The 55,608-nt window shown below is 66.6% G+C and carries 57 protein-coding genes, 1 tRNA gene and 1 pseudogene (2 of these 59 running past the window's edge); 27 read left to right on the top strand and 32 right to left on the bottom strand.

From position 1 onward, the window contains the following. The 17 genes from nadC to ETR14_RS19665 all read right to left on the bottom strand — a co-directional run. Positions 1–246: the 5' portion of a carboxylating nicotinate-nucleotide diphosphorylase gene (nadC, locus tag ETR14_RS19740; RefSeq protein WP_129387909.1), read on the bottom strand. Its footprint begins 600 nt before the window's first position; the window shows 246 of its 846 coding nt (coding positions 1–246); the start codon lies at positions 244–246; its stop codon lies beyond the left edge, outside the window. Further along, on the bottom strand, positions 243–2,378 hold the full coding sequence (locus ETR14_RS19735) for a prolyl oligopeptidase family protein (protein ID WP_371416706.1): 2,136 nt from the start codon (positions 2,376–2,378) through the stop codon (positions 243–245). The genes nadC and ETR14_RS19735 overlap by 4 nt, the downstream gene beginning before the upstream one ends. A 31-nt stretch (positions 2,379–2,409) precedes the next feature. Then, complete coding sequence (gene nadA, locus ETR14_RS19730; RefSeq protein WP_129387907.1) at positions 2,410–3,411, bottom strand: quinolinate synthase NadA; 1,002 nt, start codon at positions 3,409–3,411, stop codon at positions 2,410–2,412. 30 nt (positions 3,412–3,441) lie between these two features. Then, positions 3,442–4,131: a DUF4230 domain-containing protein gene (locus ETR14_RS19725; protein ID WP_129387905.1), complete on the bottom strand. Its 690-nt coding sequence runs from the start codon at positions 4,129–4,131 to the stop codon at positions 3,442–3,444. Continuing rightward, a complete protein-coding gene (locus tag ETR14_RS19720; RefSeq protein WP_129387903.1) occupies positions 4,128–4,982 on the bottom strand; it encodes an MBL fold metallo-hydrolase in 855 nt (284 codons plus the stop codon). Before ETR14_RS19720 ends, ETR14_RS19725 begins: the two co-directional genes overlap by 4 nt. Before the next feature lie 65 nt (positions 4,983–5,047). Further along, on the bottom strand, positions 5,048–5,224 hold the full coding sequence (locus ETR14_RS28510; protein WP_165356533.1) for a hypothetical protein: 177 nt from the start codon (positions 5,222–5,224) through the stop codon (positions 5,048–5,050). Continuing rightward, positions 5,221–6,744, bottom strand: coding sequence for a M56 family metallopeptidase (locus ETR14_RS19715; protein WP_129387901.1), 1,524 nt, complete (start codon positions 6,742–6,744; stop codon positions 5,221–5,223). The genes ETR14_RS28510 and ETR14_RS19715 overlap by 4 nt, the downstream gene beginning before the upstream one ends. Next, complete coding sequence (locus ETR14_RS19710; RefSeq protein WP_129387899.1) at positions 6,741–7,106, bottom strand: BlaI/MecI/CopY family transcriptional regulator; 366 nt, start codon at positions 7,104–7,106, stop codon at positions 6,741–6,743. The genes ETR14_RS19715 and ETR14_RS19710 overlap by 4 nt, the downstream gene beginning before the upstream one ends. Positions 7,107–7,530: 424 nt before the next feature. Next, a complete protein-coding gene (gene grxD / locus ETR14_RS19705) occupies positions 7,531–7,866 on the bottom strand; it encodes a Grx4 family monothiol glutaredoxin (RefSeq protein ID WP_129387897.1) in 336 nt (111 codons plus the stop codon). A gap of 17 nt (positions 7,867–7,883) precedes the next feature. Continuing rightward, entirely contained in the window at positions 7,884–8,117 is a 234-nt protein-coding gene (locus tag ETR14_RS19700) for a BolA family protein (protein ID WP_129387895.1), read from the bottom strand. Between the two features lie 4 nt (positions 8,118–8,121). Then, complete coding sequence (locus ETR14_RS19695) at positions 8,122–8,448, bottom strand: DUF1476 domain-containing protein (RefSeq protein ID WP_129387893.1); 327 nt, start codon at positions 8,446–8,448, stop codon at positions 8,122–8,124. 87 nt (positions 8,449–8,535) lie between these two features. Next, on the bottom strand, positions 8,536–9,531 hold the full coding sequence (locus ETR14_RS19690) for an NADPH:quinone oxidoreductase family protein (RefSeq protein ID WP_129387891.1): 996 nt from the start codon (positions 9,529–9,531) through the stop codon (positions 8,536–8,538). Positions 9,532–9,542: 11 nt separating this feature from the next. Beyond that, positions 9,543–10,358, bottom strand: a complete 816-nt coding sequence (locus ETR14_RS19685) for an N-acyl homoserine lactonase family protein (protein ID WP_371416705.1) — start codon at positions 10,356–10,358, stop codon at positions 9,543–9,545. A gap of 48 nt (positions 10,359–10,406) precedes the next feature. Beyond that, positions 10,407–11,042, bottom strand: coding sequence for a 3-oxoacid CoA-transferase subunit B (locus ETR14_RS19680; protein WP_129387887.1), 636 nt, complete (start codon positions 11,040–11,042; stop codon positions 10,407–10,409). Beyond that, positions 11,042–11,377 carry a DUF5076 domain-containing protein gene (locus ETR14_RS19675; protein ID WP_129387885.1) on the bottom strand — a complete coding sequence of 112 codons (336 nt, stop codon included), beginning with the start codon at positions 11,375–11,377 and terminating at the stop codon, positions 11,042–11,044. Before ETR14_RS19675 ends, ETR14_RS19680 begins: the two co-directional genes overlap by 1 nt. After that, the gene (locus ETR14_RS19670) at positions 11,374–12,081 is read right to left on the bottom strand and encodes a CoA transferase subunit A (RefSeq protein ID WP_129387883.1); all 708 of its coding nucleotides are present in this window, start codon (positions 12,079–12,081) and stop codon (positions 11,374–11,376) included. Before ETR14_RS19670 ends, ETR14_RS19675 begins: the two co-directional genes overlap by 4 nt. A gap of 136 nt (positions 12,082–12,217) precedes the next feature. Further along, the gene (locus ETR14_RS19665; protein ID WP_129387881.1) at positions 12,218–12,520 is read right to left on the bottom strand and encodes an SCP2 sterol-binding domain-containing protein; all 303 of its coding nucleotides are present in this window, start codon (positions 12,518–12,520) and stop codon (positions 12,218–12,220) included. 156 nt (positions 12,521–12,676) lie between these two features. Between ETR14_RS19665 and ETR14_RS19660 the strand changes: the two genes are divergently transcribed. After that, positions 12,677–14,335 (top strand): thiamine pyrophosphate-binding protein, encoded by a 1,659-nt coding sequence (locus tag ETR14_RS19660; protein WP_129387879.1) that lies wholly within the window; start codon positions 12,677–12,679, stop codon positions 14,333–14,335. 41 nt (positions 14,336–14,376) lie between these two features. Here the strand turns inward: ETR14_RS19660 and ETR14_RS19655 are convergent, their stop codons facing one another. Next, positions 14,377–14,712, bottom strand: coding sequence for a GIY-YIG nuclease family protein (locus ETR14_RS19655; protein ID WP_129387877.1), 336 nt, complete (start codon positions 14,710–14,712; stop codon positions 14,377–14,379). A 95-nt stretch (positions 14,713–14,807) separates the two neighbouring features. On the opposite strand from ETR14_RS19655, the gene ETR14_RS19650 reads away from it, so the two are divergent. Continuing rightward, positions 14,808–15,353, top strand: coding sequence for a DUF2239 family protein (locus ETR14_RS19650; protein ID WP_206185874.1), 546 nt, complete (start codon positions 14,808–14,810; stop codon positions 15,351–15,353). Here the strand turns inward: ETR14_RS19650 and ETR14_RS19645 are convergent. Next, positions 15,335–17,302: a protein-L-isoaspartate(D-aspartate) O-methyltransferase gene (locus ETR14_RS19645; RefSeq protein WP_129387873.1), complete on the bottom strand. Its 1,968-nt coding sequence runs from the start codon at positions 17,300–17,302 to the stop codon at positions 15,335–15,337. The genes ETR14_RS19650 and ETR14_RS19645 overlap by 19 nt on opposite strands. 248 nt (positions 17,303–17,550) lie before the next feature. Here ETR14_RS19645 and ETR14_RS19640 point away from each other — a divergent pair, with 248 nt between their 5' ends. The 3 genes from ETR14_RS19640 to ETR14_RS19630 all read left to right on the top strand — a co-directional run bounded on the left by ETR14_RS19640 (position 17,551) and on the right by ETR14_RS19630 (position 20,139). Continuing rightward, positions 17,551–18,036, top strand: coding sequence for an outer membrane protein (locus ETR14_RS19640; protein WP_129387870.1), 486 nt, complete (start codon positions 17,551–17,553; stop codon positions 18,034–18,036). A 122-nt stretch (positions 18,037–18,158) separates the two neighbouring features. Continuing rightward, positions 18,159–19,403, top strand: a complete 1,245-nt coding sequence (locus ETR14_RS19635) for a putative DNA modification/repair radical SAM protein (protein ID WP_129387867.1) — start codon at positions 18,159–18,161, stop codon at positions 19,401–19,403. 79 nt (positions 19,404–19,482) lie between these two features. Beyond that, the gene (locus ETR14_RS19630; protein ID WP_129387865.1) at positions 19,483–20,139 is read left to right on the top strand and encodes an OmpW family protein; all 657 of its coding nucleotides are present in this window, start codon (positions 19,483–19,485) and stop codon (positions 20,137–20,139) included. 20 nt (positions 20,140–20,159) lie between these two features. Here ETR14_RS19630 and ETR14_RS29680 read toward each other — a convergent pair whose 3' ends face one another. Beyond that, a complete protein-coding gene (locus ETR14_RS29680) occupies positions 20,160–20,828 on the bottom strand; it encodes a Crp/Fnr family transcriptional regulator (RefSeq protein WP_129387862.1) in 669 nt (222 codons plus the stop codon). An 83-nt stretch (positions 20,829–20,911) separates the two neighbouring features. On the opposite strand from ETR14_RS29680, the gene ETR14_RS19620 reads away from it, so the two are divergent. Next, a complete protein-coding gene (locus ETR14_RS19620; protein WP_129387859.1) occupies positions 20,912–22,309 on the top strand; it encodes a UdgX family uracil-DNA binding protein in 1,398 nt (465 codons plus the stop codon). Between the two features lie 82 nt (positions 22,310–22,391). On the opposite strand, the gene ETR14_RS19615 is transcribed toward ETR14_RS19620, so the two are convergent. Continuing rightward, positions 22,392–23,156 carry a DUF2189 domain-containing protein gene (locus tag ETR14_RS19615; protein WP_371416703.1) on the bottom strand — a complete coding sequence of 255 codons (765 nt, stop codon included), beginning with the start codon at positions 23,154–23,156 and terminating at the stop codon, positions 22,392–22,394. A 413-nt stretch (positions 23,157–23,569) separates the two neighbouring features. Here ETR14_RS19615 and ETR14_RS19610 point away from each other — a divergent pair, with 413 nt between their 5' ends. From ETR14_RS19610 to ETR14_RS19595, 4 genes are read left to right on the top strand one after another with little or no spacing between them, the layout of a single operon-like run. Further along, positions 23,570–24,805 (top strand): efflux RND transporter periplasmic adaptor subunit, encoded by a 1,236-nt coding sequence (locus ETR14_RS19610; RefSeq protein ID WP_243455592.1) that lies wholly within the window; start codon positions 23,570–23,572, stop codon positions 24,803–24,805. Positions 24,806–24,811: 6 nt separating this feature from the next. Then, the gene (locus ETR14_RS19605) at positions 24,812–28,012 is read left to right on the top strand and encodes an efflux RND transporter permease subunit (RefSeq protein ID WP_129387853.1); all 3,201 of its coding nucleotides are present in this window, start codon (positions 24,812–24,814) and stop codon (positions 28,010–28,012) included. Continuing rightward, entirely contained in the window at positions 28,009–29,487 is a 1,479-nt protein-coding gene (locus ETR14_RS19600) for an efflux transporter outer membrane subunit (protein ID WP_129387850.1), read from the top strand. Before ETR14_RS19605 ends, ETR14_RS19600 begins: the two co-directional genes overlap by 4 nt. Beyond that, positions 29,484–30,395: a 2-dehydropantoate 2-reductase gene (locus ETR14_RS19595; RefSeq protein WP_129387847.1), complete on the top strand. Its 912-nt coding sequence runs from the start codon at positions 29,484–29,486 to the stop codon at positions 30,393–30,395. Before ETR14_RS19600 ends, ETR14_RS19595 begins: the two co-directional genes overlap by 4 nt. Positions 30,396–30,496: 101 nt before the next feature. On the opposite strand, the gene ETR14_RS19590 is transcribed toward ETR14_RS19595, so the two are convergent. From ETR14_RS19590 to ETR14_RS29340, 3 genes are all read right to left on the bottom strand, one after another. Next, complete coding sequence (locus tag ETR14_RS19590) at positions 30,497–30,916, bottom strand: response regulator transcription factor (RefSeq protein ID WP_243455591.1); 420 nt, start codon at positions 30,914–30,916, stop codon at positions 30,497–30,499. A 66-nt stretch (positions 30,917–30,982) separates the two neighbouring features. After that, entirely contained in the window at positions 30,983–31,981 is a 999-nt protein-coding gene (locus tag ETR14_RS19585; RefSeq protein WP_129387844.1) for an NADP-dependent oxidoreductase, read from the bottom strand. A gap of 131 nt (positions 31,982–32,112) precedes the next feature. Further along, the gene (locus ETR14_RS29340) at positions 32,113–33,672 is read right to left on the bottom strand and encodes a DUF2171 domain-containing protein (protein WP_243455590.1); all 1,560 of its coding nucleotides are present in this window, start codon (positions 33,670–33,672) and stop codon (positions 32,113–32,115) included. A gap of 245 nt (positions 33,673–33,917) precedes the next feature. On the opposite strand from ETR14_RS29340, the gene ETR14_RS19570 reads away from it, so the two are divergent. Continuing rightward, a tRNA-Ala gene (locus ETR14_RS19570) sits at positions 33,918–33,993 on the top strand. 209 nt (positions 33,994–34,202) lie between these two features. On the opposite strand, the gene ETR14_RS19565 is transcribed toward ETR14_RS19570, so the two are convergent. Next, positions 34,203–34,625 (bottom strand): DUF1810 domain-containing protein, encoded by a 423-nt coding sequence (locus ETR14_RS19565; protein WP_206185873.1) that lies wholly within the window; start codon positions 34,623–34,625, stop codon positions 34,203–34,205. Positions 34,626–34,875: 250 nt separating this feature from the next. Next, positions 34,876–35,214, bottom strand: coding sequence for a helix-turn-helix transcriptional regulator (locus tag ETR14_RS19560; protein WP_243455589.1), 339 nt, complete (start codon positions 35,212–35,214; stop codon positions 34,876–34,878). A 102-nt stretch (positions 35,215–35,316) separates the two neighbouring features. Here ETR14_RS19560 and ETR14_RS19555 point away from each other — a divergent pair, with 102 nt between their 5' ends. From ETR14_RS19555 to ETR14_RS19540, 4 genes are all read left to right on the top strand, one after another. Continuing rightward, positions 35,317–36,051, top strand: coding sequence for an SDR family NAD(P)-dependent oxidoreductase (locus ETR14_RS19555; protein ID WP_129387838.1), 735 nt, complete (start codon positions 35,317–35,319; stop codon positions 36,049–36,051). Between the two features lie 499 nt (positions 36,052–36,550). After that, a complete protein-coding gene (locus ETR14_RS19550) occupies positions 36,551–39,313 on the top strand; it encodes a TonB-dependent receptor (RefSeq protein ID WP_129387835.1) in 2,763 nt (920 codons plus the stop codon). A gap of 41 nt (positions 39,314–39,354) precedes the next feature. Next, positions 39,355–40,458, top strand: a complete 1,104-nt coding sequence (locus tag ETR14_RS19545; protein ID WP_165356532.1) for a glycoside hydrolase family 76 protein — start codon at positions 39,355–39,357, stop codon at positions 40,456–40,458. 189 nt (positions 40,459–40,647) lie between these two features. Continuing rightward, positions 40,648–41,265 (top strand): hypothetical protein, encoded by a 618-nt coding sequence (locus tag ETR14_RS19540; RefSeq protein ID WP_129387829.1) that lies wholly within the window; start codon positions 40,648–40,650, stop codon positions 41,263–41,265. Positions 41,266–41,308: 43 nt separating this feature from the next. Here the strand turns inward: ETR14_RS19540 and ETR14_RS19535 are convergent, their stop codons facing one another. After that, the gene (locus ETR14_RS19535; RefSeq protein ID WP_129387826.1) at positions 41,309–41,950 is read right to left on the bottom strand and encodes a hypothetical protein; all 642 of its coding nucleotides are present in this window, start codon (positions 41,948–41,950) and stop codon (positions 41,309–41,311) included. A gap of 188 nt (positions 41,951–42,138) precedes the next feature. On the opposite strand from ETR14_RS19535, the gene ETR14_RS19530 reads away from it, so the two are divergent. Next, positions 42,139–42,516: a hypothetical protein gene (locus ETR14_RS19530; protein WP_129387823.1), complete on the top strand. Its 378-nt coding sequence runs from the start codon at positions 42,139–42,141 to the stop codon at positions 42,514–42,516. Between the two features lie 322 nt (positions 42,517–42,838). On the opposite strand, the gene ETR14_RS19525 is transcribed toward ETR14_RS19530, so the two are convergent. Then, complete coding sequence (locus tag ETR14_RS19525) at positions 42,839–43,669, bottom strand: helix-turn-helix domain-containing protein (RefSeq protein WP_129387820.1); 831 nt, start codon at positions 43,667–43,669, stop codon at positions 42,839–42,841. A 74-nt stretch (positions 43,670–43,743) separates the two neighbouring features. Between ETR14_RS19525 and ETR14_RS19520 the strand changes: the two genes are divergently transcribed. The 9 genes and pseudogenes from ETR14_RS19520 (at position 43,744) to ETR14_RS19485 (ending at position 50,748) form a co-directional block, all read left to right on the top strand. Then, complete coding sequence (locus ETR14_RS19520) at positions 43,744–44,202, top strand: VOC family protein (protein WP_129387817.1); 459 nt, start codon at positions 43,744–43,746, stop codon at positions 44,200–44,202. A 246-nt stretch (positions 44,203–44,448) separates the two neighbouring features. Next, a pseudogene (locus ETR14_RS29335) lies at positions 44,449–44,697 on the top strand (DUF1428 domain-containing protein); the annotation flags it as partial. Between the two features lie 72 nt (positions 44,698–44,769). Further along, positions 44,770–45,165 (top strand): DUF1428 domain-containing protein, encoded by a 396-nt coding sequence (locus ETR14_RS29330; protein WP_305851966.1) that lies wholly within the window; start codon positions 44,770–44,772, stop codon positions 45,163–45,165. A gap of 22 nt (positions 45,166–45,187) precedes the next feature. Continuing rightward, positions 45,188–45,967, top strand: coding sequence for a VOC family protein (locus tag ETR14_RS19510; protein ID WP_129387811.1), 780 nt, complete (start codon positions 45,188–45,190; stop codon positions 45,965–45,967). A 270-nt stretch (positions 45,968–46,237) separates the two neighbouring features. Then, complete coding sequence (locus tag ETR14_RS19505) at positions 46,238–47,335, top strand: sensor histidine kinase (protein WP_129387808.1); 1,098 nt, start codon at positions 46,238–46,240, stop codon at positions 47,333–47,335. Continuing rightward, complete coding sequence (locus tag ETR14_RS19500) at positions 47,332–48,084, top strand: LytTR family DNA-binding domain-containing protein (protein WP_243455588.1); 753 nt, start codon at positions 47,332–47,334, stop codon at positions 48,082–48,084. The genes ETR14_RS19505 and ETR14_RS19500 overlap by 4 nt, the downstream gene beginning before the upstream one ends. A gap of 192 nt (positions 48,085–48,276) precedes the next feature. Further along, entirely contained in the window at positions 48,277–49,155 is an 879-nt protein-coding gene (locus ETR14_RS19495; protein WP_129387805.1) for an alpha/beta hydrolase, read from the top strand. Positions 49,156–49,225: 70 nt separating this feature from the next. Then, the gene (locus tag ETR14_RS19490; protein ID WP_129387802.1) at positions 49,226–49,978 is read left to right on the top strand and encodes an NUDIX domain-containing protein; all 753 of its coding nucleotides are present in this window, start codon (positions 49,226–49,228) and stop codon (positions 49,976–49,978) included. A gap of 47 nt (positions 49,979–50,025) precedes the next feature. Next, a complete protein-coding gene (locus ETR14_RS19485) occupies positions 50,026–50,748 on the top strand; it encodes an extensin family protein (RefSeq protein ID WP_129387800.1) in 723 nt (240 codons plus the stop codon). Positions 50,749–50,882: 134 nt separating this feature from the next. Here ETR14_RS19485 and ETR14_RS19480 read toward each other — a convergent pair whose 3' ends face one another. Together ETR14_RS19480 and ETR14_RS19475 are read right to left on the bottom strand one after the other, a co-directional pair. Continuing rightward, the gene (locus ETR14_RS19480; protein WP_106512667.1) at positions 50,883–51,152 is read right to left on the bottom strand and encodes an SWIB/MDM2 domain-containing protein; all 270 of its coding nucleotides are present in this window, start codon (positions 51,150–51,152) and stop codon (positions 50,883–50,885) included. A gap of 110 nt (positions 51,153–51,262) precedes the next feature. After that, positions 51,263–52,087, bottom strand: a complete 825-nt coding sequence (locus ETR14_RS19475; RefSeq protein WP_129387797.1) for an LD-carboxypeptidase — start codon at positions 52,085–52,087, stop codon at positions 51,263–51,265. Between the two features lie 57 nt (positions 52,088–52,144). On the opposite strand from ETR14_RS19475, the gene ETR14_RS19470 reads away from it, so the two are divergent. Further along, positions 52,145–53,536, top strand: coding sequence for a Mur ligase family protein (locus ETR14_RS19470; RefSeq protein WP_129387794.1), 1,392 nt, complete (start codon positions 52,145–52,147; stop codon positions 53,534–53,536). Between the two features lie 5 nt (positions 53,537–53,541). Here the strand turns inward: ETR14_RS19470 and ETR14_RS19465 are convergent, their stop codons facing one another. Both ETR14_RS19465 and ETR14_RS19460 read right to left on the bottom strand, forming a co-directional pair. Continuing rightward, positions 53,542–54,597, bottom strand: coding sequence for an alpha/beta fold hydrolase (locus ETR14_RS19465; protein ID WP_129387791.1), 1,056 nt, complete (start codon positions 54,595–54,597; stop codon positions 53,542–53,544). Then, on the bottom strand, positions 54,594–54,962 hold the full coding sequence (locus ETR14_RS19460; protein ID WP_129387788.1) for a cupin domain-containing protein: 369 nt from the start codon (positions 54,960–54,962) through the stop codon (positions 54,594–54,596). The genes ETR14_RS19465 and ETR14_RS19460 overlap by 4 nt, the downstream gene beginning before the upstream one ends. A 185-nt stretch (positions 54,963–55,147) precedes the next feature. Between ETR14_RS19460 and ETR14_RS19455 the strand changes: the two genes are divergently transcribed. Continuing rightward, positions 55,148–55,608 carry the 5' portion of a cupin domain-containing protein gene (locus ETR14_RS19455; RefSeq protein WP_129387785.1) on the top strand. 40 nt of this gene lie beyond the right edge of the window, so only the first 461 of its 501 coding nucleotides appear in the window; the start codon lies at positions 55,148–55,150; its stop codon lies beyond the right edge, outside the window.

Raw genomic sequence — 55,608 nt, 5'->3', positions numbered from 1 at the left:
GGGCACCCGCTCCCCCTCCTCCACCAGCCGCTCGATCGCGACGTTCGGGTCGAGGGCGCGGAAGAAGGCCTCCGCGATCGGCAGACCTGCGACGACGATCGGATCGCGGCTGTCCATGACGCCGCGAAAGCGCGCATCGGCGGGGATTACGGCCTCCGACGTGATGTCTCCGCCGGGGCCGAGATCCTCGGCAAGGGTGGCGGCGACAAAGGCGTCGAGATCGAAGCCGTCGAGGACGAAGGTCATTTCGCCGCTCCAAGCTCGCGTTTCAGATAGGCCATCAGCAGGGCGGCACGCTTGGCGTCCTCCGCATGATCGGCACCGACCGAATGCCCGCCTTCGAGATATTCGTGGAAGTAGAAACGGTTGCCATATTCGCCGAGCCGCGCCGCCATCTTGCGGGCATGGCCGGGATGAACCCGGTCGTCCTTCGTCGAGCTGTAGAAGAACACCGCCGGATATTTCACGCCCGGCTTCAGGTTCTGATAAGGCGAGTAGGCCGACAGGAAGGCCCAGTCCTCCGGCTTGTCGGGATCGCCATATTCGCCGACCCACGAGGCACCGGCGAGCAGGTGCGAATAACGCTTCATGTCATGGAGCGGCGAACCCGAGATCACCGCCGAATAGAGATCAGGCCGCTGGGTCAGGGCGGCACCGACCAGCACCCCGCCGTTGGACCGGCCGGAAATACCGATCCTTCCCTTGGCGCTGACGCCGGTGCGGATCAGGTCTTCGGCGACCGCGTGGAGATCGTCGAAGCTCTTCTGCCGGTTCTCGCGCAGCACCGAACGATGCCATTGAGGCCCATATTCGCCGCCGCCGCGGATGTTGGCGAGCACATAGGCGTTGCCCTCCTCTACCCAGAACATGCCGAGCGGTCCGGCCCGGTAGGGCTGGCCGGTGAGGTAGCCCGGCGTCTGCGCCGCCCGGAATCCGCCATAGGCATGGATCAGCGCCGGCACTGCCCCTCTGGTCCCTTTGCGGCGCACCAGGAAATAGGGGATCCGGGTACCGTCTCTGGAAGTCGCGAAACGCTGCTCGACACTGAACTGCTTCGCATCGAACTTGGCAGGGAGCGCCTGCACGCGCGCAGGCGTGCCATCGGTGCCGATTGCGTAAAGTGCCGGCGGGGTCAGCATCCCCTCCACAGTGGCGAAGGCGAGATCCGATTTGCCCGCGGTCGAGAGCAGATGGATGGTGCTGTTCGCAGGCAGTGCCGCCGGCGCCGCGGTCCAACGTCCCGCTTGATCGCGGCGAAGAGCGAACAATTTGCCGGAGACGTCCTCCAGCGCCTTCACCCACAGGACGTTGTCGGTTGCGGCGACCTCCTCGATCGCCTGCCGTGCGGTAGGCGCCATCACCAGTTCCGGGACAGCGCCGCGGCCCGCGGCGATCGGCTCGAGATCGTAGGCGATCAGCGCGCCTTCGGGGAAACGGCGGCCGCCTGCATCGAGCGGGCTCTGCAGCTTCGCAATCAGTCGGCCGCCGATCACGTCCTGGAAATCGGCATCTTGCGGCAGGGGCAACGGCACCAGCGCTCCGGCCGTGGTCAGCAGGCGATGCTCGCTGGTCCAGAAGGTCTTGCCGCGATTGACGAACGTCCAGCGACGCACACCGTCCTGTACCGCGACGGGTGTCACCGACACATCGCCCTTCTCGCCCTCATAGACGGTTCGCGCGGCGCTCAGCGGCGTCCCGCGCTTCCAGAGCTTGGCGATGCGTCCGTAGCCGGAGGCGGTCAGCGACTCCGGCCCATAATCGGTAACGACCAGCAGAGTGTCGCGATCGACCCAAGCGATGTTGCTCTTCGCTTCCGGCAAGGTGAAGCCACCGTCGACAAAGCGGCCGCTCTCGAGATCGAACTCGCGCACCACGTCGGCATCGGTGCCGCCGGGGCTCAATGACACGAGGCAGCGGCGGTAATCGGGTGCAAGGCAATCGGCACCGTGCCACACCCAGCTCTTGCCCTCGGCCTTGCCGAGCGCATCGACGTCGATCACCGTTCGCCATTGCGGGGTGCCGGCGCGGTAAGCCGGAAGCGGCGACACTCGCCACAGACCGCGAGGATTGTTCGCGTCGCGCCAAAGGTTCAGGACGCGATCCCCCACCACCTGATCGGGCGTCGCAATCTGCTGCTCGTCGTCCAGGATCGCCCGCGCGCGGCTGCGATAGGCGTCGAACTTGGGGTCCTTGGTGAGCATATCTTCGGTGGCCGCATTCCACGTCTTCACCTGGGCGAGCGCACGGTCTCCCTCGATCTCCTCCAGCCAGAGGAAGGGATCTTCGGCCGCAGCTTGCGCGGCCACTGGGGGCTGCGCCGGCGGCGCCGATGCCGCGAGCAGAACCAGCGACGCGGCCGAAAACAGGAAGCGATTCAAGACGTGTCTCCCGGACAGCGAGGCGCGGAGGTCAGGCGCCGGCGAAGATCGGTCGTCCGACGTCGCCCTGGCCGACGGTGCGGCCGGCCATTTCGAGCATTCGGTCGAGCGATTTCTTGGCCGCGATACGCAGATCTTCGTCCATCTCCACCCGGGGTGTCAGATCGCGCAACGCCAGATAGAGCTTCTCGAGCGTGTTGAGCGCCATGTACGGACACATGTTGCAGTTGCAATTGCCATCCGCTCCCGGCGCGCCGATGAAGGTTTTGCCGGGCGCCGCTTTCTCCATCTGATGGATGATGTGCGGCTCGGTGGCGACGATCATCACGTCGCTTTCGGAGGCGAGCGCATAGTCGAGGATCGCCTTGGTCGATCCGACATGGTCCGCATAATCGAGAATGTGCGGAGGGCATTCGGGATGGGCGAGGATCGGTGCGCCCGGATGCTGCGCCCGCAGCTTGAGCAATTCGGTTTCCGAAAACGCCTCGTGGACGATGCAGACGCCCGGCCACAGCAGCATGTCGCGGCCGGTCTTGCGCTTGAGGTAGCCGCCCAGGTTCTTGTCGGGTCCGAAGATGATCTTCTGATCCTGCGGGATCTGCGCTAGGATCGTCTCGGCCGACGAGCTGGTGACGATGATGTCCGACAGCGCCTTCACCTCCGTCGAGCAATTGATGTAGGTGAGTGCGATATGGTCCGGATGGGCCTCGCGGAACGCCTTGAACTGGTCGGGCGGGCAGCTGTCTTCGAGGCTGCACCCCGCTGCCATGTCGGGAAGGACCACGATCTTCTGCGGCGAAAGGATTTTCGCGGTTTCGGCCATGAAGCGGACGCCGCAAAAGGCGATCACGTCGGCATCGGTCGCCGCCGCCTTGCGCGAGAGATCCAGGCTGTCGCCGACGAAATCGGCGAGATCCTGGATCGCCGGATCCTGATAATAATGGGCGAGGATGACGGCGTTGCGCTCCTTGCGCAGGCGGTCGATCTCGGCGAGCAGATCGAGGCCCTTGAGGCTTACATTCGGTGCGTTCATTCCAAAGCCCTCACCCAAAACCGGCATGCGCTACTTGGCGCCTTGCCGTTCCCTTAGCACGTCCTCGATCCGCCGCGAGCGATCGAGCTGCGAAGGATCCGTCCGCCCCTCGTCTCGGAAGCGCACATTCACCGTCGCATCGTCGATCCCCGCCGCCTTCAGCGGCATCGCGAAGCTCCGCTCCACCGCCCGCCTCGCAGCGTCGCGCGCGAGACGCAGCGGCATCGCTTGCATCGCCTGGCGCTTGAGCTCCACCTGCCCCGCCTGTCGATTGCTCGCGTCGAGCACCTTCTCGGCGTCGGTCAGGGTGCCGAGAAGGCCGCCTCCGCCATATTCGCGAACCTCGGCCGGATCAATCTGCGGCGCAGAAATCTCCAGCGGCGGCAAGGAGATGGACAGGATCTTGGTGGTATCGTCCCAGTCCATGTCCTGCTGGCGCAGCTTGGCGAGGTCGAGCTCGTAACGGACCGTGCCGGGCATGATAAGCGTCTTCTCGGCCGAGAGGCCGAAGCGGCGCTGGGTGGAGGTGACCACCGCCACGAAGCGCGCGGAAAAGGGGGTCAGACGCGCCTGCTCGCGCACGGACTGCAGGCTGGCGGCGGCGATCGTCTCCGGATCGGGACCACGAAACCAGTCGCCGACGCGCAGCGAGGCCACCAGCAGGCCGCCGATGATCAGGCCGACAAGCAGCACCGGCAGAAAGAATGCGTACCGTTTCATGCAAGCATCCAGACGTCGCCCTGCCGACGCACCTCGGATCGCCCTTCCAGATCGATGAGGTGGGCGAGGACGGAACGCTGGGCGGCGGGGTGAAGGCGTGGATCGACGTCGCCGTACATCTGCTCGACCATAACCGGAATGCGGCCCTCGCCCCGCCCGAGCGCCGCCAGGATCTGCCGCTCGCGGCCACGGCGATGGGCGACGAGCCGGGCGAGATGCGCCTCCGGATCGTCGATCGCCGGCCCGTGGGCGGGATAGTAGATCCTGTCGTCACGCCGCTGCAGCCGCGCCAGGCTCTCCATATAGGCAGTCATGTCGCCGTCGGGCGGCGCCACCACGGTCGTCGACCAACCCATGACATGGTCGCCGCTGAACAACGCTCTTGCCTCCCTGAGCGCAAAGCAGAGATGATTGGAGGTGTGCCCCGGCGTCGCGACCGCCTCCAGCGTCCAGCCTGCCCCGGACACCGTATCGCGATCGGCAAGCACCCTGTCGGGCCGATAATCCGGATCGAACGAATCGTCGGCTCGAGGCCCCTCGTCGGCGATGTCGAGCGGCGCACATCCGACGATCGGCGCGCCGGTAAGGGCCTGGAGCGATCGGCTGGCGGGGGAATGATCGCGGTGGGTGTGGGTGCACAGGATCGAAGCGATCCGCTCGCCTGCGAGCGCCGCCAGGATCCCCTCGACATGGGTCTGGATCGCAGGCCCCGGATCGATCACCGCCACCTCGCCCTCGCCGACGATGTAGGTCTGGGTTCCGGTGAAGGTGAATGGCGACGGATTGGGCGCGAGCACCCGCCGCACCAGCGGGGCGACACGTTCGATCCTGCCGGTGAGCCCATCATTCATGAAAGGCCATGTGGCACCGGCGCTGCCGAAAACCAAGGGCGCCTTTGCCCCCGGCCCGTCCGGCGTCAGCGGCCGGAAATCAGGATCGCAATGGGATTGAAGCTCTGCTGGCTACCGGCGTCAGCTTGCCGGGCCTCCGGCGGCGTCGCGGAATGCGCACGCGTCGGCAGATTAACGAAGGTCAGCGTCGCGGCGCCAACACCGGCAGCGATCGCGATCATCGTACGGCGCACCCCGATCAATGGACGCAATCCTCCGTCGGAACCTCATGCCACATGTCCGGTGCGCGGAAACGGAGCCCCCGAAGCACCACCTTGGCTTCGGCGACTTGCGCCAGAAAATGCGTCTGAACGGACCCGCCGCCGCCGCCGGTGAGGGCGCGCAGGCGATCGACTGCCCCGTCCGAGTTTCCAACCGGAGCATGGGCGGACGCGGCCCATGTCACGACCAGAATCTGGGCGCCGTCTTCCTCCTGCTCCTCATCCGGCTCGTCGTCACGCAGTTCCAGTCGGTGAATGGGGCGTGCACGCAAAGCCACCGCCGCAGCCGCGGCCAGGGCCTCCCGCAATGCGGGCTGGCGGGCGGAGGCCGCCTGAGCCGGGTGGTGCGGCAATGCGATCGGCGCGATCGGTGCCTGGACCGCCGCCGGCGCAGGCGCTGGCTCGGGAGCGGCAGTCGGGGCGGCTGCAACTGCTCGCGCGGCGGGCCGTGCAGGTGCCGCAATCGCAACTCGAACAGGTCGCGGCGTCGGCACCGGAGCAGCGCGGACGGACGTTGGCCGGGTCACCGAGTTAGATGCGGCGATCCGCAGGCTGCTCGCCGGCGCCGTCGGCGTCGGGGACGCTGCCGAGGCAACCGGCGCCGCAGCGATGACGAAATCGGGCTTGCCGACGCCGAACCCGATCGTCGTGAACAGTCCCAGCGCCAGCATGCCGCCGAGCGATCGGCCCAAGCTCGCCCGGTGTCCTCCGAGCATTCGCAGGCGACGCTTGAGCGCGTCGCTGCCGTTCAGCGAACAGGCGGCGATCAGACCGGGGCGGCACGCCGACTTGACCAGCGCGCGGGCATAATCCCAGCGTTCGTCGGCGCTCGCCTTCGCCGCGACCGCAGCATCGCAGGACAATTCCTGATCGGTGCGAAAGGCGCGGAAAGCCACCCAGGCGATTGGGTTGAACCAGGTCAGCGCGAGCACCAAGGTCGCCACCATGTTCCACCAGATGTCACCGCGGCGGTGGTGGGTGAGTTCGTGCTCGAGGGCGAGCCTGCGCTCGCCGTCGCTGTAGCGCCGCAGGAAATCCGTGGGCACGACAATACGGCGCGCGATCAGCCCCATGGCCAGTGGTCCGTCCACTGCCTGGCTGGCAAGGGTCAGGATGCCGCCATAGCTCGGCGGCCGCGCCGGCCGCGCGGTCTTGCCCAGGCGCTGGACGAAATCGCGATAGGCGAGCCATTGCAGGACGAGAAAGATGACCGCGCCGCCGGCCCACATGGCAAGCATGAAGGGCACCCACTGCCCAGGTCCGGGATGAGCCGGCGACGGCGCGGTACTCCCGACCGCCGCAGGGATGAACGCGGCGGCCGGAAGAGCGATGTTGGGCGTGAGCGCCGGCAAAGCCGGCAGTACCAGACGAACGGCGGGAACGATCCAGAGGGCATAGGCCCAGCCGGCGCCGAAGGTCCTCGCCACCGGTCCCCGCACGGCGAGCACCAGCAGCATCAGGATGGTGACGGTGATCAGAGTTTCAACGAGCCAGCCGATCATGACTTGAGCTCCCGCAGGATCTTCTCGATCTCCTCGATGTCGGCCGGCGTCAGGCGATCGCGCTCGGCGAGATGCGCAACCAGCGGCGTCACCCGGCCGCCGAACATGCGGTCGATCAGCCGCCCCGATTCCTCGGCGACATAATCCTCTCGGCGAATGGCCGGACGGTAAAGATAACGACGGCCAGCCTCGCGATGGTCGAGAACGCCTTTGGCGAGCAGCCGCGACAGCATGGTCTTGACCGTAGCGAGGCTCCAGCCCCGCTCGGCCGGCACCCGCTCGGCGACCTCTGCTGCGGTGAGCGGCGACTCCTCCCAGAGCACCTCCATCACCGCCAGTTCGCCCTCGGCTATGCGCTCCATGGACGTTCTCCCCTTATGACTACAGATGTAGTCACCCGACGCGTGAACGGCCGATGAATGTCGCGGACCGCGCGCGAGGAGTGTCGAGGCGGTTTACAATGCGCAAGATCGGTTAACCGGCGTGAACCATCGTCAGGCCCGGAAAATTGCGACTGGCACGATCTGGCACGGCCCGTGTATGACTGTTCGCGTCCACACAGCTTCCAAAGCAGTCCACACTGTTCGAAGTCGAAAGGGCGGTCAGCGGATGTCCGGTCGCGCTGGCCGCCCTTTTTTGTCGGCACGCCCAGGCAACGGCCTGCCCTTTCACGACGAGACCGAAACGCAACGAGGCGGAAACGCAGCGCGCCTCCGCCTCGAACGACGTTTTGTCAATCGCTGGTCGCCTGCCGGACCGGCGGCCGATCGCGGAATTGCTCGCGTCTCAGTGGCCTTCGGCGCGCTCGACCTGCTTGTCCTGGACCAGTTGCTGGAGCTCGCCGGCCTCGAACATCTCCATCATGATGTCCGATCCTCCGACGAACTCGCCCTTTACGTAGAGCTGAGGGATGGTCGGCCAGTCCGAATATTCCTTGATGCCCTGCCGGATTTCCGCGTCCTGCAGGACGTCGACCGTGTCATACGCGACGCCGAGATGGTCGAGGATCGCGATCGCCCGGCTCGAAAAGCCGCACTGCGGGAAAAGGGCGGAGCCCTTCATGAACAAGACGACGTCCTTGTTGCGGACGATCTCGTCGATGCGGAGGGTAACGTCAGACATGGTGGAATCTCCGGAATTCAGTCGGGGGTTGCGGTGGTGAGTTGGAGCGCATGCAGCACACCGCCCATACGTCCGCCGAGCGCATCGTAGACGCGCCTCTGACGGTCGACGCGCGACACCCCCCTGAAGCTCTCGGCCACGACACGCGCGGAATAATGATCGCCGTCACCGGCAAGATCGGTGATCTCGACATGGGCATCCGGGATTCCGGACCGGATCAGCGCTTCGATCTCGTCTGCGGCCATCGGCATCGCGTCAGCCCTGTGCTTCGATCAACTGGCGCCGCGCCTCGACTGTCTTGTGCTCGAGCGCGGTGCGGATGCGAGCTTCGTCGCACTCGACTCCGGCCGAGGTAAGATCGCCGAGAAGCTTGCGGATGACGTCCTCGTCACCGGCTTCCTCGAAATCGGCGCGAACGACGTCGCTGGCATAAGCGTCGGCTTCGACCTGGGTCAGGCCCATCAGCCCCGCTGCCCAATGGCCGAGCAGCTTGTTGCGCCGCGCGGTGATCTTGAACTGCATCTCCTGGTCACGGGCATATCGGTTCTCGAAGGCCCGCTCGCGATCGTCGAAGGTGGTCATGATGCTCCCTGCTTTCCTTTGCGCCCCAGATAGGCCTCGAACGGCTCCGGTGCAATCGACCGGCGGAAAAGCAAGAGTTCGCAGGTGTCAGTCGATGGTGACGGCCAGTTTCCCGACCGCCTGCCGCGCAGCCATGTGGGCGATCGCCTCGCCGGCCTGCGCCAGCGGCCAGGTCCGGCTGACCTTGGGGGCGATTTTGCCCTCGTCCCAGAGCCAGAACAAGGTTTCGATGTGCCGCGCATTGGCATCAGGGTCGCGCGCTGCGAAGGCGCCCCAGAACACGCCGCAGACATCGCAGCTTTTGAGGAGGGTGAGGTTGAGCGGCAACCTCGGAATGCCGGCGGGAAAGCCGACGACGAGATAGCGCCCTTCCCAGCCGGTCGCGCGCAACGCCGGCTCGGCATAGTCGCCGCCGACGGGATCGTAGACCAGGTCGGCGCCCGCTGGCCCGACCGCATCCTTGAACTGCCGGGCAAGCGCCTTTGAACTCTCCTTGTCGAACGGACCGCGCGGATAGACGATCGCCTCGGCGCCGGCGGCGCGCACCACCGCGGCTTTCTCCTCGGACGAGACCGCGCCGATCACGCGTGCGCCGAAGGCAAGTCCGAGCTCGACCGCGGCCAGGCCGACGCCGCCGGCGGCGCCGAGCACGAGCAGGATCTGGCCGGCCTGCAGACGGCCGCGATCGAGCAGAGCATGGATCGAAGTCGCGTAGGTAAGGATCAAGGCTGAACCTTCCACGAAGCTGCGCTCCGGCGGAAGGCGCAGCGCCGCTGCGGCCGAGACCACGACCTGCTCGGCCAGGCCGCCATGGCCGAGCATTGCGATCAGTCGGTCGCCCTCCGACCAGCCGGCGACGCCCTCGCCCACCCGTTCGACGACGCCCGCGATCTCGCCGCCGGGCGCGAACGGGCGCGCCGGCTTGAACTGATATTTGTCCTCGATGATCAGCACGTCCGGATAGTTGATCGCGCAGGCCTTGACCCGCACGAGCAGCTGTCCGGGGCCGGCAACCGGCGCCGGCAATTCGCTGAGACGCAGCGTCTCGGGCCCACCCGGCTCCACGGAAAGTAGCGCCTTCATCGCGGTCTCCCTTATTCGGCCGGTGTCGGAAAGGCCGGCAGCTTGCCGATGTCCCGCACCTCATGCTGGATGATCACCCGCGCCTTGAGGGACCTGGCGATCGCGTCGAAGCGGTCGATCGATCCCAGCGTGTCCGAGCGATCGGCGTTGAAGCTCGGAACGCCGTGCTTTTCCATGTTCTCGGTAAAATGATAGAGATCGCCGGTGAGCAGCACCGGCCCGGTGCGCGGCAGCCGGACGAGCAGCGACTGATGCCCCTCGGTGTGGCCGGGCATGTCGAGGATGACGACGCTGCCGTCCCCGAAGACGTCGAGGTCGCCCTTCGTCTCCTGAACCTTGGCGCCGCCTTTGATCCAGGGCGCGAACCGGCCCGCATTCTCGCTCGTTTTGGTCGCCGCGAAATCCTCACCGCCGATCAGAAGCGTGGCTTTGGGAAAGTCAGAGGCCTGGCCGATATGATCGCCGTGATTGTGGCTTATGCCGACGAAGTTGACCTGCTCCGGCTTGACGTTGATGCGCGCCAGCTGGTCGACGAGCCGTGCCTTGAGCGACATCGTGAATGGACCCGAGGGCGGGGCCGTCTTCCCGGCCAGCTCGCCCGGCAGCCCGGTGTCCCACAGCAGATAATTCTCGCCGTGGCGGATCAGGTAGCAGCTGTCGGTGAGCGTCTTCTTCTGACCGACATAGAGGAAGGTGTCGGAGAAGACGTCGAGGTCGGCAACGTCGATGCTGCCGCAGTCGAGCCGCCACATCTGCATGTGCGGCACCGCTGCCGCTGCCGGCGCGGCAAGCGCCGCGAGAGCCAGCGCCGCGGCTCCGTAGATCATCCTCATCATCCCCTCCCCGTTTTGCCGCCGACGGTGCGGGGCTGTGTTCTACGCCTCGTACTTCGCGCTCGTCTTGGCCGCCACTTCTTCCGCACTCACTCCCGGGGCCAGCTCGATCAGCTTGAACGGGCTTTGGTGATCGGAACGCTGAAAAACGGCGAGATCGGTGACGATCATGTCGACGACATTCTTGCCGGTCAGCGGCAGGGTGCATTCGGGGATGAATTTGGCGTCGCCGTTCTTGGACACATGCTCCATCACTACGATGATCTTCTTGACCCCGGCGACCAGGTCCATCGCCCCGCCCATGCCCTTGATCATCTTGCCGGGGATCATCCAGTTGGCGATGTCCCCGGCCTCCGAAACCTCCATCGCGCCGAGCACGGTGAGATCGATATGGCCGCCGCGGATCATCGCGAAGCTGTCCGACGACGAGAAATAGCTCGACGACGGCAGCTGCGAGATCGTCTGCTTGCCGGCGTTGATCAGGTCGGGGTCGATTTCGTCCTCGTAGGGAAACGGGCCGATGCCGAGCATCCCGTTCTCGGACTGCAAGGTCACCTCCATCCCGTCCGGGATGTTGTTCGCGACCAATGTCGGAATGCCGATGCCGAGATTGACGTAATAACCGTCGCGCAGCTCGCGCGCCGCGCGCGCAGCCATCTGGTTGCGATCCCATCCCATCAGTGCGTCCTTCCACTCATCTGGATCGTCTCCGGTTCGCCGGAGGGATCGTCACGCTCCTCGTCGAGTCCTTCCCAGATCGCGTCCATGGCAGCGCCCTGGCTGATACCGAGCTCGTGCGCGTACGCGACTGCGGCGTGACGCGCGCAATCGGCCAGCATCATTCCGAACATTTCCGGGCTTTCCAGGCGATCGGGCTTGATGATGAACGTGCCGCCGCCGCCATTCTCCACCCACATCCGAACCACCTCGACCGAACGCGCAAGCAGATCCTCCTTGTCGATCGTCGAAATGGCGCCGGCCTCGGCGCCGGTCGGGATCGCATCGTCGCTCATGCGGCCTCCCGCGGACGCGTCATCCGGAACTCGATCTTCTTGTCGTAGGGTGCGCCATCGATCAGCCGCTTCACATAGATGCTCGGCAGATGGATGCCGTCCGGGTCGAGGCTGCCGACCGGAACGATCTCCTCGACCTCGGCGACGCAGATCCTGCCTGCAGTGGCCATCGGCTGATTGAAGTTGCGCGCGGTCTTGCGGAAGACGAGATTGCCGGCCTCGTCGGCCTTCCAGCCCTTGACGATCGACAGGTCGGCGCGGATGCCGCGCTCGAGGATGTAGGTCTCGCCGTCGAACTCCTTATGCTCCTTGCCCTCGGCAACGAGGGTGCCGACACCGGTCTTGGTGTAGAAGCCCGGAATGCCGGCACCGCCGGCGCGGCAGCGCTCCGCCAGCGTGCCTTGCGGACAGAATTCGACCTCGAGCTCACCGGCGAGATATTGCCGCTCGAATTCCTTGTTCTCGCCGACGTAGGACGAGATCATCTTGCGGATCTGCCGGGTCCTCAGCAGCTTGCCGAGCCCTTCATTGTCGATCCCGGCATTGTTCGACACCACGGTGAGGTCCTTGACGCCCGAGTCGCGAATTGCATCGATCAACCGCTCGGGAATGCCGCACAGGCCGAACCCGCCCGCGCAGATGATCATGCCGTCGAACAGCAGCCCGTCGAGGACCGCGCCGGCATTGGGATAGATCTTTCGCATGCACCCACTCCCAGATTGTGGCCCGGCGATAATCGCTGAGCCGCACCCCGGTCAAGAAAACCTGAATGGAGTTTCAACTTTGCACTGCCCTCACCCTCCGGCCGCTTCGAGGCGGGAAGGTGAGGGCCGTACCAGCTTACCCGCGCAGCTTGGACAGCACGCCCTGGAGCTGCATGGCGTTCGACATGTCGCCTTCGACCTTGAGCTTGCCCTGCATGAACGCGGTCATGCCGTCGAGCCGGCCCTCGCTGAGCGCGGTCCAGTCTTCCCAGGCAACCTTGATCGTCGTGTCGGCATCGCCGTCTTCCTCGGTGACCTGATTGGCGACGCCGTCGAGCAGCACCACCCCTTCCGAGCCGAAATCGAGCTTCACGCGCTTGCCGGGCAGAAAGGCCTGCTTGTTGTTCAGCGCGGCCGCCATTTCGCTCTTCGTCATCATCGTCTCTCCTTGAGGATCTGCGTCAACCCCTACTTTACGTGAACGTCAGGTCAAGCCGGTTCACAGGCGTGTCAGCAGCTGATCGGCTTGTCTCCGCCCCACGCTTCTCCTACCGCGACGGCGGAGGCGCGCCCGCTTGGCGCAGGGGAGACGGTGATGAGCAATGTACGCAGCGGCGGCCGCATTCTGGTCGACAATCTCGTGGCGCAGGGCTGTGACCGCATCTTCACCGTACCCGGCGAAAGCTTCCTGGCGGTGCTCGATGCGTTGCACGATACGCCGGCCATCGATCTGGTCGTCTGCCGGCAGGAAGGCGGCGTCGCTTATATGGCCGAGGCCGACGGCAAGATGACCGGACGGCCCGGCATCGCCTTCGTCACCCGCGGGCCGGGCGCGACCAATGCCTCCGTCGGTGTCCATGTCGCCTTCCAGGATTCGACTCCGATGATCCTGTTCGTCGGCGACGTCGCCCGCGGCGACCGCGACCGGGAAGGCTTCCAGGAAGTGGATTTCGCCGCGATGTTCCGGCCGCTCGCCAAATGGGCTGCGCGGATCGACGATGCGACGCGGATTCCGGAATATGTCGCCCGCGCTTATGCGACCGCGATGGCGGGCCGCCCGGGTCCGGTCGTGCTCGCTTTGCCGGAAGACATGTTGCGCGACATGGTGGAGGTGACGGACCGCCCGCGCGTGGCGCCGCCGGTGCAGACTGCCGATCCGATGGCGGTGGCGACGATGATGGACCTGCTGAAGGATGCCTGTTCGCCGGTCGCGATCGTCGGCGGAGCCGGCTGGGATGCGGGTGCGGCCCACCATTTCGCGCAATTCGCCGAACGGATCGGCCTGCCCGTCGCCTGCGCTTTCCGCCGCCAGGATGCGATCCCCAACGAATCGCCGATTTATGCCGGCAATCTCGGCTACGGGCCCAATCCGAAACTGGTCGAACGGGTGGAGAATGCCGATCTCCTGATCGTCGTCGGGCCCCGTCTCGGCGAAGCGACCACGGACGGCTACACGTTGGTCACGCCCGATCATCCCGGCCAGACTTTGGTCCACGTCCATCCCGACGCCAACGAGCTGAACCGGGTCTACAAGACCTGCCTGCCGATCTGCGCCGACATGCGCGAATTCGCCGAACTCGTCGCCGCCTGGGAAGACGAGGTGATCCACTTCGATGCCGGCGCCGAGGCGCATCGCGAGTGGCTGGACTGGTCGACGGCAAAGCCGACCGAGGCGGGGCTCGACCTCGGCCAGGCGGTGACGGCTTTGCGCGCAGCGCTGCCGTCGGACACGATCGTCTGCAACGGCGCCGGCAATTTCTCGGGCTGGTTCCACCGCTTCTGGCATTACGACACCCTACCCTGTCAGCTCGCACCGACCAACGGATCGATGGGCTACGGCCTTCCCGCCGCGGTCGCCGCCGCGCGCCGCTTCCCGGCACGCACCGTCGTCTGCGCCGCGGGCGACGGCGACTTCCTGATGAACGGGCAGGAGCTGGCGACCGCGATCCGCTACGGCGCGTCGATGCTCGTCCTGGTGATCGACAATGGCGCTTACGGCACCATCCGGATGCACCAGGAGCGCGAATACCCCGAACGTCTGTCCGGCACCGAGTTGGTCAATCCGGATTTCGCGGCGCTCGGCCGCGCTTACGGCGCCTGGGCCGAAACAATCGAAAGGACGGCGGACTTCGCACCGGCCCTCGCGAGGGCGCTTGGGCAGCAGGGAGTGCGCCTGCTCCACCTCAAGACCGATGTCGAACATATCACATCGGCGACCACGATCACCCGCATCCGGGAACGCGCACGAAGCTGACGGGCCTCGCCGCGAACTTCGCGCCCAGCTCCGATCCGGCCTCAGATCGCCTTTGCCTGCAGTTGCTCGCACCAATGGGCCTGGCGCGTCTTGAGGATGCGATCGCGGCCCAGTTCCATGTCCTTCTCGTCCAGCCGCTCGACGCTCTCGAACGTGAAGGCCGCTTCGCCATGCGTGCGGATCGCGGCCTGGAGGTCGCGGTGCGGGGTGGTGCCGAGGCGGAGCGCGAAGCGAATGCGGTTCTCGATCGTCTCCACGTCGGGCGCACGCCCGATCCAGCGCTGGCCGGTGGAGGTGCAGCAGAGCGCGTAGAGGCCTGCAATCGTCTTGCGTTCCTTGTAGGCGCTGAGTGCCGCCTTCCTGTCCTCCGTCTTCACCGGTCCATCCTTTCCATCGCTGGCGTGCTTATATTACCCGGATGTTATTGACGTCAATACCGCCCGGGTGTAAATCATGCGCCAAGGAGATGAAGATGACACCCGACGAGCCCTGCACGGCCTTTGCCGGTGAGCGAATTCTGGCACGCGGCAGACTCGCCGACGTTGCGCTGGCCTTGAGGACTGCGACGGATGCGTCGGTCCTCGTTTTTTCTGACGAGACCGGCAGGGTCGTCGATCTCGATCTGCGCGGCAGCGCCGAAGAGATCGTCGCCCGCCTTGCGCCGCCACGCGGACGCGGGCGGCCCAAGCTCGGCGTCGTCGCGCGCGAGATCACCCTGCTCCCCCGCCACTGGGAGTGGCTGGCGCGGCAGCGTGGCGGCGCGTCGCATGCCTTGCGCCGGCTGGTCGATGAAGCGCGCAAGGCGGACCGGGCGCAGCCGCGCCTCGAAACCGAACGCGCCTATCGAATCATGTCGGCGCTCGCCGGCGATCTGCCCGGCTTCGAAGAGGCGTCGCGTGCGCTGTTCGCCGGCGACGAAGCGACGCTGGCGGCGCGGATCGCCGGGTGGCCGCGCGACATTCGCGCCTACACGCTCGAGCTGCTTCGCCCGTCCGCGGATCAGAGTCCGAACGGATAGGTCTCGTCCTCGCCCGGCAGCTCGGCCCCGGGCAGCGGTGTCACCGCGTGAGTCTCGTCGAACCAAATCCAGGCGTCGAACTGCTTCGGCAGCACGCATTCGGAATAATGGCTCCAGCGCTCGGTCTGCGGCCGGTAGATCACGCCGATGAACCGCTCCAGCCGAGGCTCGAGCAGCGCCTCGATCAGTCCTTCGTCGGCGCCTTGCCGCAGATCGAGCAGGAAGCGGTCGACGCCGCTGTCGTGGCACAGCCGCTCGTAGCTTCCGGCGAGGGACGGCCGCACCTCCTCGATCGCCATCGGCTCGTCCCAGTCGTGCGCGGCCGCGACCGTGCCTGTATGCGTGCCGAACCCGATCAGCCGCGCCTGCTCGCCGAACTTCTCCTTCACCAACTGGCCGATGTTGAGCTCGCCGCGCTGCTGGCCCATCTCGGTGTAGGCGGCATTGCCGATGTGGCTGTTGTGCGCCCACACCACCGCCTTGGCGCCGGGGCCCTTGGCATCGAGAAGCTGGCAGAGCGTCTCGAACATGTGGGTGTCGCGCAGGTTCCAGCTCTCCGCGGCCCCCTCGTACATGACCCTGTAGTAGCGCTCGGCATTCTTGACGAGCCGGGCGTTGGCGGCGGCGTCGAGCCATTCCTCGCATTCCTCGCCCATGCAATCCATGCGACGGGCGAGGAGGTCCCTGAGCATATCGAGAACGCCGGTCTCGCACCGGGCGAAGCCTTCGCTGAGCGGGATCCGTCCGTAGATGGCGGGATCGCGGCTCCACGGCTGAAGGCAGCCGTAGCGCTCCCGCGCCAGCGCCGCCGCTTCCGGATCGGCCTCGTCGAGAAAGTCGATTACCGCCCGCATCGAGCCCGCCAGGTTGTAGAGGTCGAGTCCGTAGAAGCCGGCCTGCGCGTGCGGCGCGCATGCCCGATTATGGTCCCGCAGCCACCGCACGAACGTATCGACCTCGGTGTTGCGCCACATCCAGGTCGGGAAACGCTGAAACGCCGCCTCCTCCCCCTCGCGGTGAGGTCGATGACGCACAAAGCGATCGATGCTGGCCGCATCGGGCCAGTCGGCCTCGACGGCGACGATGTCGAAGCCATGCTCCTCGATCAGCCGGCGGGTGATCGCGGCCCGTGCCCGGTAAAACTCGCTGGTGCCGTGGCTCGCCTCGCCGAGCAGCACGACCCGTGCGTCGCCGAAACGATCGAACAGGGTACCGAAAGCCGGGTCGTCGAGGGCGGGCAGCACTTCCGCCGCGACCGCGATCCGCTCGGGAAGACTGCAAGGGTCGCCACGCTCGCCGGTCTCCGTCCAGCCATGCGCGCCGATCAGCGGCACGAAGCGGACTGCGCCGATTTCCTCCTGCTCATAGTCTTCTTGGCCGGTTCGGGTGATCTTGATCAATGTCTGGACCGCGTGCGGCTCTCCGACGGGCATCACCAGCCGGCCGCCGATTTCGAGCTGTTCGAGCAAGGGATCCGGGACATGGCTGCCTGCGGCCGAAACGATGATCGCGTCGAACGGCGCCTTTTCGGCGAAGCCCTTGCTGCCGTCGCCTTCGTAGATCGAGACGTTGTCGTATCCGAGCCGCTCGATCCGGGCGCCCGCCTCTATGGCCAAAGCATGATGCCGCTCGATCGCCACGACCTCGTCGACCAGTTGCGCGATCACCGCCGCAGCGTAGCCGGTTCCGCAGCCCACTTCGAGCACGACGTCCGCTGGCGCGAGCTCGGCGGCATCGATCATCAGCGCGACCATGTAAGGCTGCGAGATGGTCTGTTCGGCGGCGATCGGCAGCGGCTTGTCCTCATAGGCTTCGCCGCGATCGACCGCTGGAACGAACAGTTCGCGCGGCACAGCCCTGAAGGAGTCCAAGATGCGTTGATCAGTGATGCCGCGATCCACGATCTGCCGCGCGACCATCTGCTCCCGCGCTTCGGCAAAGTCGGTCATGTCCAGCTCCTTCGGGACGTCAACCGGGCCTCGCCGGGCTTGTTCCGCGGCGTCAGGCGGCCTGCCTGATGCCGCAATGTTGCCGCATTTCAACACTGTTGCATTTTTGCGACACACAGGTTCCAAACACGAACCTAGATGTCCCGCGTCGCTTGTACCCGTTCAAGAAACGACTAGATGCGCCACCAGCATCAGCCGTTCCTGTGGCTGGTCGTTCTCATTCCCAGTAGAACATACGAAGGAAAATCATGAAGAAGTTCGTTCTCGCGTCGGTTGCGGCGCTCGCTTTCGCGACGCCGTCTGTTGCCGCCGAGTTCTCCGGTCCGCGCATCGGCGCCACCGTCGGCTTTGTCGATGACGATTTCGCCGGCACCGATACATTCACTTACGGCGTCAACGCCGGCTACGATTTCGATCTTGGCAAGACTGTCGCGGGTGCGACCGTTGAATGGCAAGACAGCGACGAGGATGCGCTTTCGCGCGACCTCGCGATCACCGGCCGCCTCGGCGTCAAGGCCGGCGACAAGGCGCTCGTCTACGCGCTTGCCGGCTACACCAATCTCGGAATCGAGACCGTCGGCGACAACGTGCACCTCGATGGTGCCCGCGTCGGCGCCGGCGTCGAACTCGCCTTCACGCCGCGCTTCTACGGCCAGGTCGAGTATCGCTACTCGAACTACGAGCTCGATGTCGACGGCCATCAGATGCTGGTCGGTCTCGGCGTCCGCTTCTAAGCGTCGCTGAAAGCGGAATGTCGAAGGGCAGCCTTTCGAGGCTGCCCTTTTTTCGTGTCGGGACCGTGGCTTAGGCCTTTAGGCCAGTAGACTTCCGCACCTCCAGAACATATCTGGAACACATGTCCCGCCTCGACACTCGCGAGAAGCTCGCCATCCTCGCCGATGCGGCCAAGTACGACGCGTCCTGCGCCTCGTCCGGCACCTCGAAGCGCGACAGCCGCGACGGCAAGGGCCTCGGCTCGACCGAGGGCATGGGCATCTGCCACGCTTACGCGCCCGACGGCCGCTGCATCTCGTTGCTCAAGATCCTGCTGACCAACAGCTGCATCTTCGATTGCCATTATTGCATCAACCGCAAGAGCTCGAACGTGCGGCGCGCGCGCTTCACCGCCGAAGAGGTGGTGCAGCTCACCCTCTCCTTCTACCGCCGCAACTATATTGAAGGCCTCTTCCTCTCGTCCGGGATCATCCGCTCCTCAAACTATACGATGGAGCAGATCGTCGAGGTGGCGCGCGCCCTGCGCGAGGATCATGATTTCCGCGGCTACATCCATCTTAAGACGATCCCGGATGCCGATCCGGAGCTGGTCCGCCTCGCCGGCGTCCACGCCGATCGTGTGTCGATCAACGTCGAATTGCCGACTGCCCGCGGCCTCGAGCGGCTCGCGCCCGAAAAGGACGGTGCGCGGATCGAAGGCGCGATGAAGGACGTCAAAACCGCGATCGAGGATCGCACCGATGCCCGGAAGCGCTACAAATCGGCGCCGTCCTTCGCTCCGGCGGGGCAATCGACCCAGATGATCGTCGGCGCGGACAGCGCCAACGATCGCGACATCGTGCTGCGGGCGAGCAACCTCTACGACCGCTTCAGCCTTCGCCGGGTCTATTATTCCGCTTTCTCGCCAATTCCCGACGCGAGCGCGGTACTGCCGCTCAATCGGCCGCCGTTGATGCGCGAGCACCGCCTCTACCAGTCCGACTGGCTGATGCGCTTCTACGGCTTCACGCCCACCGACGTCGTCAACGCCGCGGACGATTCGGGCATGCTGCCGCTCGACATCGATCCGAAGCTCGCCTGGGCGCTCAAATATCGCGACAATTTCCCGATCGACATCAACCGGGCACCGCGCGAGGCGCTGCTGCGCGTGCCCGGACTGGGCGTCAAGGCAGTCAACCGCATCGTCCAGAGCCGTCGCTGGCGGCGCCTCCGCCTTGACGATGTCGGTCGCCTCAGCGTCTCTCTCGCCAAGATCCGGCCGTTCATCGTCACCGACGACTGGCGCCCCACCCTCCTCACCGATCGCGCCGATCTCAAAGCCTGGATCAAGCCCCAGGAGCAGCAGCTCGAATTGTTCGGCGCCTGATTTTGCGCAAGATCAATGAGCCGCCCGAACCCCGGGCCTAGTCACGTGCCAGCCAGACATTTGAAGGAAGGCACGGACAGTGAAGAGTGTAATCATCGGGTTCGCCGCGGCAGCGGCTTTCGCGCAGCCGGCGCAGGCCGCCGAGGCGGGGGACGTCCTCGTACGCGTGCGGGCGATCATGGTCAGTCCGACCGAGAAATCCGGCAGCATCCTGCCCGGCTTTCCGGGCGAGACCGCCAAGGTCGACGACAGCATCATGCCCGAGGTCGACGTCACCTGGATGGCGACCAGGAATGTCGGTTTCGAGCTGATCGCGGCGACGACCAAACACACGGCGTCAGGCCGCACGGGCACAACCGGGTCGATCGGCAAACTCGCCTCCACCTGGGTACTGCCGCCGACGCTCACCGCGCAATATCATTTCGGCCCCGACGCCAAAGTGCGTCCCTATGTCGGCGCCGGCCTCAACTACACCCTCTTCTACGCGGAGAATGCATCGCGCGGACTGGAGGCGGCGGTGGGCAGGACCAAGGTGCGGATGAAGGACAGTTTCGGCTGGGCGGCGCAGGCGGGTGTCGACATCGATCTCAGCGAAAGGATCTTCCTGAATCTCGACGTCAAATATATCGACATCGACACGCGGGCCCGGCTCGCGACGGCCGCCGCCGGGACCCAGCGGGTCAAGCTCAACCTCGATCCCATCGTGTTCGGAGTCGGGCTCGGCACCCGCTTCTGAGCGGACGCCGCGGCCGGAACTCAGGCGCCGGCGGCGGCCTCCAGGGCCGAGCGGGAGGTGATCGACAGGCCTCGGCGGCCCGACAGAGCGATCGTGCCGCGCGACTCGAGGCGGGTGAGCTGCCGGCTCACCGTCTCGATCGTCAGCCCGAGGATGTCGGCCATCTCCTGTCGGCTCACCGGAAGGTTGATCTCCTCATCGTCCTCTGCGGCGAGGTCGAGCAACAACGCCGCGACCCGCTCCCCGGCTGCCTTGCGCGCCAGCGACAGCATTTGGGCGCGGGCGCGATCCAGCGCCTCGAGCGTTTGCTCGAGCAGGGCATGGTCGAGCTGCGGCTGCGTTTGCGCAATCCGCGCGAAGGCATGGCGCGGGAACAGGCACAATTCGGCATTGGTGAGTGCGGTGACGGTCTGCGGCGCCCTGTCTCCATAGGGCCTTCCGGCGAGATCGCCGGGGCGGACGAGGCCGACGATTTGCGCCCGTCCGTCCGCGGTCGACAGCGAAATCTGCAGCAGTCCCGAAAGAAGATTGGCCAGTGGCGGCGCTTCGTCGTCCTGCCAGATCAAGGTCTCGCCGGCGACGAGGCGCTTGCGCTGCCCTGTCCTTCCGAGCGCCGTCAGGGCGGTCTCCGGTACCTTGCCGCAGAGACCATCCGTGCGCGCACGGCAGGCGGCGCATCTTTGCTCCATTCTCGTTCCCCGTCTTCCCGACTGGCGGCGCTAGACGGTCGCACGCCGGCGGCGAATAGGGGATGTTCCGGAAAGGACGCGACATGCAGCTGATGACGCTTGCGCAGGAGGATGATTTCGACGGCTGGCGCGATGCCGCCCGCCGCCTCGCCTTGGCGCGCGTGCCGGCGCAGGAAGTCGCGTGGCGGGTCGGCGCGGCCGCCGGCGACCTGTTCGCGTCGGCGGCTCTCGAGACCAATGCCCTACCGGCGCCGGGCGGGCCGGCTTTCTCGGTGCCCCGCGCCTTCGTGTCGCTTGCTGAGAGCGTGATCTGCCACAATGATCCCGAGCGCTTCTCCCTGCTCTACACCCTGCTGCTGCGGGTGCTCGAACAGCCGCGCAGCGTCGACGACGCGGCCGATCCTCTGGTGCGGCGGCTGGAGGTGATGGCCAAGAACGTGCGCCGCGACATTCACAAGATGCACGCCTTCGTCCGGTTCCGCGAAGTGGAAGGCGCGTACGCTCCCCGCTTCGTCGCCTGGTTCGAGCCCGAACACCATATCGTCCGTGCCGCCGCGCCTTTCTTCGCGCGGCGCTTCGCCTCGATGCACTGGTCGATCCTGACCCCCGAAGTGTCGGTGCATTGGGACGGCGAGCGTCTGACCGAAAGCCCGGGCGCGACTCGCGCCGACGCACCCGATGGCGATCCGATAGAGGAAACCTGGAAGACCTATTATGCGTCGATCTTCAACCCGGCCCGCCTGAAGGTCGGCGCGATGGTCAAGGAGATGCCGCGCAAATACTGGAGAAACATGCCGGAGACTGCGTTGGTCGGGGAATTGATCGCAGGCGCGCAGGCACGCGAGGCACAAATGGTGGATCGATCGCGGGACGAAATCGGCGGCAATGCCGACGTGGCATGGGCCGGCATCCGTGCGGAGGCGATGGGCTGCACCCGCTGCCCGCTCTACCGCGACGGCACGCAGACCGTGTTCGGCGAAGGCCCGCTCGACGCGCTTTTGATGTTCGTCGGCGAGCAGCCGGGCGATCAGGAGGACCTCGCCGGCCGCCCGTTCATAGGCCCGGCCGGGCAATTGTTCGATCGCGCGCTGGGTGACGCGGGGATCGATCGTTCGGCGGCCTACGTCACCAATGCGGTCAAGCATTTCAAGTTCGAACGCCGCGGCAAGCGCCGGATCCATTCGAAGCCGGACGGCGGCGAGATCGACGCCTGCCGCTGGTGGCTCGAACAGGAGCGCGGGCTGCTGAGGCCGCCGCTCACCGTCGCGCTCGGCGCGACCGCGGCGCGATCCTTGTTCGGCAAGGTCGTGACGATTTCCTCGATGCGCGGCCAGCCCCACCAGGCGCGGGACGGCGGGGAGACCTGGGTGACGGTCCATCCGAGCTTCCTGTTGCGCGTCCGCGACAACAAGGAAGAGGAATATGCCCGCTTCGTCGAAGATCTCGCGCGTATCGGGGAGCGCCTCAAGGAACTCGTCTGAGCGCGCAGGCTCGAACCGCTCGTCGCACCACCGGCAACGACCTTGAGCACGCACAGGCCGACTGGCGAATGAGCTTGATCGGTCAGCGCACCACGAGATGCCGATAAAGGTGCCAGGTCGCGTAACCGAGTACCGGAAGCACCACTGCCAGGCCGATGAACATCGGCAGCGAGCCGATCACGAGCAAGCTCGCAACGATCACGCCCCAGCGTATCATCATGCCCTTGTTCCGCATCACCGCCCGCACCGAGGTCTGGATCGCGGTACGGGCACTCACGTCGCGATCCACCAGCATCGGCAGCGAGACGACGCTGAGGGCGAAAACCGCCAGCGCGAAGACGAAGCCGACCAGGTTTCCGACGACGATCAGGGTCCAGCCTTCCCGCGTGGTGAAGATCTCGCGCAGGAAGTCCGATACGGTCGGCGGAACGTCGCCCATCAGGCTCGCATACAGAGCGGCGGCGGCGGCGATCCACAAGGCGAAGATCGCGATCAGCATCGTTGAAATTGCAAGGATCCGATCCCAGGCCGGCCGCTTGCGCACTTCCAGAAAGTGGGTCCACTCGCATTCGAGCCCATCCTCGCGCCGGCGCGCGAGCTCGTAAAATCCGGTCGCCGCGACCGGTCCGAGCAGGCTGATACCGGCGGCGAGCGGGAAGAACAGCGGCAGCAGCGACCCGCCGAGAGCGACCGCAGCCGTCACCACGCCAATGAGCGGATAGATGATTCCGATGAAGATCAGGTCACCACGCTTCTCGAGGAAGTCCGACCAACCTTGGGCGAGGGATTCCCGTATGTCTTTCGCGGTGATGGAGCGGACTTCGAATATTGGTTCTGAAACATCCACATATGCTGGTCGAGCAATGGCCATGGGACTGCTCCGACGAATTGTGCCGAGGGAGCATGCATAATACGCCTTCGGGGCGGTGTTAACAATCAGATCCGCTTCCCGACGGGCAACTCTTGTTGGCCGGCAGAACGCGCCAGCACCCGAACCTGCCGATCTCGCGGCCGCCCAGCGACAAACTGGCCGCACCTCCTTGCGAAGACGCGCACCCCGCATTTCGGCCAGCTGTTGCGGCACGTTTTGTGCCGGTAAACCCGATGTTCAGGAAAGCGCTGGTGAAGAGCACAGCGCCCGGCCACACCCCACCGCAACGCCAACCCACGAGAACATAACAGCGAATGCAACCTCTGTTCGGCACACGAGTTTGGAGCGCCAAGCCGGCGCACCCGCACACCGGCGCGAGCGGTGGCGTCTTGAACACGAACAATTTCCGAACCGGGCGACGCCGGGCGAGCGCCGCCGTCGCGATCGCCTTGCTGCTCGCCTCGTGCGGCGGCGGCTCCCAGACGAGCGAGAAGAAGGGTGGCCGCGGCCCAAGCGGCCCGCCGCAGGTCGGGTTCGTCGTCATTCAGCCGAGCAACGTCCCGGTCATCGCCCAATTATCCGGACGGGTCGCCGCGTCCCAATCCTCGGAAGTGCGTCCGCAGGTCGCCGGGCTGATCCGCAAGCGCCTGTTCACCGAAGGTTCGATCGTCCGGCAGGGCCAGACTCTCTACCAGATCGATCCGAGCATCTACGAAGCACAGGTGTCGGAGGCGCAGGCGAATTTGCAGAGCGCCCGCGCCAACGCGCAGGCGGCGCAGACCCGTGCCGCGCGCTATCGACCGCTCGCCCAGATGCAGGCCGTGTCCGAGCAGGAATATACCGATGCGGCAGCCCAGGCGCGGCAGGCCCAGGCGGCGATCGCGCAGAGCAACGCCCAGCTCCGCACCGCGCAGATCAATCTTCGCTTCACCCGCGTTCCGGCGCCGATCACCGGCCGTATCGGCCGCTCCTTGTTCACCGAAGGCGCGCTGGTCACCACCAACCAGGCGGAGCCGCTCGCCGTCATCCAGCGCACCGATCCGGTGTTCGTCGACATCCAGCAGTCGAGCGCCGAATTGCTCGCGCTGCGCCGCGCGCTGGCCAAGGGCGGCGCCGCACCGACCACTGCGGTCGTGCGCCTGACGCTGGAAGATGGTAGCGATTACGGCCAGACCGGCACCGTCCAGTTTGCCGAGATCACCGTCAACGAAAGCACCGGCACGGTCACCTTGCGGGCGCGTTTTCCGAACCCCGACGGCATCCTGCTGCCGGGCATGTTCGTCCGCGCCTCCTTCGCGCAGGCGATCGACACCCAGGCCTTCCTCGTCCCGCAAGCCGGCCTGTCGCGCGATCCGCGGGGCAACGCGACCGTCTACGTTGTCGGCCCCGGCAACCGGGCGATCGCGCGCACCGTCGTCGCCGAGCGGACGCAGGGCGAATTCTGGGTGGTCACCCAGGGCCTTGCGCCCGGCGACAAGGTCATCGTCCAGGGCACCGCGAATCTTCGTCCCGACATTGCGGTGCGGCCGGTGCCGGCAGCGGCGCCGCAGCGAATCGAGCCGCCCAAGAAAGGTGCAAGTCCTGGCGGCGGTGCCGGCGCCGGCGGCCAGGCGAAGGGCGGCTAGGCCGACATGTCACGCATCTTCATCGATCGCCCGATCTTCGCCTGGGTGATCTCGATCATCGTCATGCTGCTCGGGCTGGGCGCGATCTTCGCGCTGCCGATCGAGCAATATCCCGACGTCGCCCCGCCGCAGGTCAACGTCCGCGCGAGCTACCCCGGCGCGTCCGCGGAGACGGTCCAGAACAGCGTCACGCAGATCATCGAGCAGCAGCTCACCGGCATCGACGGGCTGATCTACTTCAGCTCCTCTTCGACCTCGCGCGGCTCCGTCTCCATCTCCGCGGTGTTCGAGAAAGGCACGGATCCGGATATCGCCCAGGTCCAGGTTCAGAACCAGGTCCAGCAAGCACTGTCGCGGCTGCCGCAGCAGGTCCAGCAGCAGGGTCTCAGGGTCACCAAGTCGAACCCGGACTTCCTGATGATCATCGGCGTCTACGACGCCACCGATCGGCGCACCAACCAGGACGTGTCGGACTGGATGGCGTCCAACATGCAGGATCAGATCGCCCGCATTCCGGGGGTCGGCGATACCAACGTGTTCGGCGCGCCTTATGCGATGCGGATCTGGCTCAACCCGGATCGGCTGGCGAGCTTCGCCTTGATGCCGGGCGACGTCATCGCCGCCGTCCAGGCCCAGAATACCGAGATCGCGGCGGGCGAAATCGGCGGACAGCCCCAGCCCCGCGAGCAGATGCTGAACGCGACGGTGACCGCGCAATCGCGCCTGCAGACGCCCGAGCAGTTCCGCAACATCATCCTCAAGACCGAAACCAGCGGCGCCACCGTCAAGCTCGCCGACGTCGCCCGCGTCGAGCTCGGCGCAGAGAGCTACAATGCGGTGAGCCGGGTCAACGGCCATCCCGGCGCCGGCATCGCCATCTCGCTCGCCCCCGGCGCCGACGCGCTCGAAACTGCCGACCTGGTCAAGGCCAAGGTCGCGGACATCGCCCGGGCGTTTCCGTCCGGCTTCGAATATGCGTTCGCGAACGACACCACCGCCTTCATCCGCCTGTCGATCGACGAGGTGGTGAAAACGCTGATCGAAGCGATCGTCCTGGTTGTCATCGTGATGTTCGTCTTCCTGCAGAGCTGGCGGGCGACGCTGATCCCAACCATTGCCGTTCCGGTCGTCCTGCTCGGCACCTTCGCCGTCTTCTACGCGCTCGATTTCTCGATCAACACCCTCACTCTGTTCGGGCTCGTCCTGGCCATCGGCCTGCTCGTCGACGATGCCATCGTCGTCGTCGAGAATGTCGAGCGCCTGCTCGAGGAAAATCCGGGCATGAGCCCGCGCGAGGCGACGATCCGGTCGATGGCCCAGATCCAGGTCGCGCTCGTCGCGATCGCCCTCGTGCTCTCCGCCGTGTTCCTGCCGATGGCCTTTTTCGGCGGTTCGACCGGCGTCATCTACAGGCAATTCTCGGTGACGATCGTTTCGGCGATGGTGCTGTCGGTGTTCGTCGCGCTGATCCTCAGTCCCGCGCTCACCGCGACTCTGTTGAAGCCGCGGCGCCCGCATGGCGAGGAACCGCAGGGCTGGTTCTCCCGGCACACGCCCCGCCTGGTGAACTTCGTCCATCGCAGCGGCGAGCGCTTCAACCGCGGCTTCGAGCGCATGGTCGATCGCTATGGGCGGTCGGTGACCACGGTGGTCAATCGCAAGTGGATCTTTCTCCTGATCTACGCCGGCGTCTGCGCCTTGCTGGTGCTGATGTTCTTCCGCCTGCCGACCGGCTTCCTGCCGACCGAGGACCAGGGCGCCGCATCGGTCCAGTACCGGCTGCCTGCCGGCGCGACCCAGAGCCGCACCCAGGAAGTCCAGCTTGCGGTCGAACGCTACTTCCGTGAGAAGGAGGCGAACAACGTCCGTACCCTGTTCACCGTCACCGGCGGCGGTGGCGGCGGCGGCGCCAGCGGCCAGAATACCGGCCAGGGGTTCATCAACTTCACCGACTGGTCGGAGCGCGAAGGCAAGGAGAATGGCGCAGACGCGATCATCGCCCGCGCGTCCGGCGCCTTCCGCGGCTTCCGCGACGCCCAGGTATTCGCATTGGTGCCGCCGGCGATCCGCGGCCTTGGCCAATCTTCCGGCTTCACCATGCAGCTCCAGAATGCCGGCGGGATGTCGCAGCAGGAATTCGCCGCCGCGCGCGAGAAATTGCTGCAGCTCGCCAATTCCGATCCGGCGCTGACCTCGGTCCGGCTGAGCGAGCTGCCCGATGTCGCGACTCTGAAGGTCGATCTCGATCAGGCCAAGCTGGCGACGCTCGGGCTCAACCAGAGCGACGTCAACTCCACCCTCTCCACCGCCTGGGGCGGTCGCTACGTCAACGATTTCATCGATCGCGGCCGCGTCAAGCGCGTCTACGTCCAGGGCGACGCGCCGTTTCGCGCGGCACCTGAGAACATCAACGAATGGTTTGTCCGCAGCCAGAACGGGCAGATGGCCCCTTTCTCCTCCTTTGCCCGCACCAGCTGGGCGACCGCGCCGACCACGCTCTCCCGCTTTCAGGGTATTCCGTCGTTCGAGATTCAGGGCCAGCCGGCCGAGGGCCAGAGCTCGGGTGATGCGATGCGGCGGATGGAGGAGCTCGCTGCCCAGATCCCCGGCACCAGCGTCGCCTGGTCCGGCCTCTCCTATCAGGAGCGGCTTTCCGCCGGCCAGGCGCCGTTCCTTTACGCGATCTCGCTGCTGGTCGTGTTCCTGTGCCTCGCCGCGCTCTACGAGAGCTGGTCGATCCCGGTCGCCGTCCTGCTCGTCATTCCGCTCGGCCTGGTGGGGGCTGTGTTCGCCGTGACCCTGCGGGGCCTCCAGAACGATGTCTTCCTCCAGATTGGCCTGCTCACCACGATGGGGCTTGCCGCCAAGAATGCGATCCTGATGATCGAGTTCGCCGAGCGAGCGGAGAAGGAGGGCAAGCGCGTGATCGACGCGGCGATCGAAGCGGCGCGGATCCGTCTTCGTCCCATCCTGATGACCAGCCTCGCCTTCATCTTCGGCGTGCTGCCGCTCGCCCTCTCGACCGGGGCCGGCGCCAACAGCCGCATCGCCATCGGCACCTCGGTGATCGGCGGCATGCTCACCGCCACCCTGCTCGCCATTTTCTACATTCCGCTCTTCTTCGTGCTGGTCCGGCGAACGACGCGCGACGCGTTCAAGAAGCTGCACGGCCGGCCCGCCGCGCAGCAGCCCGAGGCGCGCGCATGATGCGGGTGCCTCTCCTGCTCGTGGCGCTCCTCGCCGGCTGCTCGATGGAGCCCAAATATATCGCGCCGGCGTCGCCGGTGCCCCCGTCATGGCCGGCCGGCGACGCCTATCTCCGCGACAGCGAGGCGGCGCTGCCCGCGCTCACCTATCGCGACGTGCTGCGCGATCCGCGCCTGCAATCGCTGATCGATCAGGCGCTCGCCAACAACCGCGATTTGCGCATCGCCGCGGCGAACATCGCGGCCGCCCGCGCGCAATACCGAATCCAGCGCGCCGAGCGCTTTCCCCAGGTCGATGCCGGCGGCGGTGTCACCATTGCCGACCGCGGCAGCGGCCAGACCGGAAGCGGCCAGAGCGGAAGCGGAACAAGCGGTGGCACCAACACCAGCTTCTCCGCAGATGTCGGCGTTTCCGCGTTCGAGCTCGATCTGTTCGGGCGCGTCGCCGCGCTCACCCGCGCCGAGCAGAACCGCTATTTTGCGACCGAAGCGGCGGCCCGCGCCACCCGCCTCACCCTGGTCGGCGACATCGCCGATGCCTGGCTCAACCATGCGGCCGATGCCAGCCTGCTGCGGATCGCCGAAGATACGGTGACCAGCGCCGAAAGCAGCGTGCGCCTCACCCGCGCCCGGCTGGAAGGCGGCGTCGCCCCACGCACCGATCTGCGCCAGGCCGAACAGATTTCGGAGACCGCCCGGGCCGACGTCGCCGAGCAGCGCACCGCACTCGCGCAGGACGTCAACCTGCTTCAATTGCTCGTCGGCGCGCCGATCGATCCGGCACTGCTGCCGAAGACGATCGACGAGGCGGCCGCGGGCGTGTCGGCGATGCCGGCGGGTCTTCGCTCCGACATCCTGCTGCGCCGGCCCGACGTGGTCGAGGCGGAATTCCAGCTGCGCGCCGCCAATGCCGAGATCGGTGCCGCACGGGCCGCACTCTTCCCGCGCATCTCGCTGACCGGTCTGCTCGGCCTCGCCAGCGACGCGCTGACCGGCCTCTTCTCGGGCGGTGCGTTCAGCTGGTCGGCCGGCGCCGACATCTCCTACCCGATCTTCCGTGCCGGTGCAGGCCGGGCCGGAGTGCGCTTGAGCGAGGCGCAGCAGCAGGCGGCGCTGGCCACCTATGAGCGCGCCATCCAGATCGCCTTCCGCGAGGTGTCGGATGCGCTCGCCCGGCGCGGCACGATCGGCGAGCAGCTGCGCGCCCGCACCGCCCAGCGCGATGCCGCCGCCGACACCTACCGCCTCACCGAAGCGCGCTATCGCGGCGGCATCGATCCTTTCCTCACCAGTCTCGATGCGCAGCGCTCGCTCTACGCCGCCGATCGGACCCTGGTCGCGACCCGGCTCGTCGCCGCGAGCAACCTGGTGACCCTGTATCAGGCGCTCGGCGGTGACACCTTCCTCCAGTCCGGCCCGATTGGCGAGGTTGTTCCGGCCGCCGCTTCGGACACCCCGGAAGCGGCAAGACGATGACTCGCATCGCCGTAATCGGAGCCGGTGCGATCGGCGGCACCGTTGCGGCATGGCTTGCGCAGAACCCTGCGCACCAGGTCACGCTCTGCGTTCGAAGTGCGATCCCCTCCCTCCGCGTCGAGACGCCCGATGGGCTGCTGCAGCCGTCGCTCGCAGTCTGGAGCACCCCCGCAGAAGCGGGCGCGGTGGACTGGGTGTTGGTCGCCACCAAGGCCTATGACAGCGAGGCGGCATCCGCCTGGCTGCCGCCGCTGCTCACCCCTTCGACTCGCATCGCAATTTTACAGAACGGTGTCGAGCACCGTGCCCGCTTTCAGGGACGCGTCGACGAGAACCGGATGGTCCCGGCGATCGTCGATATCCCGGCCGAGCGGGAGGCGCCGGGCCGCATCCACCAGCGCCGCACCGGCTCGATCCTGGTTGCCGACGATGCCGCCGGCCGCGCCTTCGTGACCCTCTTCGGCGAAACGCCGATCGCGGTCGCAACGACGCCCGATTTCACGACTGCGGCGTGGCGCAAGCTTGCGATCAACTGTGCCGGCGCGGTCAACGCCCTCACCCTTCGGCCGGGCGGCATCAGCCGCGACGACGACGTCGCCGCGCTGATGCGCGGTCTGATCGGCGAGTGCATCACGGTCGGACGCGCCGAAGGCGCCGATCTGCCGGGCACGCTCGCCGAAGAGGTGGTCGCCGGCTATCGCGCCGGGCCGGCGGATTCGGTCAATTCGATGCTGGCGGACAGGCTCGCCGGCCGGCCGATGGAGATCGACGCCCGCAACGGAGTGATCGTTCGTCTGGGCGCCCGTCACCGCATCGCCACGCCGCTCAACGCAATGGCGGCGACATTGCTGAAAGCGATTTCGCCGGATGAGACGAAAGGCGCTGCACCCACTCAGCGTTCGGGCTGAGCCTGTCGAAGCCCTCCCTTTTTTCTTGGGACGGCATAGCAAGATAAAGGAAAGGCTTCGACATGCTCAGCCCGAACGGTGAGGATGGAACAGAGCCTCCGTCAGACCCGATTGGCCTCCAGCAGCACTTCGACGTGGGCGACGAGCTGGTCCGGATCGAACGGCTTGCGCAGATAATCGTCGGCACCGGCGCGCGCGGCAATCAGTTCGTCCGCTTCCCCCTGACGGCCGGTCAACATCAGCACCGGGATCGTGCAGGCGACTCGAGAGGAACGAATTTCGCGCAGCACCTCGATCCCGGATTTACCGGGCAGCACGCAGTCGAGGATGACGAGATCGGGCTGCTTGAATTCGATGATCCCGCAGGCTTTCTCGCCGGCGGGCATGCCGCCGACGATGTGCCCGCGCTTGCCGAGGCATTCGCAGACGATGTCGACGATCAGCGGATCGTCGTCGACGATGATGATCCGGCTCGGTGCCGCGGGCACCGGCGCGTGCTTGGAGGCAGAGAGGGGTCGCAATGTCGGTCTCTTTCCTGGTCTTCAGACCCATTATAGAGACTTTGCAGGGCGACTGATCGCAATTGGTCAGAGGCGGACCAGCATCTTGCCCATGTTGCCGCCGCGGAAGAGATCGAGGAACGCGTCGGGCGTGGCGTCCAGGCCGTCGCGGATCGTCTCCCGGCTCTTGACTGCACCGTTCGCCACCCATTGGCCCATGTCGCGGTAGAATTCGCCCATCAACGGCAGATAGTCCGTGTAGATGAACCCCTTTACCGCGATCCGCGCCGCGATCACCCGCATGATGTAGCGAAAGGCATGCGGCGGCGCGCCGCCATTGTAGCTGTCGATCATCCCGCAGATCGCGAACCGGGCATTGTTGCGCGCGGCGGCAAAGGCGGCGTCGAGATGATCGCCGCCGACATTGTCGAAATAGACGTCGATGCCCTTCGGCGCTGCGCGCATCAGCGCGGGCATCACCGGTTCGGCCTTGTAGTCGATCGCCGCGTCGGCGCCGAGTTCACGGACCCAGGCGCATTTGTCGGCGCCTCCGGCCGAACCGATCACGGTCATGCCCTTGGCCTTGGCGATCTGCACGACGGCCGAACCGACGCCGCCGGCCGCCGCCGACACGAACACGGTATCGCCCTCCTTCGCCGCGGCGACATGGAGCAGGCCGAAATAGGCGGTTCCGCCGGTCAGCCCGAGATTGCCGAGCCAGTGATGCGGCTCGACCTCCAGCGGCGGTACCTTGTTGAATTTTTCCGCGGGCGCCGTCACCGCCTCGCGCCAGCCGAACATGTGGAAGACGATGTCGCCTTCCTTGAAATCCGGCGATCGGGATTCGACAACGGTCCCGACGGCGCCACCCTCGAGCGGCGCGCCGACCTCGAAGGGCGGCACGTAGCTGCGCACGTCGTTCATCCGGCCGCGCATGTAGGGATCGACGGAAAGCCAGCGATTCTCGACCCGGATCCAGCCTTCCGCGAGTTCGCTCAGCGCGATCTCCTTGAGCTCGAAATTGGCGTTGGTCGGCATGCCGTCCGGCCGCGACGCCAGGTGCCAGGCGCGGGTGGTGCTGCTCATCGTCTCTCCCTTTCGTGTCTCCGCATCCATGAACGCCCTGCCCCGTCGCGACAAGAGGATGCGAAACGGCCCGGCTGTCGGGGACAGCCGAGCCGCCTTGCAGATCTGCGCCGCCCTGCGGCGACGTCAGCTCAGCTCTTGCGATCGGTACGGTTGGACGCGCCGGGCAAGTCGCTGCTGCCGGTCGTTTCCGTGGCCGCACCGGTGCCGCCGGTCGCGGTGCCGCGGCCGCCGGTCTCGTCGCCGCGCGACGACGTGTCGCGACCTTCGTCATAGGTGCCGGAGAAGCTGCGGTTCAGCACGTGCGGCCCCTCGCTGCCCTGGTCGGGCCGTTCGAACAGCGCGCGGTTGCGTTCCTCGTTGCGCCACTCGAGCTTGGCCTGCTCGGCGCTGCGGTTGAGGGTCACGCGCTGATCGACATTTTCGACCCAGCCGCACGGAATCGAATGGTGCATGCCGCCCGCGCTCGGATCGTTCTTGGCCAGAATGATCCGGTCGCCGGCGACCTTGTCGACCTTGCCGACATGGGTGCCGTCCGATCCGACGACCTCCATATGCTCGTCGACGCGATTGAGCAGTTGGCGCTGGCCCTGGCGCTTGGAACGCCAGCCGCCGAATTCCTGCTCGAACTTCGACTGATGCTCGCGCCGATATTCGTCATAGTCGCGGTCCAGATCCTCGATCTGACGACGGCGCCATTCCGAGTAGTGCGGGTCGTTTATGGAAGGCGCGGTGTCGCCACGGCCCTGCTCGCGGCCGCGATAAGCGCCGGCCTGGCGCAGGATCTCGGCTTCGCGGCCGGTGCTCATCGTCGATCCGAACGCGCCGCCGACCGGTGCGGACATCGGGTGGGCGCCATGGGTGCCGGTGCTGCCCGCGTCGACCCGGTCGAACCGCCGGCCATATTCGCCAGGCGCATCGAAGCCGCCGCCGCCGATGCCGGGACGGTCGCCGCCAGCGCCGCTGGCATAGCCGCTCGTCGACGGGCTGCCCTCATAGCCGGCACCGCCGCCGCGTTCGTAGCGGTCGCCGCCGCCGAAGCGCGCCCGCTCGGCGCTGCGCGAATAGCGATCGCTCTCGTCTCCGAAGCCGCCGCGTCCGCGACCGCCGCCCTGGCGATGACCACGCTCACCGCCGGCGGAATCACTGAACCAGCCGGGTCGTCCCGGACGGTCGCGGTTCCAGCTCTCGCCGGCCTGATTGCCCCAGCCGCCGCCGAAGCCGCCGCCGCCGAGCGTGCCCGGGCCGCTGCGCTCATGATCGCCGCGGCCATATTCCTCTCGGCCGTGCTCGCGATGACCATAATCATTGTCGCGCCCGCCGGTCAGCCCGCGCTCGCGCTCCCAGCGGCGCTCGTCGGCCTCGCGGCGGCGCTGCGCCTCCTCGTCACCGAACCAGGACCGGACTTCGTCACCGGCGCGGTCGAAGAAGCCGCGATCGTCGTCGCTGCCGCCCCGGCTCCAGCTGTCGCCGCGATCCCAATTGCGCCCGCCGCCTTCGCGGCCGCCATAGGAACTTCCGCCGCCGTAGCCGCCCTGGCCACTCTCGCGCCGACCCTCGTTCCAGCTTCCGCCTTCACGGCCCCAGTCGCGGGTTCCGTAGTGACGCTCGTCGCGCTCGCCGCGCATGTTGTTGTCGTCGCGATCGCGCCAACGGTCGCCGCCGGAGCGGTCTTCGCCTCGATAGCCCATCTTACTCTCCTGTCTCTGGTCCCGCGCCCAGGGCGCAGCCGGACCACGCTTGCGGGGATGGCGGTGAAACGAAGGACAATGCGGACCCGTTCCGACCGGAAGAGCCGGGCCGTTTTCACCTTCGGGCGAAACGACGTGCAGCTTGCCGCGCACGCGAAATGCCACGTTGCACAACGGTCCGGGGCTCGCTAATGGGAGCGCCTTCCCAGCCCCGCAGCGCGCGGGGAACTGCGCGAAAAAGGCGTGGGGCTGTAGCTCAGATGGGAGAGCGCTGCAATCGCACTGCAGAGGTCAGGGGTTCGATTCCCCTCAGCTCCACCACCTTCTCCACGACCTCGCCCGCTGCTCAGGTCGCACCCGATCTTCGAAGCTTCACAGGCAGGATGCCGATCACGTGCCCGGGCGCTTGATCTCGCCTGGGACGATCGGCCCGGCTCTACGCGCGGCGTTTTCCCGACCTGGCTTGCGAAGATCGTCTGGAGACCGTCCGAAAGCGCGTGCAGAGCGAAAGCGCTCTCTTGAAGAGGAAGCTACTCCAGCATCTTCACGGTAGCCTCGTCTCGTACGCCTCCGAACCACTGTTCAAGCGCGGCCGAGAAGAGGTGCAGAGGCTCGGCTGCCTCGAACAGCGTCAGCGACGATCGCAACTTGATCGCGTCGATCTCGCCGAACACCACGACCGGATCGCTGATCGGAATATCCTGGAGCGCGGCGACACATTCGACATAGCGGGGCCCGAGCAGAGGATGCCCAAGATAGGCGCGCGCCTCGTCCATCGATTGGATGCCGTACAGCCTTGCTTGAGGGCTGCGCCCGAGGCCCGCGAGTTGCGGGAAGACGAACCACATCCAGTGGGATCGTTTGGCGCCACGACGGATCTCCGCCAGGGCTGTTGCGTAGATCCGCGCCTGGGCTTCTACGAAACGCTCGAGCGCCGTGTTGTCCGTGATCATCTTGGAAGCAGCCTTGAATGGGTGATAACGGAAGTCGACGCGCGCTCGGTCGCGTCCTCTGGCGGTAGAATCATCTTCTGCGGAAAGCGTCCGCCGGTCAGTCGCCTGTCGGATGCTCGACCGAACCCCGATTGGCCTGGAAGAACCGACTGAGACTGCCCATCGGCGCCGTCGCGGAGCGCGACGCAGGCGGCGGGGACGCACACCGGACGCGCACGGTAGCTGGGCCCGCGTGGCCCGGCGTCATGTGTCACGCCGGCCGATTGGCGAGCACGACATCGAGCAGTCCCGGAAAGCGTCGGTCGAAATCGTTCCGTCGCAGCGTGTTGATCATCTCGCGGCCCGCCTGCGTCGTCTCGATCAGCCCCGCGGCGCGCAGCAGCTTGAGGTGGTTCGACAGCGTGCTCTTGGGGATCGACTCGCACGGCGCCGCATCGGTGCAGCGCAGCCGCTCGGTGGCGGCCAGGCGCGCAACCATGCTCAGCCGATTGGGATCGGCCAGCGCGTGCAGCGCCAGATCGAGCGGCACGTCCTCCAGCCGGGGATGGGTGAAGCGAGGCATAATCGAGATATAGGATCGCTCGCTCATTTTCATAGTTCGGGGATATTGAACTATGGAAATGTCGCGCCATCTTGCCCCAGCCGACAGCACACGAAGCCGTGATCGCGGGCCACAATTCGGAGAAGTCTCATGTCACTTCAGGGAAAGAAAGCGATCGTCACGGGCGGATCGCGCGGCATCGGTTCGGCCATCGCCAAGCGGTTGGCAGCGGACGGCGCTGCCGTCGCCATCACCTATGCCGGCAACAAGTCGGCGGCGAACGCCACCGTGGCCGCGATCGAGAGCGCAGGTGGCACCGCCTTCGCCTTCCAGGCCGACGCCGCCGACCCGCGATCGCAGCGCGCCGGCATCGAGCAGGCCGCCGCCGCTTTGGGCGGGATCGACATTTTGGTCCACAATGCCGGCGTGGCCGAATTCTCCGTCGTTTCGGAGGATAGCGACGAGACCTATGATCGCCAGTTCGGCGTCAATGTGAAGGGCCTCCACGTCGGCACCCGGGCAGCGCTGCCGCACCTGAGCGATGGCGGGCGGATCATCCTGATCGGCAGCATTTCGGGCGAACTCGCCTTCCCCGCGACCTCGGTCTACAGCGCGACCAAGGCGGCGGTGGCGGCGCTGGGACGCGGCTGGGCGAAGGATCTCGCCGCGCGCAACATCCTGGTCAACACCGTCCAGCCCGGGCCGATCGACACCGACATGAACCCCGCCGACAGCGACTTCGCGCGGCAGATGCTGGGCGCCATCCCGCTCAGGCGCTACGGCAAGGTCGAGGAAATTGCGGGCGCGGTCTCGTTCCTCGCCGGGCCGGATGCGAGCTACATCACCGGCACCACCCTCAACATCGACGGCGGCGCGTCGGCATAGCAAAGGCGATCGGCCTCTCCGCTTCGCTTTGGTGGAGGGGCCGACGGACGAACCTCGTGCACGCGCGCCGCTGTGTCGTGCCCACAGCATGGATCCTAGCGAAGTACCCCCCCGAAGTTTTGTTGTGGCGTCGAACACGGAGCCGCCCCACCGGCTTAAAAAAAGAAACTTTATGTAAGATTGAAATGTGTTTGGCTTCGTGCCACACACTGGAGCGACCGTGGAGAACGGCCGACGTCCTGAAGCCCGAAGAGGCAAGGACAAGGAGGGGATCATGTGTGCCCAGATGCACCTGCCTGCGAATTGCGAAAGTCACGGCGAAGCCCGTGCACGAAGAACGCTGGAAGGCCGCCGCTGCAATGATGCGCGTAGACCCGCCGAAATCTCGCACCAGTCCCGGCTAAGCATCTAATTACACTGAAGTTTCACACGGCAATTTCGCTGGATCACGCTTGCAAGAAGATCACCGCCACAAGAGCGGGTTCGTTAGGAGAAGTTGATGAACGTGCGTAAGCTTATGCTGTTGTCGGCCGTGTCGGGCTTGACGATCATCTTCGTGCCGCCGGCGCTTGCACAGGACGACGTGCCGGCGGAGGCAAGTCCCCAGACCGAAGCCGGACCCGCCGCACCGAGTACTACACCGAGCGACAGCGGCGAGATCGTCGTCACCGGCCTCCGCCGAAGTCTGCAGAGCGCGCAGGCGCTGAAGCGCGACGCCGCGCAGATCGTCGACGCGGTCGTGGCCGAAGACATCGGCAAGCTGCCCGACAACAATGCGTCGGAAGCGCTCGCGCGGATCACCGGCGTCCAGGTCAACCGCGGCAGCGACGAGGCGGGCGGCGTCCAGGTGCGCGGCCTGCCCGATCTCACCACCACCTTCAACGGCCGCGAAGTGTTCACGGCGGAGATGCGCAACGTCGCCTTGCAGGATTTCCCCGCCGGCGCGCTCGCCGGGCTGGAAGTCTACAAGTCCACCACCGCCGATCAGATCGAGGGCGGGATCGCCGGGCTCATCAACGTGCGCGCGCGCCGTCCGTTCGACTTCAAAGGCTTCCAGGTCGCCGGCGCGGTCCGCGGCACTTATGGCGACCAGGCCAGGAAATACGATCCCAACTTCAACCTGCTGGTCACCGATCGCTGGCAGACCGGCATCGGCGAGATCGGAGCGCTGGTGAACGTTTCCTACACCCAGCTCCATTATCTGACCTCGTCGCGCTACATCAACGGCAACATCCGCGCACCCGGCGAAAGCCAGCCGGTCGCCGGACCGCGCGACTTCGTCCTGCCGGAGTCGGCCGGCGTCTATTATGATCGCGGCAAGCGCTGGCGGCCGTCGGTCAACGGGTCCCTGCAGTGGCGGCCGGCGCATAATCTCGAAATCTATGTCGACGGCCTGTTCCAGGGCGCGCGCACCAACGTCGAGAACGATTTCGTCGGCCTTAATCTCATCAACGACGATCCCGCGCTCAGCAACATCGTCCGCAATCCGGACGTGCCCGGCACGCTCGACAGCGTCACCGTCACTCCCGATTTCGCGGACGGCCGCGGTATCGATTTCTCGCGCAGCACGCGCGCTGGCCGCACCAACACCTATCAGGGCGCGATCGGCGGAACCTGGGAAATAGACGAGCGCGCGACGCTCACCACCGACTTCGCCTATACCGACACCCGCGCCACCTATATCGATCACAATATCGATTTCGCGCCCGCAACCGCGCAATCGGCCGACATCGTGTTCGACGTCGGCGGCAAGGACGGCGGCCCGCAATTGTCGCTGCCCGGCTTTGACGCCCTCGATCCCGACAATTTCATCCTGCGCGGCATCTGGGACCGACGCTCGCTCGCCAAGGGCAAGGGCATCCAGTGGCGCACGGATCTCAAGCTCAAGACCGAGCTCCCGGTGATCGACCAGATCGACGTCGGCTTCCGCTACACCGATCGCGACGCGCGGCTGCGCAGCGGCGGGCGCTATGCGTCGCTGCGCTCGCTCGGGATCCCGCTGTCGAGCATCCCCGGTGCCGAGGATGGCGGTCCGATCGACGCCGGTTTCCGCGGCAGCAGCGCGCAGCCGTTCCGGCAATGGTGGGCGCCGAGCCGCAGCGCCATCTTCGCGAACATCGACGCCATTCGCGATCTCGCCCGGAGCAGCCTGGCCGTGATCGGAACGCCCGACGCGCTGCGGGAGCTTGGAACCTACGGTCCCGAGGTTCCGGCCTATATCGCGAACGAGAATTTCGACGCGACCGAGCAATCCTATGCGGTCTACGGGCAGTTCCACTACGGCTTCGACATCGGCGTGATCCCGGTCGATGGCGTAATCGGTGCCCGCATCGTCAACACCAAGGTGGAGGCGACCGCTGTTGGACTGGTCGGCGGCGTGCCGACCCCATTCACGTCCGATCAGAATTATGTCGACCTGCTGCCCAGCGCCAGTTTCCGGGCCCATTTGACGGACACGCTTCAGCTGCGGCTCTCAGCCACAGAGACGCGCAGCCGCCCGAACTTCACCCAGCTCAGCCCCGCGCTCACCTTCAACCCCAACGAAACGCCGATCCGCGGCGGCAGCGGAAATATCGATCTGCAGCCGGTCCAATCCAAGAATTACGACGCGTCACTCGAATGGTATTTCTCGAACACCGGGTCCTTGACCGGAGCGGTGTTCCGGCGCGACGTGCAGGGTTTCATCACCAATCTCAACAGCACGATCGTCGACCCGATATACGGCCCGATCATCGTCAATCGCCCGGAAAATGGCGGCAAGGGCCGGTTGCAGGGCGTCGAAGTCGCCTTCCAGACCTTCTTCGATTTCCTGCCCGGCTGGCTGAGCGGCTTCGGCACGCAGCTCAACGCAACCTATATCGACGCGTCGCAAGCCCTGCCCGCCTCGCTTGGCGAAGCGGGACAGGATACTGCCATCCCCGGCGTGTCGAAGTGGAGCTACAACGCCGTCGGCATCTACGAAAAGGGGCCGGTATCGGCGCGCCTCGCCTACAATTGGCGCTCGCGGGTGACCAACTTCTTTGCCACCGACGATCAGGGACAGCTGATCGGGGGCGAGTTCAACCGTCCGATCGAGCGGCTCGACTTCTCGCTCTCGGTCGAGGCGATGGACGCGCTGACCCTCACCTTCGATGTCAGCAACATCACCGGCAGCCCCTATCGGGCTTTGCGTGCGGCGACCAACCTGCCGGACGTGAGCTATCCGCGCGACATACGCTATGAAAGCCGCGTCTTCGCGCTCGGCGCACGGTTCCGCTTCTGATGCGGGGGCTTTCGCGTCGCGGATTCACAGTCGGGGCCGCCATGGCCGCATTGCTGCCGGCGGCGGCACGGGGGGCGCGGGTCGCCTCCCGGGCCGAGCAGTGGCGCATGGCGATGGAGCGCGCTTTCGCCCTTGGCGACGGCACCGGCCTCTATCGCGAATATGCGCCGGCGGCGTCCACCGACGCGAAACATGCGACCGAGTGGCCGTTCTCGCAGGCGCATATCGCCTATCTGGACCTGGCCATGGCGGACGCTGCGGCCGCGCGGCGCCACAGCGCTGCGCTCGCCAGGGTCCGCGCCGCGGAGCAGCTCTATTGGTCCGACACCAGCACCAGCGGCCCGGGCGGCTATCTGTCGCGCGTCGTGCCGCCGCTCGGCCCCGGTGACGACCTTTATTATGACGACAATCTGTGGGTCGGGCTCGCCCAGGTGCAGCATCACCGCGCCTTCCGGGATCCCGCGTCCCTGGGACACGCCAGGGCGGTGTTCGAACTGATCCGCTCGGGCTGGTCCGAAGACGCCGGCCTCCCCTCTCCCGGAGGAGTGCGCTGGACTCAGAAGGCGGACAATGGCGACCGCAACACCGTCTCCAACATGCCCGCTGCCCAGCTCGGGCTGCGGCTCCACCAGATAACCGGCGACCGCGCCTATCTCGACGACGCGCTGCTTTACTATGGCTGGACCAACGCCGTGCTGCAGCGGTCCGACGGCCTCTATCACGATCATCTGAAAATCGACGGCACGATCGAGAAGACGATCTGGACCTACAACCAGGGTGTCCCGATCGCCGTGAACGCCCTCCTCTGGCAGGTCACCGGCGAGGCGCGCTATCTGGAGGAAGCACGGCGGATCGCCGCCGCGGCCCGGGATCGTTTCCCGATCGCGCAGCTCGATCGCCAGCCGCCCCCGTTCAACGCCATCTACTTCAAGAACCTGCTGCTCCTCGACGGCATTGCGAACACGCGGGAGCATCGCCCGACGATGCAGGCCTATGCCGATCACATGTGGCGCAACCGCCGCGACGCCGCGACCGGCCTCTGCCGCCCGCGCGACGGCCGCGCCGAGCTGATCGACACCGCAGCGATGGTCCAGATCGAAGCCGTGCTCGGCTGGCCGGCGGAGCGGTGGCAAGGCTTGTACTGACGCGCACCAGCTGCGGAAAGTGCGGCGGTCGGAGACTTGGCTGGCGCAGCTCGTACCGTGGCCCAGTACGTGCGGACTCGGTCCTTTCGTCGGCAGTAGCCGGATCACGGATGCCCTTGCTCTTCGCATCGCTGCGAGCGGACGTCAGGGTTCGTTGCAGACATCGAGCGCGCATGCGAAAAGATCGCTATGACCGGCTTCGTCAGCCCTCTTGTTACACTTTCCGCCTTGGCCTTCCCGGTGGATGGCTCCGCGCCGAACATCGAACGCATCACGGCAGAAATGGCGGTCCAGGGAGCTGGCAAATGCGGGTTTGGACCCGCCACGATTCGATACGAGGATGAACACGAGACCGAGATCTTCTCGGTGCCGCGTCCGGCCTCGGCGACCGATGCCGAGCTAAGCTGTCTCGACAGCGCCACCGGCTTTGGCATTCTGGTGGAACTGCCCGCCGCTCTTCAGCCCCGCTTCGATGCTATCAGGGAAGCACGGGCCTCCGCGATGATGAAGGAGGAGGCGCACGATTGGCTCTCCATGCGTGGATTGCTGGGGCGGGTTCCGGACTATGTTCCGGGCAAGACCGATCCCGCCGCGTTCACGCGAGCCTCCGAACATCTCTGCGGCCCACAGGCCGCGGGTGCGTTCCAGTCGCGCTACGGTCCCTCCGCGCTCAGCCCGGAATGGGCCATGACGCACGCAATGCCGACGAAGGAGGGCGCATCGGACGCTCTGTCATGCCTTCTGAATGGCGCAAGTGCCGCCGGCTTCAGCATCGTCCTGATCGGCAACGAGGCGCCTGGCGAATAGCCGGTTCCTCCAGAGCTCACGCGCGAAGGCGAAGCCGGACCTGCTATCCGCAGATCTTGATCGCCTTGCCCAGGCTCGACGTGCCGAACGCCGCGTCGTCGAGTTCCGCCAGCTCGACCAATGCTCCACTGCGGTTCATGTTCGCCTGCCGCGCCGCGTCGAGATCCTCGTCCGCCCGGCCCTGTACGACCGGCGCCGGCGTGGCGTCGTGCGACTGGAAATAGCTGCCACCGGCCTGGGTCTCCTCGCCCTTGAACTGCGCCTGAGCCTGGAGCGACTCCAGCACTTGCTCGGCATCCAGGGTGCCGAGAAACGCGATCCTGCCGGGTGCGATGGTGAATTCGAACGTGCCCTTCTCAAGGCATACGCTCCACCGTCCCTGCTGCCACATGCTGTCGAGCCGGTAGCGCCCCGGAGCGAGCGTTCGGGCGATGTAGCGATATCCTCGAACGGGCGAACTTCCGATCTTCATCATGTAGACGCGGGACAGGAAACCGCTGTTGCCGTTCTTGGATAATTGCAGGGCATAATCGAACGGCTGCAACGGCACCCGGATGAGAACCGCCCCGTCCTTTGACTCCGCGGTCAACTTGATCTTCTCGGGTGATTTCTGCGCCATGCTCGAGGTGGGAACCACGGCGACCGCCAGCACCAGTGCGAGCCGCAAACCCTTCGAATACACCATCACCCGCCCCTCGTGTCCCCCGATCATGCGAACATAGCGAGCATCTGGCGAATGCGGCAAGCGATCCCCGGCGGAGTTCGAATTGAGGGGAGGCGGCCGGGTCCATACACGCGTCGGCAGATCTCGCACCTGGATGATGGGCCGGGTCTGACGATTGCAGACATTCTGTCAGGCGGTAGAACGAGCCGATGAGACGCAGATGGATAGCGGCCGGCCTGCTCCTGATGGCGGTGGGAGGATGTGCCTTGCGTCCGCCGCTCGGACGTAGTCGCCCCGACCTTGCTGCGCTTCTGTCTTTCGACGGTCACCCGCTGACCTTTGCCCACACCTATACCGACGGCCAAGTTGGACCCTTCAGCATCGGCGAAACCCGTGCGTCCGCACGGAAGCGACTGCTGGCCTTGCCCTTGCTCGATCAGGATCGACCGCAGCTTACCGGAGGCGCACCCGTCTGGAGCATCGCATTGCCTGCACGGAGCGGCAGCTACAGCGTCTACAACGTGACCTTTCGGGACGAGCGGGTCGCCTCGGTCGAAGCATTCTCCTCGGTGTTTGCCGGTTTATAAGCCCTCCGAGGTCGCCGGACCTGCAGTCAAAACTCTCAACTTGAAGGCACCCTTTGTTCGTGTTATGTTCCGCATGTCCGAAACCTGGGCCGCACGGGCGTGTCTTTGAAATGTCGAAGATAACAAAGCAGGCGGCAAGCCGGCCATCCGGCTCGCCGCAGCGGCTGTATCGTGCTTGCCTGGTGCCGAGAACGAGCGGCGACGAGGTATTAAAGGACGAGGCGTCGGCGGCAAGCTTATGTGTGCCGCACGATCCGCACCGCGGCCGCACGGTCTTCTCGCACAGCATCATCCGCACGTCGGACGTTGGGAGTGGGATTGGTCAGGCTCCCGCCTGCTCGCGTGTTCGAGTATAGAGAGCCTTGTCGGGACCGCCGCGAAAAACGACCGTAATAACGGTCAATACGGTCGGTCGGGAGTGCGCCCCTCGCGTCCTTCCCTCAGCCTTCCCCCCCCCCCCGACTTTGGGCGGAAGGGGAAACAGGGTCACGAAGCGCTCCGCCGAGGCGCGATCGCCTTTGACTTCGAGTGCCCCTTCTCGCTCCAGCGCCGCGAGCGGCACGCCGCCATAGATTGCGGCGGCGAGCGCGGGAGGCGCGCAGGTGAAGGTAACGTCCGGCGACGCATGGCCGGCGGCGGCGCGAGCCACCGTCAGGATGCCGTCGCCGATCCGCACTCGATAGAGCTCGCGTCCGAGATCGAGACCGACGTCGAGCGCGAGACCGGCGATCCGCGCCGGATCGACCATCGTTCGGAACGAGAGCAGCAGCGAAACTGCGCTCAGCGGCAGGCGCGGATCGTGGCTCGGCGAGCGGGCCGCCCAGCGGCCGAGCGTCTGGAAGATCGGCTCCGCTTCATAGCCCCAGGGCGTCAGCTCGTAGACCTGGATCGAGGCCGGCGGCGGCAGCTTGCGGCGGACCAGGATCCCGGCCGCCTCAAGACCCTCGAGCCGCTGGGTCAGCACATTGGCGCTGATCCCCGGAAGATCGGCCTTCAAGTCGCTGAAACGCTTGGGCCTGAGCATGAGCTCGCGAATGACCAGCAAAGCCCAGCGCTCGCCGACCAGATCGAGCGCGTGGGCGGCACCGCAGGCATCGTCGTAGCGGCGTCCGCCCCGCGTCGCGGACTCGCAGGTTATTTTTTGTGACTCCATAGTTGCTTTATGTAACTCTCTGAGGCATCAACGTCAAACAGGCGAGTCGGTTGCCGTGAACCAGGGAGAGTGAGATGTCGAAGATGATTTTCGTGAACCTGCCGGTGACCGATCTGGCGCGCTCCACCGCTTTTTATCAGGCGCTCGGCGCGACCAGGAACGATCAGTTCAGCGACGACAGCACGGCCAATTGCCTGGTCCTGTCGGACACCATCCACGTAATGGCGCTGACCCACGAGAAATACGCGCAATTCACGTCGAAGCCGATCGCCGACGCTCACGCCACCAGCCAGGTCCTGCTCTGCCTGTCCTGCACCAGCCGGGCCGAGGTCGATGATGCGGTGGAGAATGCCGCCGCGGCCGGCGGCAAGGCGGATCCCGGCGCGATCCAGGATTTCGGTTTCATGTACGGCCGCAGCTTCGAGGACCCGGACGGCCATCATTGGGAAGTGATGTGGATGGACCTGGAGGCCGCGAAAGTGGCAATGTCCGGCGAAAGCGCGCCGGCGGCGTCCGAGACCGAGCCGGCCTGAGCGAAGCCGGGCCGGGTGCCCCGATGCACCCGGTTGCCGATGGCTCCGGCGCGGCCGGATCCTCGCTGCGGGCGCATCCCCGCCCGCGCGAATTGTTGAGCCCGAAATGCCCGGCGGGAACCCGCCAACGGCGCCCGGGCGGCACGAACCTGCGGGACTGCCCGCGTCCGGAGCGTCCGGTCGCGCGCGCCGCACCAAAGCGGCGGACGCTTTCGCCCGTCGCGCGATGAGCAGAGGAGACGTCACATGACCTATGTCGAAGGCTTCGTGGTGGCCGTGCCGGCCGCGAACAAGGACAGCTACGTCAGGCATGCCGAGCAGGCCCAGCCGCTCTTCCAGGAATTCGGCGTGACCCGCATGGTCGAGGCCTGGGCCGACGACGTCCCCGACGGCAAGGTCACCGACTTCAAGGGCGCCGTCCAGGCCCAGGAAGGCGAGACGGTGGTCTTCTCCTGGTTCGAATATCCCTCGCGTGCAGCGCGCGATGCCGCCAACGCCAAGATGATGGCCGACCCGCGGATGGAGGAGATGGGCAAATCGATGCCGTTCGACGGCAAGCGCATGATCATGGGCGGCTTCGCATCCCTGCTCGATCAGGGCGACGGCGGCCGCGGCGCCTATGTCGACGGCTTCATCGTGCCGGTCGCGCACGACCAGAAGGAGGCCTATGCCGCTTTGGCCTCGAAGGCAGCGCCGATCTTCCGCGAATATGGCGCGCTGCGCGTCGTCGAAGGCTGGGGCGACGACGTGCCCGACGGCAAGGTCACCGATTATCGCCGTGCGGTGAAGGCGGTCGACGGGGAGAATGTCGTGTTCTCGTGGATCGAATGGCCGTCCAAGGCGACGCGCGACGAGGCCTGGGCCAAGATCATGGCCGACCAGCGCATGAAGCCGGACGGCGACATGCCGTTCGACGGGCAGCGCATGTTCTGGGGCGGCTTCGCGCCGATCCTCGATCGCTGATCGGCCAAAGGGAGGTTCGATCATGGAACGCAATGCAAACGGATTCTTCTGGTACGAATTGATGACCGCCGATGTTGCAGCCGCCAAAGCCTTTTACGGCAAGGTGGTCGGCTGGGAGACGCAGGACCTTGGGGGCCCGCACGCCGGCTACACCCTGCTTCAGGCGGACGGGATCGGCGTTGCCGGAGCCATGCAATTGTCCGACGCCGATTGCGGCGCCGGCAGCAAGGCGGGGTGGGTCGGCTACGTCCAGGTCGAGGATGCGGATGCCGCCGCGGCACGGATCGAGGCAGGCGGCGGCAGGGTGCTGCGGCCGCCGTCCGACATTCCCGAAGTCGGCCGCTTCGCCGCCGTCGCCGATCCCCAAGGAGCAGTGTTCATGAGCCTGGCGCCGCTGCCGCGCGACGACGCGCCGCCGCCGGCACCGCGGATGCGCCCGGGCCGCGCCGGCTGGCACGAACTCTATGCCGAGGATGGCGACGCGGTCTTCCCCTTCTACGCGGAGCAGTTCGGCTGGACCGAGGATTCGGTGATGAACATGGGTCCAATGGGCAATTACCGTCTGTTCCGGGCCGGCGGCGACGAGGCGGTCGGCGGCATCATGACCCGGCAGCCGCACGTACCCAAGCCGGTGTGGAATTTCTACTTCGTCGTCGACGGCATCGATGCCGCCGCAGCCCGGATCACCGAAAGTGGCGGAACGGTGACGATGGGGCCGATGCAGGTGCCGGACGGATCGTTCATCGTCATGGCGGCCGATCCGGAGGGAGTCTCCTTCGCCCTGGTTTCAACCACCCGGTAAGGGCCTCGGCGGCACGGCGCCCGTCTCGCGCCCGTCGGCAGGATCACGCTTCCGATTCGACGCCGCCGCCGAGCGGGTGTGCGCCGACATCTGACGGCACGAGCGCGCCGCGTCGGCCACGACCGCCGCGGCACTGGACGGATTGTCCCTGGGGGCGGGCCGGCCGCCCGATTTCGTCTGCAAAACCGCCATATCCTGCGACGAAGGAGCGCGCAGGCAAGTCGGAAAGCGTCTATGGAATCGGAGGGCGCGGATCGGAGAGCGTAAGGGATGAAGCGGCGAGATCCGGTGGCGGGACAGGCGGCCAGGCTCACGCTCGGCGTGTGGCTGTTCACGGCCGTCATGTTCGTCATGCCCGGGCTGGTCGCCACCGGCAGGCTGCCGAGCTTCGCGATCGGCCATATCGCGCTCGACATCGCGCTCGGCATTGCCCTCTCCGCTTTGCTCTACCGGGTCGCCGCCCGGCTGCAGGAAAGCCGCCAGGCGATTCGCGTCGGCGGCGTGTTCGCCGGCGTGTGCGCCGCCGCCTTTGTCTTCTCCCTGTTCGACAGCCTGATCGGCGGCGAGGTGCTGCGCCTGTTCATGGCCGGTCATCGCATCCCCGAAGACGTCGTCAACATGACGGTGTCGAACTTCATCAGCTTCTCCTGGCTGTTCGGTCTGTTGGGCACGATCTACGTGATCCTGCAGACCCATCAGGCGGTGCGCGAACGCGACCGTCAGCTCGCCGAAGCGCGCTCGCTCGCCCAGACGGCGCAGCTGACGGCGCTCCGGCTCCAGCTCAATCCGCACTTCCTGTTCAACACCCTCAACGCCATCTCCTCGTTGATCGTGACCGGTCGCAACAAGGATGGCGAGAAGATGCTGTCGCGTTTGTGCGATTTTCTCCGCACCGCCCTGATGGCGGACGGCAGCGGCAGCGTGTCGATCGGCGAGGAGCTCGACATGCTGCAGACCTATCTCGAGATCGAGTCGATCCGCTTCGGCGATCGCCTCACCGTCGAGTTCGCCTGTCCCGATGACCTGCTCGATCTGCCGATCCCCAATTTCATCCTCCAGCCGCTGGTCGAGAATGCGGTCAAGCATGCGGTGGCGCCGACCAGCCGCCCGGTGATCATCCGCGTCGCGGCCCGACAGGAACAGGGCGACCTCCTGCTCTCGGTCGCCGACAATGGTGGCGCCCGGCCGCCGAATTCAGGCCCGTCGAACCGGCTCGGGACGGGAGTCGGTCTCGCCAACACCCGCCGCCGTCTCGAGGTGCTGTACGGCGCGCGCGCGCGGCTCGAGACGATGGTCCACGACGACGGCTTTCTCGCCATCCTTCGCCTGCCCGCCGACGTGAGACCGAAGCTGGAGCTGGTCGCATGAGCCTGCGCACCCTGCTGGTCGACGACGAGCCGCTGGCGCTCGATCGGCTTCAGGTCTTTTTCCAGGACATCGCCGACGTCGAGATCGTCGGCATTGCCCGCGACGGCGCCGAGGCGGCGGAGGCGATCGGTCGTCTGAAGCCCGATCTCGCCATTCTCGACATTCAGATGCCGGAGCAGAACGGGCTGCGGGTCGCCGCCACCCTGCCGCCCGAGGAGCGTCCCGAGATCATCTTCGTCACTGCCTTCGAGCAATATGCGCCCGATGCATTCGAGGTGGAGGCGGCCGATTATCTGCTGAAGCCGGTGCGCTTCGATCGCCTCCGGCAGGCGGTGCAGCGCGCCCAGCGGCGCCGTGCCCTGCGGGATCTCGCCGATCGTGCCACCCAGGGCCATCCGCCGGCGCGCAGCGAGCATGACGACGGCATCTGGGTGGCGACCCGGTGCGGCGCGGTGTTCGTGCCGATCGAGACGATCGACTGGATCGAGGCCCAGCGCGATTACGTGATGCTGCACACCGCCACCCGCAGCCACATCGTGCGAATGTCGATGCGCGCGCTCGAGCAGAAGCTCGATTCGGAGCAGTTGCTGCGAGTCCACCGCTCCGCTTTCGCCAGGCCGAGCCAGGTGACCGAGGTTCAGCGCCTCGGCAAGACCATCAACGCCCTCGTCCTGCGCGACGGCGCAGTCGTCCAGGTCGGCCCAAATTACGCCAAAGCGGTCGCCGAACGGCTCGGCCTGCCGACATGAATCCCCCTTCCTCCTCCTCGCTACCGCTTCCTCACCCTTCCTACCCCTTCTGCTCCCCTACCGCCCTTACGGGAGGGGCCGGGGGTCGAGCGGCCTCTCCGCCCGCGCCGCACGTCTGACCCGCTCCTGCTGTCCCGAGCGAGCCTGAAGCGCGGATATGCGCGCCCTCACCGACCCGATAGACACGGTGCCATGCCGTTCCCGCTGACCATCCCCCTCCTGTTGCGGCTCCTGCTGCTCCTCCTCCTGCTCGGCCTTGCCGCAAGCTGGCTGCTTGGCAGCGTGATGATGCGGGCCACGCCGTCGGCAGTGCCGACGCCCGCAGCGCCGGCGAACGCCGTCCGGCTCGAGAGCACCGACGGGTTGCGGCTGGCCGGCAGCTACTGGTCCGGGCGCCGGCGGGGCGGTCCCGCCATTCTCCTGCTCCACGGCAACGGCGCATCGCGGGCGGCGCTTGCCGGCAACGCCGCCTGGTTCGCCCAGCGCGGCTATGCGGCGCTTGCCATCGATCTGCGGGGCCATGGCGAGTCGGCGCCGGCCGCGAAGGCCTTCGGGCTGATGGAATCGCGCGACGCGGCCGCAGGGCTCGCGTGGCTGCGGCGCCTGGGCCACGACAAGGTCGCGGTGATCGGGGTCTCACTCGGCGGCGCGGCCGCGTTGTTGGGCGACGACGGGCCGGTCGCGGCCGACGCTCTCGTCCTCCAGGCCGTCTATCCCGACATTCGCCGCGCCGTCCGCAACCGCATTGCGGGCATCCTGGGGAGCGTGCCCGCCGTCCTGCTCGAACCTCTGCTCAGCCTGCAGGCACGGCCGCGTATCGGTGTCTGGCCTGGCCGGCTGTCGCCGATCGCCGCCCTTCCCCGCTTCTCCGGTCCGGTGCTGATCATTGGCGGCGGCGCCGACCGTCATACTCCTCCAGCCGAGACACGGGCGCTCCACGCCGCGGCGCGCGGACCCAAGGGCCTGTGGATCGCCCCCGGCTACGGCCACGACGCCATCTCCCGGATCGAGAGCGCCGATTATCGCACCCATGTCCTCGCCTTCCTGAACGAGACGATCGGCCAGCCCTGACCACCTGCCGCAGGGGCCGCCGCACCGCCGCAGGCTTCCCCCGATCCCTGTGCGCTTCTAAGGCGGGGCAATGGAGCCGCTGTCCGATCCGATCCCCGCCGCAACCCTGATCGTGATGCGCGAGACGGCAGGCGCGCCGGAATTGCTGATCGCGGAGCGCGCGCGCACGATGGCCTTCGCTGCCGGTGCGCTCGTCTTCCCGGGCGGCCGCATCGATCCGGCCGATCACGCTGCCGCCGCCATCCTCGCGCCGGCGCTCGCCGACGGTGCGGCGCGAGTCGCGGCGATCCGCGAGACGATCGAGGAAACCGGAATCGCGCCGGCGCTGTCGCCGGCACCCGATGCGGCGATGCTGACCGCGCTGCGCGCAGGCGTCGATGCGGGCGAGCCGATCCACCGGCTGCTCGCCCGCCTCGGCCTCGCCGCCGATCTGGACGCGTTGGTTCCGTTCGCGCGCTGGTGCCCCAATTTCAAGGAGGCGCGCCGCTTCGACACGCTCTTCTATCTCGTCGAAGCGCCGCCCGGCGCCGCCGCGCACGCCGATCAGGGAGAGACCGTGCGCACCTTCTGGGCGAGCGCCGCCGACATTCTGGCCGAGGTCGCCGCCGGACGGGCGCACGCCATCTTTCCGACGCGCCGCAATCTCGAGCGCCTCGCCCGCTTCGGCTCCTTCGCCGAGGCGCGGGCCGACGCCGCACGCCACCCGGTTCGCAAGATCACGCCATGGATCGAGGAGCGCGGCGGTGCCCGCTTGCTCTGCATTCCCGACGATGCCGGTTATCCCGTCACCGCCGAGCCGCTCGAGACGGCGCGGCGCCATTGACCCGCAGGCGGCGCGGAAACAAAGGCCGGGCGCGGCGTAGGAGCCCGATGCTGCGCTGGCTGAAGATCGCCCTCCTCGTCGCTATCGTCGGTTTCGGCGCCCTGCTGCTCTATGGGTACGGGCGCAATCATCCCGAAGACATGCCCTGGACGCCGCTCGATCTCGCCCAGCCGGTGGGGGCCTTCACCGGCCGCAAGCTGGTTGGCTTGCGCGATCAGCCCGCGCTCTGCCGGGCGCTGCTCGGCCGCTCGGGGGTGCGCTACACCGCCCTCGCCCCGCGCGAGGGTGCCGGCCGATGCGGCTATCGCGACGGCGTCCGCCTCGACCGCGGCGGCGCCACCCGGATCGCCTTGCGGCCGGCGGGGCTCGCCACATCCTGCCCGGTCGCCGCCGCGCTCGCCCTGTGGGAATGGCATGTCGTCCAGCGGGCCGCGCTCGAGCATCTCGGCACCCAGGTCGCCACCATCGATCATTTCGGCAGCTACAATTGCCGGCGTATCTACGGCCGCACGGAGGGTGCCTGGAGCGAGCATTCGACCGCCAACGCGATCGACGTTGCCGGCTTCCGGCTGGACGATGGCCGCCGCGTCACCGTGCTGCGCGACTGGCAGGACAAGGGCGCCAAGGGCCGCTTCCTGCGCGCGGTGCGCGACGGCGCCTGCGATCTGTTCGCGACCGTGCTCTCGCCCGATTACAATGCGGCGCACCGCGATCACCTCCACCTCGATCAGGCGGCGCGGGGCAAGATGGGCTGGCGCGGCTGCCGCTGAGACGTACTTTCCAAGCCTGACGGCGGCGAAGCGGCGCCTGGAGCAGCTCCCGAAACGAGAACGGCCGCTCCGACCCGTCGAGGATCGAAGCGGCCGAGACCGTCTTCAGCGATGCCGGTCGTGCCGGCGCGCGCTTACTTGAGGTGGTTGGAGAGGTGCTTGTTCATCTCGAACATCGACACCTTGTCCTTGCCGAAGATCTTGCGGAGCTTGTCGTCCGCCAGGATCTCGCGCTTGTTCTCGGGGTTCTGCAGATTGTTGGAGCGGATGTAGTCCCACATCTTGCTCACAACCTGGCTGCGCGGCAGCGGATCGGAGCCCGTGATGTGGGCCAGATCCTCGGAAGGCTGCACCGGACGTGCAAGTCCGCCCTTCGCTTCGCCGCCAGAAGTCCCTTTAGCCATAATACCCTCCCTGTGGTGCGGGGATCGATAAGCCCCAAACGGGCGGCGAGTGCAAGCGATTCTGAGAGAGACCGCGTTATCACGGTGCCGGGCGTCCCCCTGCCGCGAGTTTAATCTGGATCAGCAGCGCCGAACGGCACGATCTTGTTGGCGGCATCGTGCCCGATGTCGGCCGCCCCGAGAAAGGGAATGCCCGACCGCGCGCACCAATAGCGCACCACCTCCTCCTCGCCGGCGCCGAAATCCGGCTCGTTGACCGGAACGTCGCTGACCCGGCCGAGCCGGATGCCGGCAATCTTGCGAATGCCCGGATTGCTGGTGATGTGAAACATCGAACGGTCGATGCTGTACATATATTCCGACACGTCCTCGAGCAGCAGCACGTGGCCGGTGAGATCGGGCTGCAGGTCGGTGCCGAGCAGCTGGCTCAGCACGGTGATGTTGAAGGCGGCGGACGGCGCGGCGCCGAGCCCGTCCTCGAGCGCCGCCGGATCGCGACGGACCAGCCAGGCGAGCGACCGCCGCACCGCCGCCTCGCCGCCGTCGCGGCGCAGCTCGTTGGTCATCGGGCCGTGAACCAGGTTCGGGAAGCCGGCGCGGTAGAGGCCGGCGAGCAGGAAGCCGGCGTCGCTATAGCCGAGATAGGTCTTGTCGCGCGCACCGCGGTCGAGCCTGGCGATCACGTCCTGGGCGATCCGGCACGATCCATAGCCGCCGCGCGCGAACCAGAGCGCATCGAACGCCGTGTCACAGGCAAATTCGGCGAAGGCCGCCGCTCTGGCGTCGTCGTCGCCGGCGAAGTGGCCGTGGCTGAGGAAGCATTGCGGGTGGAAGACCAGCTCCGCTTCGGGAAACTCCGCGGCGGCGATCGCCAGCACCCGCGTCGCGACCTCCTGCCTGATCGGCGTGCTCGGCGCCACCACTCCGATCCGCATTCCCGTTCCTTGCGCTCAGCGTTTGAAAAGCCTGGTGAAGGTCAATAGGGCGGCGGGATGGCCGACACCAAATCCTATTTCTTCTGCGGCATCGGAGGCAGCGGCATGCTGCCGCTGGCCAGCATCGTACGCGGGCAAGGCGCCGAGGTCGCGGGATCCGATCGCTCGCTCGATCAGGGCCGGCTCGGCGACAAGTTCGCCTTTCTCGAGCGACAGGGCATCGCCCTCTTCCCGCAGGACGGTAGCGGCATCAGCCGCCCCGACCAGATCCTGGTCACGTCCGCAGCTGTCGAGGAGACCGTGCCCGACGTTCAGGCCGCTCGCCGGATCGGCGCCCAGCAGCTGACCCGGCCACAGCTGCTCGCCATGTTGTTCAACGCTGCGCCGCTGTCGATCGGGGTCGCCGGTACCAGCGGCAAATCGACCGTGACCGGGATGATCGGCTGGATCCTGCACGCGGTCGGCCGCGATCCGACGGTGATGAACGGGGCGGTGATGAAGAATTTCATCACTGCCGACACCCCGTTCGCAAGCGCCCTCGTCGGCGGTGGCGACGTCTTCGTCAGCGAGGTCGATGAGAGCGACGGATCGATCGCGCTCTACCGCCCTTCGATCGCTTTGCTCAACAATGTCAGCCTCGACCACAAGACCATGGACGAGCTGCGCAGCCTGTTCCTCGGCTTCCTCGAACGGGCTGGCACCGCGGTGCTGAACCTGGACGACGAGGAGACCCGACTCCTCGCCGACAAGATCGATCGGCACAAGCGGATCACCTTCAGCCTCGCCGACGACAGCGCCGATCTGTTCGGCAGCGATGTCCGCGAGGAACCGCTGGCCGTCTCGCTCAGCGTTCGCGCGGACGACGAGACCGTTCCGCTGCAGCTGCAGGTGCCGGGCCGGCACAATGCCGCCAATGCTCTCGCCGCGCTCGCCGCCGTGCGCGCTGCCGGCATCCCCCTCGCCCGCGCCGCCGAGGCGCTCGCCGGTTTCACGGGCCTCAAGCGTCGGTTCGATGTGGTGGGGACCCGGAACGGGATCAGCGTGATCGACGATTTCGGGCACAATCCCGACAAGATCGCCGCCACATTGAAGACGCTGCATGCCTTTCCGGGCCGCGTGCTGGTGATGTTCCAGCCACACGGCTACGGCCCGTTGAGAGTGATGAAGGATGCGCTCGTCGCCTGTTTTGCCGACAATCTGGCCGAAGACGACGTGCTGGTCATGCCGGATCCGATCTATTTCGGCGGCACGGTGGAGCGCGCGGTGACCAGCGCCGACATCGTCGCGGCGGTGCGCGCGTCGAGTCGGCAGGCGGAACATGTCCCGGATCGCGCCGACTGCGGCGTCCGCCTCCGCGCCCTCGCCAGGCCGGGCGATCGGGTCATCGTCATGGGCGCGCGCGACGATACGCTGTCGCTGTTCGCCCGGGATCTGCTCGACAGCTTCTGACCGCTTCAGCGCGCGAGCACCTCCCGAATCGCAGCGATGACGGCGTCCGGTGCGTCAAGCTGGATGTAATGGCCGGTATCCGGAACGACGCGGTGCCGCCCGAGCTTCGACAGCGATGCGGTCTCGGCGTGCAACGCAAGTCCTGAGGCCTGGCCGGCCGCGTCCAGCGGATCGGCGGCATCGTAGCGACCGTGGGTCAGCACGATCACCGGTGTCTTTCCCAGTCGGCCGGCGCGGAACAGGCCCGCATAGACGGGATCGGCGGCGGCATTGCCGTACACGCTGTTGGCGATCTCGGACGCCTGCGCTGCCTGATAGGCAGGCGTGACCTGGATCCGCCGGCGCGCGACGGCGATGTCGGGGCCGAGCGCGGGGCGCTCCGGATCGGCGCAGCGCCGATAGGCGATGGTGGTCGGATCGAGTTCCTGTTCCCGGGCGCGTTCCGCGCAGCCGCGGTAACGTTCGACGATACCGCCGAGCGCGGTCAGGTCCAGCAGCTCTGACCGGGCCGCGAACGCGTCGCCGTAGCGTGACCGCAGCAAGCTGCGGCTGCGCTCGCCCGACCGCTCCTCCGCAGGATCGACCAGCACCAGCCCTGCGACGTCCTCGGGATAAAGGGCGGCGTAGAGCTTGACGTTGAAGCCGCCGAGCGAGTGGCCGACGAGAACGAGCGGTGTCTTTAGCTCGGCAGCGGCAATGAGAGCATGCAGATCCTCGGCAATGGCCACGGGCGTGCGCGGCCCTGCGGCTGGATCGCTCCGACCAAGGCCGGCGCGATCGTAGGAACAGGCGCGTGCCTGGGCGGAGATGGCAGGCTGCACCAGCGCCCAGACCACGGACCAGTCGCTGCCGCCGGCGTCGAACAGGACGGTTTGGTCGCCGCTGCCGGTGCAGTAGAGGTTGAGCCGCCGGCCGCCACCGATGTCCACGCGCGAATGCGCCTCGGCAAAGGCGCGGCCGGTCTCGGGCGCGACCGCCTTCAGCGGGCTTGCCGGCACCTGGGAGAACCCGATCGTCGACAGCATCGACAGAACGGACGCGGCGAGCACCCCCAGTCTCACAGCTCCACCGCTCTCGTCGCCGTCGCGACATCGCCGGTATTCGGTGTTCCGTTAGGGTCGATCAGCAGCAACTTTACTTCGCCGCGGCGGGCGGCAGGGCGATGTTCGGTGCCTCGCGGCACGATCAGCAATTCGCCGGGCCGGACGGTGACCGTATGGTCGCGAAAGTCCATGTCGAATTCTCCGTCCAGGATCAGGAACAATTCGTCCGTCTCGTCATGCTTGTGCCAGACCCACTCGCCCACGGACCGGACCAGTCGTACCTCGTTGTCATTGTAGCGGGCAACGATCTTCGGTGCCCAGGTCTCGCTGAAGGTTTCGATCTTCTCGTGCAGATCGATTTTGACCGGTTGCCGCTGCGACATGTGCTCACGCTCCTCTGGTGGGACCTGAACGATGCCCGGCACTGCGGCAATTCCGCCAGTGGCCGGTTCGCCAAAGATCGGGGATTGCTCGCCAAGCATTGTGCGGCTCGCCGCTGGCGAAATATCCACGGTTGGTGTCCGATCTGCCACTTGCCGCTGCCGGTCGCAGCGATAGGATCTGCGGGATGACGACGTCCCTGCCCGTCCCGATCGCTAGCGGTTCCCAACCCGGACCCGGCGTTCGTGCCGTGGACGTGCCGGCAACAGGCGGATCCACCTATCCTCAGCCCTTCGCGAGCAGGGTCGCAGGCCGGGTCAAGCGCAGGCTCGGCGACGCTTTCGGCCTCACCAATTTCGGGATCAACCTCGTCACGCTCGCACCGGGTAGCGCATCCTCGGTACGTCACCGCCACAGCGTTCAGGACGAGTTCGTCTATGTTCTTGCCGGGGAACTGGTGCTGGTTCACGATCACGGCGAGCAGACGCTGCATGCCGGCATGTGCGTCGGCTTTCCGGCGGGCGGCACCGCCCACCATCTGCTCAACCGCTCACAGGCGGACGCCTGCTATCTGGAAGCGGGCGACCGCCTGCCCGGCGATTCCGCCGTCTATCCCGACGATGATCTCGAAGCATTCAGAGGGGAACA

Origin of the sequence: Sphingosinicella sp. BN140058 (genome assembly GCF_004135585.1) — a bacterium.
Taxonomy (GTDB): domain Bacteria; phylum Pseudomonadota; class Alphaproteobacteria; order Sphingomonadales; family Sphingomonadaceae; genus Allosphingosinicella.
The sequence above is the reverse complement of the archived record's forward strand: the minus strand, read 5'-3'. Positions and strand labels throughout refer to the sequence as shown.

Coding starts and splice junctions, on each gene's coding strand:
- nadA (WP_129387907.1), bottom strand. CDS start 3,411: ATGAACGCACCGAATGTAAGCCTCAAGGGCCTCGATCTGCTCGCCGAG.
- ETR14_RS19725 (WP_129387905.1), bottom strand. CDS start 4,131: ATGAAACGGTACGCATTCTTTCTGCCGGTGCTGCTTGTCGGCCTGATC.
- ETR14_RS19720 (WP_129387903.1), bottom strand. CDS start 4,982: ATGAATGATGGGCTCACCGGCAGGATCGAACGTGTCGCCCCGCTGGTG.
- ETR14_RS19715 (WP_129387901.1), bottom strand. CDS start 6,744: ATGATCGGCTGGCTCGTTGAAACTCTGATCACCGTCACCATCCTGATG.
- ETR14_RS19710 (WP_129387899.1), bottom strand. CDS start 7,106: ATGGAGCGCATAGCCGAGGGCGAACTGGCGGTGATGGAGGTGCTCTGG.
- grxD (WP_129387897.1), bottom strand. CDS start 7,866: ATGTCTGACGTTACCCTCCGCATCGACGAGATCGTCCGCAACAAGGAC.
- ETR14_RS19700 (WP_129387895.1), bottom strand. CDS start 8,117: ATGCCGATGGCCGCAGACGAGATCGAAGCGCTGATCCGGTCCGGAATC.
- ETR14_RS19695 (WP_129387893.1), bottom strand. CDS start 8,448: ATGACCACCTTCGACGATCGCGAGCGGGCCTTCGAGAACCGATATGCC.
- ETR14_RS19690 (WP_129387891.1), bottom strand. CDS start 9,531: ATGAAGGCGCTACTTTCCGTGGAGCCGGGTGGGCCCGAGACGCTGCGT.
- ETR14_RS19685 (WP_371416705.1), bottom strand. CDS start 10,358: ATGATCTACGGAGCCGCGGCGCTGGCTCTCGCGGCGCTTGCCGCGCCG.
- ETR14_RS19680 (WP_129387887.1), bottom strand. CDS start 11,042: ATGGGATGGGATCGCAACCAGATGGCTGCGCGCGCGGCGCGCGAGCTG.
- ETR14_RS19675 (WP_129387885.1), bottom strand. CDS start 11,377: ATGAGCGACGATGCGATCCCGACCGGCGCCGAGGCCGGCGCCATTTCG.
- ETR14_RS19670 (WP_129387883.1), bottom strand. CDS start 12,081: ATGCGAAAGATCTATCCCAATGCCGGCGCGGTCCTCGACGGGCTGCTG.
- ETR14_RS19665 (WP_129387881.1), bottom strand. CDS start 12,520: ATGATGACGAAGAGCGAAATGGCGGCCGCGCTGAACAACAAGCAGGCC.
- ETR14_RS19660 (WP_129387879.1), top strand. CDS start 12,677: ATGAGCAATGTACGCAGCGGCGGCCGCATTCTGGTCGACAATCTCGTG.
- ETR14_RS19650 (WP_206185874.1), top strand. CDS start 14,808: ATGACACCCGACGAGCCCTGCACGGCCTTTGCCGGTGAGCGAATTCTG.
- ETR14_RS19645 (WP_129387873.1), bottom strand. CDS start 17,302: ATGACCGACTTTGCCGAAGCGCGGGAGCAGATGGTCGCGCGGCAGATC.
- ETR14_RS19640 (WP_129387870.1), top strand. CDS start 17,551: ATGAAGAAGTTCGTTCTCGCGTCGGTTGCGGCGCTCGCTTTCGCGACG.
- ETR14_RS19635 (WP_129387867.1), top strand. CDS start 18,159: ATGTCCCGCCTCGACACTCGCGAGAAGCTCGCCATCCTCGCCGATGCG.
- ETR14_RS29680 (WP_129387862.1), bottom strand. CDS start 20,828: ATGGAGCAAAGATGCGCCGCCTGCCGTGCGCGCACGGATGGTCTCTGC.
- ETR14_RS19620 (WP_129387859.1), top strand. CDS start 20,912: ATGCAGCTGATGACGCTTGCGCAGGAGGATGATTTCGACGGCTGGCGC.
- ETR14_RS19605 (WP_129387853.1), top strand. CDS start 24,812: ATGTCACGCATCTTCATCGATCGCCCGATCTTCGCCTGGGTGATCTCG.
- ETR14_RS19600 (WP_129387850.1), top strand. CDS start 28,009: ATGATGCGGGTGCCTCTCCTGCTCGTGGCGCTCCTCGCCGGCTGCTCG.
- ETR14_RS19595 (WP_129387847.1), top strand. CDS start 29,484: ATGACTCGCATCGCCGTAATCGGAGCCGGTGCGATCGGCGGCACCGTT.
- ETR14_RS19585 (WP_129387844.1), bottom strand. CDS start 31,981: ATGAGCAGCACCACCCGCGCCTGGCACCTGGCGTCGCGGCCGGACGGC.
- ETR14_RS29340 (WP_243455590.1), bottom strand. CDS start 33,672: ATGGGCTATCGAGGCGAAGACCGCTCCGGCGGCGACCGTTGGCGCGAT.
- ETR14_RS19565 (WP_206185873.1), bottom strand. CDS start 34,625: ATGATCACGGACAACACGGCGCTCGAGCGTTTCGTAGAAGCCCAGGCG.
- ETR14_RS19560 (WP_243455589.1), bottom strand. CDS start 35,214: ATGAGCGAGCGATCCTATATCTCGATTATGCCTCGCTTCACCCATCCC.
- ETR14_RS19555 (WP_129387838.1), top strand. CDS start 35,317: ATGTCACTTCAGGGAAAGAAAGCGATCGTCACGGGCGGATCGCGCGGC.
- ETR14_RS19550 (WP_129387835.1), top strand. CDS start 36,551: ATGAACGTGCGTAAGCTTATGCTGTTGTCGGCCGTGTCGGGCTTGACG.
- ETR14_RS19545 (WP_165356532.1), top strand. CDS start 39,355: ATGGCCGCATTGCTGCCGGCGGCGGCACGGGGGGCGCGGGTCGCCTCC.
- ETR14_RS19540 (WP_129387829.1), top strand. CDS start 40,648: ATGACCGGCTTCGTCAGCCCTCTTGTTACACTTTCCGCCTTGGCCTTC.
- ETR14_RS19535 (WP_129387826.1), bottom strand. CDS start 41,950: ATGGTGTATTCGAAGGGTTTGCGGCTCGCACTGGTGCTGGCGGTCGCC.
- ETR14_RS19530 (WP_129387823.1), top strand. CDS start 42,139: ATGAGACGCAGATGGATAGCGGCCGGCCTGCTCCTGATGGCGGTGGGA.
- ETR14_RS19525 (WP_129387820.1), bottom strand. CDS start 43,669: ATGGAGTCACAAAAAATAACCTGCGAGTCCGCGACGCGGGGCGGACGC.
- ETR14_RS19520 (WP_129387817.1), top strand. CDS start 43,744: ATGTCGAAGATGATTTTCGTGAACCTGCCGGTGACCGATCTGGCGCGC.
- ETR14_RS29330 (WP_305851966.1), top strand. CDS start 44,770: ATGGGCGGCTTCGCATCCCTGCTCGATCAGGGCGACGGCGGCCGCGGC.
- ETR14_RS19510 (WP_129387811.1), top strand. CDS start 45,188: ATGGAACGCAATGCAAACGGATTCTTCTGGTACGAATTGATGACCGCC.
- ETR14_RS19505 (WP_129387808.1), top strand. CDS start 46,238: ATGAAGCGGCGAGATCCGGTGGCGGGACAGGCGGCCAGGCTCACGCTC.
- ETR14_RS19500 (WP_243455588.1), top strand. CDS start 47,332: ATGAGCCTGCGCACCCTGCTGGTCGACGACGAGCCGCTGGCGCTCGAT.
- ETR14_RS19495 (WP_129387805.1), top strand. CDS start 48,277: ATGCCGTTCCCGCTGACCATCCCCCTCCTGTTGCGGCTCCTGCTGCTC.
- ETR14_RS19490 (WP_129387802.1), top strand. CDS start 49,226: ATGGAGCCGCTGTCCGATCCGATCCCCGCCGCAACCCTGATCGTGATG.
- ETR14_RS19485 (WP_129387800.1), top strand. CDS start 50,026: ATGCTGCGCTGGCTGAAGATCGCCCTCCTCGTCGCTATCGTCGGTTTC.
- ETR14_RS19480 (WP_106512667.1), bottom strand. CDS start 51,152: ATGGCTAAAGGGACTTCTGGCGGCGAAGCGAAGGGCGGACTTGCACGT.
- ETR14_RS19475 (WP_129387797.1), bottom strand. CDS start 52,087: ATGCGGATCGGAGTGGTGGCGCCGAGCACGCCGATCAGGCAGGAGGTC.
- ETR14_RS19470 (WP_129387794.1), top strand. CDS start 52,145: ATGGCCGACACCAAATCCTATTTCTTCTGCGGCATCGGAGGCAGCGGC.
- ETR14_RS19460 (WP_129387788.1), bottom strand. CDS start 54,962: ATGTCGCAGCGGCAACCGGTCAAAATCGATCTGCACGAGAAGATCGAA.